At 36.6% G+C, this 57,671-nt stretch carries 51 protein-coding genes and 1 pseudogene (1 of these 52 running past the window's edge); 44 read left to right on the forward strand and 8 right to left on the reverse strand.

Features of this window, described 5'->3' with window-relative positions; all coding sequences use genetic code 11:
* The 14 genes from L323_RS27990 to rpoN all read left to right on the forward strand — a co-directional run.
* On the forward strand, positions 1-893 hold an 893-nt coding region (locus L323_RS27990; RefSeq protein WP_038275452.1), incomplete at its 5' end, for an OmpL47-type beta-barrel domain-containing protein.
* 474 nt (positions 894-1,367) lie between these two features.
* Entirely contained in the window at positions 1,368-2,966 is a 1,599-nt protein-coding gene (locus L323_RS27995; protein WP_020814951.1) for a dockerin type I domain-containing protein, read from the forward strand.
* A 132-nt stretch (positions 2,967-3,098) separates the two neighbouring features.
* A complete protein-coding gene (locus L323_RS28000) occupies positions 3,099-3,365 on the forward strand; it encodes a hypothetical protein (RefSeq protein WP_020814952.1) in 267 nt (88 codons plus the stop codon).
* Positions 3,366-3,528: 163 nt separating this feature from the next.
* Complete coding sequence (locus L323_RS28005) at positions 3,529-6,378, forward strand: glycosyl hydrolase 115 family protein (protein ID WP_020814953.1); 2,850 nt, start codon at positions 3,529-3,531, stop codon at positions 6,376-6,378.
* Positions 6,379-6,538: 160 nt separating this feature from the next.
* Positions 6,539-7,795: a dGTP triphosphohydrolase gene (gene dgt, locus L323_RS28010; protein WP_020814954.1), complete on the forward strand. Its 1,257-nt coding sequence runs from the start codon at positions 6,539-6,541 to the stop codon at positions 7,793-7,795.
* A 68-nt stretch (positions 7,796-7,863) separates the two neighbouring features.
* Positions 7,864-11,877: a hypothetical protein gene (locus L323_RS28015; protein ID WP_020814955.1), complete on the forward strand. Its 4,014-nt coding sequence runs from the start codon at positions 7,864-7,866 to the stop codon at positions 11,875-11,877.
* Between the two features lie 13 nt (positions 11,878-11,890).
* Positions 11,891-12,334, forward strand: coding sequence for a hypothetical protein (locus L323_RS28020; protein ID WP_020814956.1), 444 nt, complete (start codon positions 11,891-11,893; stop codon positions 12,332-12,334).
* Positions 12,335-12,399: 65 nt separating this feature from the next.
* A complete protein-coding gene (locus L323_RS28025) occupies positions 12,400-12,618 on the forward strand; it encodes a glycohydrolase toxin TNT-related protein (RefSeq protein ID WP_020814957.1) in 219 nt (72 codons plus the stop codon).
* Between the two features lie 228 nt (positions 12,619-12,846).
* Positions 12,847-13,329, forward strand: a complete 483-nt coding sequence (locus L323_RS28030; protein WP_020814959.1) for a hypothetical protein — start codon at positions 12,847-12,849, stop codon at positions 13,327-13,329.
* 510 nt (positions 13,330-13,839) lie between these two features.
* Entirely contained in the window at positions 13,840-15,207 is a 1,368-nt protein-coding gene (locus L323_RS28035) for a sigma-54 interaction domain-containing protein (protein WP_020814961.1), read from the forward strand.
* Positions 15,208-15,547: 340 nt separating this feature from the next.
* Positions 15,548-17,176, forward strand: a complete 1,629-nt coding sequence (locus tag L323_RS28040) for a tryptophanase (protein WP_020814962.1) — start codon at positions 15,548-15,550, stop codon at positions 17,174-17,176.
* Positions 17,177-17,257: 81 nt separating this feature from the next.
* Positions 17,258-18,634: an amino acid permease gene (locus tag L323_RS28045; RefSeq protein ID WP_020814963.1), complete on the forward strand. Its 1,377-nt coding sequence runs from the start codon at positions 17,258-17,260 to the stop codon at positions 18,632-18,634.
* A gap of 59 nt (positions 18,635-18,693) precedes the next feature.
* Positions 18,694-19,074, forward strand: a complete 381-nt coding sequence (locus tag L323_RS28050; protein ID WP_020814964.1) for a RidA family protein — start codon at positions 18,694-18,696, stop codon at positions 19,072-19,074.
* An 83-nt stretch (positions 19,075-19,157) separates the two neighbouring features.
* Positions 19,158-20,516: an RNA polymerase factor sigma-54 gene (gene rpoN / locus L323_RS28055; RefSeq protein ID WP_020814965.1), complete on the forward strand. Its 1,359-nt coding sequence runs from the start codon at positions 19,158-19,160 to the stop codon at positions 20,514-20,516.
* A 96-nt stretch (positions 20,517-20,612) separates the two neighbouring features.
* Here rpoN and L323_RS28060 read toward each other — a convergent pair whose 3' ends face one another.
* Positions 20,613-20,909 carry a hypothetical protein gene (locus L323_RS28060; RefSeq protein ID WP_020814966.1) on the reverse strand — a complete coding sequence of 99 codons (297 nt, stop codon included), beginning with the start codon at positions 20,907-20,909 and terminating at the stop codon, positions 20,613-20,615.
* Positions 20,910-20,998: 89 nt separating this feature from the next.
* Between L323_RS28060 and L323_RS28065 the strand changes: the two genes are divergently transcribed.
* From L323_RS28065 to L323_RS28090, 6 genes are all read left to right on the forward strand, one after another.
* Positions 20,999-21,508 (forward strand): GNAT family N-acetyltransferase, encoded by a 510-nt coding sequence (locus tag L323_RS28065; RefSeq protein ID WP_020814967.1) that lies wholly within the window; start codon positions 20,999-21,001, stop codon positions 21,506-21,508.
* Positions 21,509-21,656: 148 nt separating this feature from the next.
* Positions 21,657-24,017 carry an ATP-dependent DNA helicase gene (locus tag L323_RS28070; protein WP_020814968.1) on the forward strand — a complete coding sequence of 787 codons (2,361 nt, stop codon included), beginning with the start codon at positions 21,657-21,659 and terminating at the stop codon, positions 24,015-24,017.
* An 8-nt stretch (positions 24,018-24,025) separates the two neighbouring features.
* Positions 24,026-26,149, forward strand: coding sequence for an ATP-dependent helicase (locus L323_RS28075; protein ID WP_020814969.1), 2,124 nt, complete (start codon positions 24,026-24,028; stop codon positions 26,147-26,149).
* 83 nt (positions 26,150-26,232) lie between these two features.
* The gene (locus L323_RS28080; protein WP_020814970.1) at positions 26,233-26,799 is read left to right on the forward strand and encodes a YqeG family HAD IIIA-type phosphatase; all 567 of its coding nucleotides are present in this window, start codon (positions 26,233-26,235) and stop codon (positions 26,797-26,799) included.
* 17 nt (positions 26,800-26,816) lie between these two features.
* Positions 26,817-27,701, forward strand: a complete 885-nt coding sequence (gene aroE / locus L323_RS28085; protein WP_031341919.1) for a shikimate dehydrogenase — start codon at positions 26,817-26,819, stop codon at positions 27,699-27,701.
* Positions 27,702-27,761: 60 nt separating this feature from the next.
* Positions 27,762-28,028: a late competence development ComFB family protein gene (locus L323_RS28090; RefSeq protein ID WP_014313328.1), complete on the forward strand. Its 267-nt coding sequence runs from the start codon at positions 27,762-27,764 to the stop codon at positions 28,026-28,028.
* 8 nt (positions 28,029-28,036) lie between these two features.
* Here the strand turns inward: L323_RS28090 and L323_RS28095 are convergent, their stop codons facing one another.
* Complete coding sequence (locus tag L323_RS28095; RefSeq protein ID WP_020814972.1) at positions 28,037-28,681, reverse strand: DedA family protein; 645 nt, start codon at positions 28,679-28,681, stop codon at positions 28,037-28,039.
* 18 nt (positions 28,682-28,699) lie between these two features.
* A complete protein-coding gene (locus tag L323_RS28100) occupies positions 28,700-29,830 on the reverse strand; it encodes an LCP family protein (protein WP_020814973.1) in 1,131 nt (376 codons plus the stop codon).
* Positions 29,831-30,101: 271 nt separating this feature from the next.
* Here L323_RS28100 and iorA point away from each other — a divergent pair, with 271 nt between their 5' ends.
* The 4 genes from iorA to L323_RS28120 all read left to right on the forward strand — a co-directional run bounded on the left by iorA (position 30,102) and on the right by L323_RS28120 (position 34,318).
* Positions 30,102-31,838, forward strand: coding sequence for an indolepyruvate ferredoxin oxidoreductase subunit alpha (gene iorA / locus L323_RS28105; RefSeq protein WP_020814974.1), 1,737 nt, complete (start codon positions 30,102-30,104; stop codon positions 31,836-31,838).
* A 1-nt stretch (position 31,839) separates the two neighbouring features.
* Positions 31,840-32,415, forward strand: a complete 576-nt coding sequence (locus tag L323_RS28110) for an indolepyruvate oxidoreductase subunit beta (RefSeq protein WP_020814975.1) — start codon at positions 31,840-31,842, stop codon at positions 32,413-32,415.
* A gap of 123 nt (positions 32,416-32,538) precedes the next feature.
* A complete protein-coding gene (locus tag L323_RS28115; protein WP_020814976.1) occupies positions 32,539-33,840 on the forward strand; it encodes a phenylacetate--CoA ligase family protein in 1,302 nt (433 codons plus the stop codon).
* A gap of 46 nt (positions 33,841-33,886) precedes the next feature.
* Complete coding sequence (locus tag L323_RS28120) at positions 33,887-34,318, forward strand: ACT domain-containing protein (protein WP_020814977.1); 432 nt, start codon at positions 33,887-33,889, stop codon at positions 34,316-34,318.
* A 51-nt stretch (positions 34,319-34,369) separates the two neighbouring features.
* Here L323_RS28120 and L323_RS28125 read toward each other — a convergent pair whose 3' ends face one another.
* Positions 34,370-35,059: a 4'-phosphopantetheinyl transferase family protein gene (locus tag L323_RS28125; RefSeq protein ID WP_020814978.1), complete on the reverse strand. Its 690-nt coding sequence runs from the start codon at positions 35,057-35,059 to the stop codon at positions 34,370-34,372.
* Positions 35,060-35,258: 199 nt separating this feature from the next.
* Between L323_RS28125 and L323_RS28130 the strand changes: the two genes are divergently transcribed.
* The gene (locus tag L323_RS28130; RefSeq protein WP_020814979.1) at positions 35,259-35,966 is read left to right on the forward strand and encodes a thioesterase II family protein; all 708 of its coding nucleotides are present in this window, start codon (positions 35,259-35,261) and stop codon (positions 35,964-35,966) included.
* Between the two features lie 74 nt (positions 35,967-36,040).
* Here the strand turns inward: L323_RS28130 and L323_RS28135 are convergent, their stop codons facing one another.
* Positions 36,041-37,048 carry an SDR family oxidoreductase gene (locus L323_RS28135; RefSeq protein WP_020814980.1) on the reverse strand — a complete coding sequence of 336 codons (1,008 nt, stop codon included), beginning with the start codon at positions 37,046-37,048 and terminating at the stop codon, positions 36,041-36,043.
* Positions 37,049-37,335: 287 nt separating this feature from the next.
* On the opposite strand from L323_RS28135, the gene L323_RS28140 reads away from it, so the two are divergent.
* From L323_RS28140 to L323_RS28215, 16 genes are all read left to right on the forward strand, one after another.
* The gene (locus L323_RS28140) at positions 37,336-38,583 is read left to right on the forward strand and encodes a competence/damage-inducible protein A (RefSeq protein WP_020814981.1); all 1,248 of its coding nucleotides are present in this window, start codon (positions 37,336-37,338) and stop codon (positions 38,581-38,583) included.
* Between the two features lie 53 nt (positions 38,584-38,636).
* The gene (murJ, locus tag L323_RS28145; protein WP_031341922.1) at positions 38,637-40,229 is read left to right on the forward strand and encodes a murein biosynthesis integral membrane protein MurJ; all 1,593 of its coding nucleotides are present in this window, start codon (positions 38,637-38,639) and stop codon (positions 40,227-40,229) included.
* Positions 40,230-40,326: 97 nt separating this feature from the next.
* Positions 40,327-41,373: a recombinase RecA gene (gene recA / locus L323_RS28150; protein ID WP_020814983.1), complete on the forward strand. Its 1,047-nt coding sequence runs from the start codon at positions 40,327-40,329 to the stop codon at positions 41,371-41,373.
* 122 nt (positions 41,374-41,495) lie between these two features.
* Positions 41,496-42,116: a regulatory protein RecX gene (locus L323_RS28155; RefSeq protein ID WP_020814984.1), complete on the forward strand. Its 621-nt coding sequence runs from the start codon at positions 41,496-41,498 to the stop codon at positions 42,114-42,116.
* Between the two features lie 160 nt (positions 42,117-42,276).
* On the forward strand, positions 42,277-43,617 hold the full coding sequence (rimO, locus tag L323_RS28160) for a 30S ribosomal protein S12 methylthiotransferase RimO (protein ID WP_020814985.1): 1,341 nt from the start codon (positions 42,277-42,279) through the stop codon (positions 43,615-43,617).
* Positions 43,601-44,221, forward strand: coding sequence for a CDP-diacylglycerol--glycerol-3-phosphate 3-phosphatidyltransferase (pgsA, locus tag L323_RS28165; protein ID WP_020814986.1), 621 nt, complete (start codon positions 43,601-43,603; stop codon positions 44,219-44,221). The genes rimO and pgsA overlap by 17 nt, the downstream gene beginning before the upstream one ends.
* A gap of 261 nt (positions 44,222-44,482) precedes the next feature.
* Complete coding sequence (gene fapR, locus L323_RS28170; protein ID WP_020814987.1) at positions 44,483-45,067, forward strand: transcription factor FapR; 585 nt, start codon at positions 44,483-44,485, stop codon at positions 45,065-45,067.
* Between the two features lie 60 nt (positions 45,068-45,127).
* The gene (plsX, locus tag L323_RS28175) at positions 45,128-46,153 is read left to right on the forward strand and encodes a phosphate acyltransferase PlsX (RefSeq protein ID WP_200859508.1); all 1,026 of its coding nucleotides are present in this window, start codon (positions 45,128-45,130) and stop codon (positions 46,151-46,153) included.
* A complete protein-coding gene (locus L323_RS28180) occupies positions 46,137-47,135 on the forward strand; it encodes a beta-ketoacyl-ACP synthase III (RefSeq protein WP_020814989.1) in 999 nt (332 codons plus the stop codon). The genes plsX and L323_RS28180 overlap by 17 nt, the downstream gene beginning before the upstream one ends.
* A gap of 44 nt (positions 47,136-47,179) precedes the next feature.
* Complete coding sequence (gene fabD / locus L323_RS28185) at positions 47,180-48,112, forward strand: ACP S-malonyltransferase (RefSeq protein WP_020814990.1); 933 nt, start codon at positions 47,180-47,182, stop codon at positions 48,110-48,112.
* Positions 48,113-48,157: 45 nt separating this feature from the next.
* Complete coding sequence (gene fabG, locus L323_RS28190; RefSeq protein WP_020814991.1) at positions 48,158-48,895, forward strand: 3-oxoacyl-[acyl-carrier-protein] reductase; 738 nt, start codon at positions 48,158-48,160, stop codon at positions 48,893-48,895.
* A 117-nt stretch (positions 48,896-49,012) separates the two neighbouring features.
* Positions 49,013-49,240, forward strand: coding sequence for an acyl carrier protein (acpP, locus tag L323_RS28195; protein ID WP_020814992.1), 228 nt, complete (start codon positions 49,013-49,015; stop codon positions 49,238-49,240).
* A gap of 140 nt (positions 49,241-49,380) precedes the next feature.
* Entirely contained in the window at positions 49,381-50,616 is a 1,236-nt protein-coding gene (fabF, locus tag L323_RS28200) for a beta-ketoacyl-ACP synthase II (protein ID WP_020814993.1), read from the forward strand.
* A 132-nt stretch (positions 50,617-50,748) separates the two neighbouring features.
* Positions 50,749-51,459 carry a ribonuclease III gene (rnc, locus tag L323_RS28205; RefSeq protein ID WP_020814994.1) on the forward strand — a complete coding sequence of 237 codons (711 nt, stop codon included), beginning with the start codon at positions 50,749-50,751 and terminating at the stop codon, positions 51,457-51,459.
* A 14-nt stretch (positions 51,460-51,473) separates the two neighbouring features.
* Positions 51,474-52,490, forward strand: coding sequence for an elongator complex protein 3 (locus tag L323_RS28210; RefSeq protein WP_020814995.1), 1,017 nt, complete (start codon positions 51,474-51,476; stop codon positions 52,488-52,490).
* 137 nt (positions 52,491-52,627) lie between these two features.
* Complete coding sequence (locus L323_RS28215; protein ID WP_004620400.1) at positions 52,628-52,888, forward strand: stage V sporulation protein S; 261 nt, start codon at positions 52,628-52,630, stop codon at positions 52,886-52,888.
* Between the two features lie 46 nt (positions 52,889-52,934).
* Here L323_RS28215 and L323_RS28220 read toward each other — a convergent pair whose 3' ends face one another.
* The 3 genes and pseudogenes from L323_RS28220 to L323_RS28230 all read right to left on the reverse strand — a co-directional run bounded on the left by L323_RS28220 (position 52,935) and on the right by L323_RS28230 (position 54,934).
* A complete protein-coding gene (locus L323_RS28220; RefSeq protein WP_020814996.1) occupies positions 52,935-53,606 on the reverse strand; it encodes a superoxide dismutase in 672 nt (223 codons plus the stop codon).
* A gap of 142 nt (positions 53,607-53,748) precedes the next feature.
* Positions 53,749-54,318, reverse strand: a pseudogene (locus L323_RS28225) (spore coat protein).
* A 199-nt stretch (positions 54,319-54,517) separates the two neighbouring features.
* The gene (locus tag L323_RS28230) at positions 54,518-54,934 is read right to left on the reverse strand and encodes a hypothetical protein (RefSeq protein WP_020814997.1); all 417 of its coding nucleotides are present in this window, start codon (positions 54,932-54,934) and stop codon (positions 54,518-54,520) included.
* 231 nt (positions 54,935-55,165) lie between these two features.
* Between L323_RS28230 and L323_RS28235 the strand changes: the two genes are divergently transcribed.
* The 3 genes from L323_RS28235 to smc all read left to right on the forward strand — a co-directional run.
* Positions 55,166-55,930 carry a nitroreductase family protein gene (locus L323_RS28235; RefSeq protein WP_020814998.1) on the forward strand — a complete coding sequence of 255 codons (765 nt, stop codon included), beginning with the start codon at positions 55,166-55,168 and terminating at the stop codon, positions 55,928-55,930.
* Complete coding sequence (locus tag L323_RS28240) at positions 55,924-57,114, forward strand: aldo/keto reductase (protein WP_020814999.1); 1,191 nt, start codon at positions 55,924-55,926, stop codon at positions 57,112-57,114. Before L323_RS28235 ends, L323_RS28240 begins: the two co-directional genes overlap by 7 nt.
* A gap of 142 nt (positions 57,115-57,256) precedes the next feature.
* Positions 57,257-57,671: the 5' end (the start) of a chromosome segregation protein SMC gene (gene smc, locus L323_RS28245; protein ID WP_020815000.1), read on the forward strand. Its footprint extends 3,158 nt past the window's final position; only the first 415 of its 3,573 coding nucleotides appear in the window; its start codon is at positions 57,257-57,259; its stop codon lies off the right edge, out of view.

Consider the following 57,671-nt stretch of genomic DNA (forward strand, 5'->3'; position numbering starts at 1 on the left):
ATGGGCTTCATAAAATCAGGTATTATTCGGTAGATATAGCCGGAAACAAAGAAGAAGTGAAAACGGCAGAGGTAAATATAGATAATACCGTACCTGTTACCTCCGCAAAAGTACCTGCCGATTGGTCAAAGGAAGACGTGACAGTTACACTGACTGCAACAGACGACCAAAGTGGGGTTGCCCAAACATATTATTCAATAGATGAATCGGAATATCTGGAAGGAACCTCATTCACGGTAAAAGGGGACGGGATTCACAAAATCAGGTATTATTCGGTAGATATAGCCGGAAACAAAGAAGAGGTAAAAACGGCAGAGGTCAAAATTAAGAAATCGGAGCCTGTTATAACTTTGGATTTATCTGATGAATATAGTATTTGCACAAATTTGAAACTATCTTATAATATAGAGAAAAATGGATATGACATAGTTAGTGAAAAAATGGTAGTACTTGGTCCTAATGAAACTACTGGAAAAGTTGTAAAGAACAACTCCTGCATCAAATTGGATAAACCCGGAAAATACACTGTTACAGTTACAATTAAAGATGCAGACGGTAATATCACTACAGTTGAGAAGCAATTTGAGGTTTATCTGCCTGCAGTTGTCATCGTAACCCCTTGCATTGTCGTTTTTAACAAAGGTGTACTTACCGTTAACGTTTTTGTACCGGGATTGGGATGCAAAAAGGAGTTTGACCTTGATACTGCTACACTTAACGGAGTAAAAGCTCTTTCAGATAACAAGGGTTATTATATGCAAGCAAAACTCGGGCAGTTTAAATTTGATAGATCCGATTTTAAGTGGACTTTCTCATTAAATACTACCATGGAGTTCCGTTGTTACGTAGATGGTTATTTAGTTATCGGACATACCAATGTGATAGTACTATAAAAAATTCTATTGATATTTAAATTAGCTTCCTTATCGGTGTACAGTGTATGTAACTGATAAGGAAGCATTTTTTATAATTTAACTATTGAAATTTTGATTAAAATGGTTATTATATGATACAATGTATTTAAATGGATAATTTGAACATTGACATTTGGATAATTTAGCTTAGTTATACATTAGCAACATATACGAATTACATTTGTTGTATTTTCCTTTTGCTCTCCTTTTTAGAATAAAAAGAGATTCTCTCTTCTTACATTCCCTATGAAATTCGGCAGTACATTCAAAATTATCCAATATAATGAGTAGGTTTAAGGGCTTTAGGTATCCTTTTTGCCTAAATTTTATTATTAGGGGGTGAGTACTGCAATTTTTACAAGTGATAAGTTTGCTCAAATATTTAGGGCAATTTATAAAAGCAAAAGAGAAAGAATGTAATTTAATGTTAGACAAAGAATAGGAGGATTTTATATGATAAAAATGATTCGTTTATTAAGTTTAACGATGGTTTTGATGCTTTTATTAACAATGGCAATGCCATTAAATCTTTATGCAGCGTCAACAGTTACCGTGGATTGGGATACTAATTATCAAGCAATTGATGGTTTTGGCGTTTCAGAAGCTTTTCATCAGTCAAATAATATTGCTCTTTTAGGAGATACCAAGAAAAAGGAAATTTATGACTTGCTCTTTTCAACTTCCAAAGGTGCAGGATTTTCAATTTTCCGTTCTATACTTGGTGACGGAGGAACATGGGGAAATGCCACGGACGGACCAAATAAGACAATGCAGCCTTCAGAAACAACTTGGGACTGGAAAGAAACAAACGATGACCAGATATCCATAATAAGAGAAATACAGTCTGCCTACGGAATTAACAAAATTCTTTATACTGTATGGAGTCCGCCGGCTTGGATGAAATCAAACGGTTCTACTTCAAGAGGATATCTAAAGACTGATAAATATCAAGCATATGCAACATATTTAGCCGAGCATATAAAAAACTACAAATCAAAATTCGGGATTGATATTACTCATATTGGGATATCAAATGAGCCTAACCTTGAGACAGACTATTCTTCATGTACATGGACATCAGCTCAATTCAAGACATTTATGAAGGATTATCTGGTACCAACTTTTGATAAAGAAGGTATTACTGCAAAAGTTATTATGGGTGAACCAATGTCTTGTACTGAATCATTTGCAATAGACAGTTTGAATGATGCTACAGCACTGACAAGAACAGATATTGTAGGTTGTCATAATTATGGATCATCATACACAACTTTTCCAACCACAAAGGCAAAGGGAAAAGGAATATGGCAAACAGAGATATCTGATATGAATGGAAATGATATTACAATTACTGATGGCTTGAAGTGGTCAAAACAAATTTTTGATTTTATGACAATAACTCAGGGAAATGCATGGAATTACTGGTGGGGTGCCTGCTATAAAACTTATAACGGAGAAGGCCTCATACAAATGGATATGAACTCAAAAACTTATAAAATAGCAAAAAGACTTTATACAATCGGTCAATATTCAAGATTTATAAGGCCGGGGTGGCAAAGATTCTCCGCTACTTCTAATCCTGTATCCAATGTATATGTTACCGCATATAAAGATCCTGCTACTGGAAAATTTGCAATAGTTGCTATGAATGACGGTTCTACAAATCAATCAATTACTTATACATTGAAGGGATTTACTCCTGACTCGGTTACACCTTACACAACTTCTTCAACTCAGGATTTGGCTGAAGGTACAAAGATTACGGTAAGCGGAGGAAGCTTTACAGCTACTCTGGCAGCGAATTCCATAACTACCTTTGTTGGAGGAGGCGATGTGAACCCCGGTATCTATGGTGATGTTAACGGTGACAAAGTTGTTGATGCAATAGATTTTGCACTTTACAAACAGTATCTCATAAAGCAGATTAGCACATTCCCGTCACCTGATGGAATGAAGCTTGCTGATGTAAACGGTGATAACAGTGTTGATGCAATTGACTTTGCTTTAGTTAAGAAGTACTTGTTGGGTTCAATACCTAAATTGCCTGTTTAAGGTTATTTCATTTTAAATTAATATATAAGAAAAAAGGACAAGGAGAAATCCCTTGTTCTTTTTTTAATACTTTAGGAGTTTAATATTTTTCAATAGGACATACTACAAATAAACAATTATAGGAGGTTTTTTATGAATAATATTGATGCTGCAATAGACAGAATTAAAATACTGGAGTGTCCTACAGGAGAAATAGAAAACCGGGTTGCGGGTATACTTGAAAACTATGGTGTTGCTGAACGCAGCAAAGTTAATATATCCAGAGTAAAAAATCTTGATCAGGATCAAGCACAGGCATATAATGTGAAATTTCAGGGAGAGGACAGTTCAATTGTTGTTCTGGCAAAGTCTGGACTTGATGACTACGTTGCAAAAGTTGTTGATGCATATAAAAAGTGATTGCAAATACTTGGAATATTTACGAAATTCATTTATAATCATCATTATGTATCGCTTTTATAAAAGTATAAATTAAACACTGAACTAATATCTAACGGGAATTGAATCTCCCACTGAATGGTGACTTGTTTAATATTACTTAGGAATGGGAGATAAATTTTGAATGATAAAAATGGATGATTTCACTATTGTCAAAGATAAAAAAGCAGCCAAGATATATGTTGATGCAAAAGGGCGTGATTATGACGGATTGAGCCTTGTAGCACAGTCCTTTGCAAATGATATTAATTTGGTTGTTGATACAGTACCAATGGTTACAACCGATATTTCTCTATTAGATGGTACAATAATTGTTGTTGGTTCTATTGGAAATAATGATTTAATTGATAGATTAATTTGTGAAGGTAAAATAGATGTATCACCAATAAAAGACAAGTGGGAATGTTATAGGATTTGTGTTGTTGAGAGGCCTGTTCCGGGAGTTGACAGAGCTATGGTCATCGTAGGAAGTGACAAGAGGGGAACCATTTACGGTATTTATCACATATCAGAATTGATTGGCGTAAGTCCTTGGGTTTATTGGGCTGATGTACTACCTGCGAAGAAGTTCGTGCTTGATATTCCCGAAGATAAATTAAATTTTACTTCAAAGGAGCCATCCGTAAAATACAGGGGTATTTTTCTTAACGATGAGTGGCCTTCTTTAGGTACATGGACAACAAATAAGTTTGGTGATTTCAACGAAGATTTATATGTCAAAGTTTTTGAATTACTTTTAAGGCTTAAAGGAAATTTTCTATGGCCGGCAATGTGGAGTGCAATATTCAGCGAAAACGGGAAAAGCAGCAGTATTGCCAACGCAAAACTAGCTGATGCATATGGAATTGTAATGAGTACTTCACACCATGAGCCGATGTTCCGCGCCGGTGAGGAGTGGCAGAAGCATTATAAAAGGTACGGAACAAGTAATGAATGGAATTTTGCAAACAATAAAGACGCTATTACCAAATTCTGGGAAGATGGGGTTAAACGAAATAAAGACTACCAGAATGTAATTACACTTGGTATGAGGGGAGAACGTGATTCTTCTCTGGATGGCGGTCTACAGGAAAACATTGACCTGCTGAAAAGTATAATAACTACCCAAAAAGAATTATTAAAAAAGTATAGTCTTGATAATGCTCCACAGGTACTTACCATTTACAAAGAGGTTGAGGAGTTCTGGTACGGAACCGAAACCGTAGAAGGTTTGAAAAACTGGAATGTCCTCGATGACGTAATTATTATGCTGGCAGAGGATAATTTCGGGAATATGCGTACTCTTCCGACTCCTGCTGATAGAGACAGAAAAGCAGGATGGGGCATGTATTATCATTTTGATTATCATGGAGGGCCGATATCCTATGAGTGGGTTAATACCGTACCTTTGGAAAAAGTTTGGGAACAGATGACCATGGCCTACGAATATGGTATTCAAGACATTTGGATAGTTAATGTTGGGGATTTAAAGCCAATGGAGTTTCCAATATCTTACTTCTTGAATCTTGCTTATGACTTTGAAATGTGGGGAAGAAACGGACTAAATAAAACCGGGGAATTTACAAAAAAATGGGTTAAGCAGCAATTCTGTGGTGTTACAAACAATGAGACATTACAAGGGATAGCAACTGTATTGTCGCGTTATACCAGAATAAACGGAATCCGTAAACCGGAGACATTGACTTGTGAAACCTTCAGTACTACATATTACAATGAAGCCCAAAGAGTACTGGCTCAAGCAATCAGTCTTGAAAATGATGCAAAGAAATATTATAGCAAAATGCCGGAACACTTCAAGGATACATATTATCAACTTATTTACTACCCTGCAGTTGCATCGGCAAATGTTGTAAAAATGCAAATCTATGCAGGACTGAATAAAAAATACTATCATATTAAAAGTGTTCTGGCCAATAAATACGCTGCATTAGTTGAGGAAACGATTACAGCTGATAAGCAAATGCAAAGCTATTACAATGATACTATGTCAGGCGGAAAATGGCAGGGTATAATGGGCTCTGCACATATCGGATATATAAACTGGGATTCAACAGGCTGGCATTATCCTGAAGTGAACTGCATAATTCCATCAGCTGTTGCTCATATGATAGTAGACATAGAAGGGAATGAAAAAGGATACAGCTCAGGAACGGCTATATTTCCGGCATTTACAAATCTAATGAAAGAGACCTATCGTGTTACCATTAGTAACGGTGGAACAGATAAATTTAATTTTAATATAGAGACAAGTGGGGATTGGGTTAAAGCTAACCTTGTAAAGGGTAGTATAACTGATGGAGAGACAATTCAGGTTTCAGTTGATTGGGATAAGGTTGCAAAAACCACAAGAGGTTTTATTAAAATTTCAGGTGCGGGACAGACGGTGAGTGTAAATATAAATGCTAAAGTGATTGACGTAGGAAGTCTTCCACAAATGACTTTTGTAGAAACCAATAACGTTGTATCAATAGAAGCTGAGCATACATCAAACCGTGTTGCAAAATCCGATGTTGAATGGAAAGTTATTGAAAATTACGGGCGAACATTGTCATCTGCTAAAATGTTTCCTATAACTGTTTCCTTTGAAAAAACTGAGGACGCACCGTACCTCGAATATATGATTTACCTAGAGCAGGAAGGGGAGTTTGTATTGACAGCTTTTTTTGCTCCAACTAATAACCTGTCTAAAGAAAGCAGATTAAAATATGGTGTATCCTTTGACGATTCGGCTCCGGTTGTCGTTGATACACTACCCGATGACTTTGCAGCCGGCAACCATGACAATGAAGCATGGTGTAAAGGAGTTATGGAAAATATTCATACTACAACAACTACTCACAGGTTGGGAAAAGGAATTCATATTCTACGTATTTACGGATTAGATGCAGGTTTGGTGTTGCAAAAACTTGTTTTATCAAATGGAATTCTTCCATATTCATATTTAGGCCCTGAAGAGAGTTATTACAAAAAGTAGTATCAAATAAGTGCTGCTGCCCAATGGATAAAAAATATTCGTAGGGTAGCAGCTTTTTCTTTTAGCTAACATTATTTGTACTATGTAGGAATTTCTGGTGTTTGATGTTATAATTACTATATTATTAATAATTATAAAATTACTCGAATGGAGTGGTGATATGGTGAAAATCAATGGGTTGGAACTTCCACGGAACAGAGGGTTAATAGAAGATTCATATGCTATAATTTTAGCTCCATTTGCGGTTGTAAAACCTAAAGACGGTAGCAGAGAACATGACGATAAATTGGCAGAAAATGAAAATAGAGGCTCATTTCAGAGAGACCGTGACAGAATTATTCATTCAAAGGCTTTCAGGAGACTCATGTACAAGACACAGGTATTTGTAAATCATGAAGGCGATCATTTCAGGACACGATTGACACATACCTTGGAAGTCGCCCAATTTGCCCGTGGGATTTCTAAATCACTGGCATTAAATGAAGATCTTGCAGAGGCAATAGCTTTGGGGCATGATTTAGGACACACCCCATTTGGACATGCAGTTGAGAGATTTTTAAACGAAGAACTTAAAAGCAGAGAAATGGGTCATTTTTATCACAACGAACAAAGCGTAAGAGTTGTTGATTTTATTGAACGGCGAAGTGATGACTATTTCGGGTTAAATTTAACCGGTGAAGTAAGAGAAGGAATTTTAAAACATAATACTGATAGAAGCGGTATTTATGAAAATTTGAATCCACGTAAGCCTTGTTTTTCTCTGGAAGGTCAGGTAGTAGAATTAGTTGATACCATAGCATACTTATGCCATGACTTACAAGATGGTATCGAGTCAGGTTTAATAGAGAACGCAATGTCAAAGAATATAGATTTTAAAAGAGACATTAATGAAATTATTTCTATAATTAATGATTTATTAAAGTCTGAAAAGAAGGAAATAGGAGTCACAAAATATTCTGATACCTATTTTATCGATAGTCTCATTCACAAACTTATTATGAGTGTCACAGAACAAAGTGTTGTAAATTTAGTAGAGAAAAAAATTGAAACCTTAGAAAATGTTAAGTCATTAGCGCTAAAAGGAGAGAAACTTATCACTCTTAAAAAGGAGGATGAAGATACATTTAAAAAACTTAAAGCTTTAATATATAAGTCAGTTTACGGTATACACACTATTCAAACTATGGACAGCAAGGCTGTAACTGTTGTCAAGGACCTGTTCGAGACATTTACAAACAATCCAAGGTTATTACCACCTGAAGAGTTATATAAATATATGCATATCGAGAATCCCCCTGATTACGGTGGGTTTACCAATAATGAAATACATGTAATTTGCGATTATATTGCCGGAATGACAGACAGGTTCGCATTAGAGGAACATGAAAGAATAAGAAATCCCCACATTAAAATTTAATTATCTGGTAGTAAATCTCCTGTGAATTTTTACCTAAACATTAGAGTATAATTACAGGAGATATAATAATGTACACCAAAGCTGCCCGTGAAAGAAAACCCGACCAATCCTTAAGTTCACAATATAGCAATAGTCAGAAAAAATCCTCCGTGTCAAAGTCTGAGGGCAAAAAGCCAAAAGTCAGAGCAACGGAGTTTTCACAAATAATTGCACTGCTCCTTAATGACCCCGACTCAGTCACACGTGATGAATTTATGTTTTTTCAGTCAAAGCTGGGCTACAGTCAGACGGTCAGACTCATGTCAGAGGGCAGAAAACGTAAGCAGATGGAAAAACAGGGCAAGAAAGTTGAACAGAAGAGAAGCCCTCTTGCTCTTATGAATAATGATAATAAGGTTGTTAATAAGGACACCAAAAAGTCTCAAGAGGAAAAGACATCGCCTACTGAGGTTAAATCTGCTGTCAGTGAAAAAACAACTAAGCCTAAAGAAGACAAAAAGCAGGAAACTACTGATTCACATTATGTAAACACGACAAAGGATAATATTAAAGAAAAGTCTCCTACCGAAAAGCCTCATACTGAAAAATCTCCCCAAGTGAAGCAAACAACACAACAACAGACACAAGAAAGCGTCAAGCAACAAAAAGCAGCAACCAAAAGCCTTGCTCAATCACAGAATGCAAAGGAAGTAAAAGCAGCAACTCCGAAAACTCAGGAGAATACACAAATAAAACATAATGTTCAGACCAAAGCTGCGACTCCCGAGAAAAAACAACCTGCTCCATCCTTTGGAAAGGAAATAGCCTCTATTGCTTCGGCAACAGCAGCGGCAGGGCAAAAAGCCAAAAAAACTCCTGTAGTAAAAATAAAGGCAGGAGACCCGGGAAGCCTACTGTCACAACTCGAGAATGTACCTCCTACACAGGCATTGAATGCATATTCCCAGGTAACAGCCCTGTCGGGAGAAGCATTGAAAGGCCAAACCCAGAAAACTCAGAAAACAGTACCACAAATAAAGGCACCCACGGGAATAACTGCAATATCCAAAAATAAAAAAGCTAAAAAGACTCCAAAGACCTTTAACCATGCAGTACCAACAAGTTTCAAGGCTGAAAAGACAGGGAAAGCACAAGACGGTGCAAAAGACCTTAATATAAACATAAACAGCGAGGCAGAGCCAGACGAAATACTGGCACAAGCAAAGCACCAGACTGCAAACACACCTGTCATGGAATTTACTGGAGAAGCAGACCCGTCACAAATGGAAGGCTATAATGCCGAAATGTCCCAGAATGTACAGACAGCAAAACAGCAGGAGCTTGGACAAATACACAATGACTTTGGAGAAAACAGTATATTCCCTGATGCGGACAACACAATCCTAAAAGCAAACAAAGCTCTAAAAGGTACAACTGCAAAAGCATACAAAGCCCCAAAAGCACTTGAAATCCCGGTAGAAATGGAAGCACAGCTGAACAAGACCCTTGGTCCTAAAATGAAAACCAAGCTAACGGAGCAAAAAGAAAAATACCAAACCGGACGAGAAAAATTTGATTCGGATGTAAAAGCGGCAAGGGCAGAATCAGATAGCCGGATAACGGCAATGAAAACAGAAACAAGTAAAAAGCAGCAGGCTGAGCAAAAAGGTGCTCAGGCTGAAGTAGAACGTCAGAGAAAACAATGGAGACAAGAAATAGATGGGGCAGTGGCAGACTACGACAAGCAGGCAGAAGCCGAAACAAAAAACAAAACCAAAGAAATAAGCAAAATAAAAGAAGACAAGAACAAAGAAATAAAAGAAAAAATGGCAAAAGCAGAAAGTGATGCCAATCAGGAATGTAAAACAGCAAAGAAAAAGGCAGAGGACAAAAAGAAAGAGAATGAAAAGGAAAAAGAAAAAGAAGACAAGCCATGGTATGCAAAAGCCATAGACTGGGTAAAGGACAAAGCACAGAAATTTATAGAAGGCCTCAAACAGGCACTGAATTTCATATTTGACGCACTGAGAAAAGCAGTAAAATTCATATTCGATTTGGCTAAAAAAGCAATAAACGGACTAATAGAGTTAGGCCGCAGAATGGTAGTAGGACTCATAAGGGGACTGGGAACCTTCCTGAAAGGACTCGTAAAGATAGTATTTTCAAAATTCCCGGGAATATCAAATAAAATATGCGGCTTCATAGACAAAACAGTAGACAAGGCAGTAAACATAGTAAATACCTTGGCAGATACCTTGAAAAAAGGGGTAAATTCAGTACTGGATTTCCTGTCGGGAACACTGGACAAACTACTGGGATTTGTACAAAGCGCCTACAATGGAATATTGACCTTTACGGGAATGTTAATCTCAGGTCAGTTTGCTGAAATAATGGAGGGAATAAAAGCATTAGGAGAAGCTGCAAAAGCGTCACTTCCCCATATAGAGGGGAAGGTGTGGGAACAGCTGATAGGAGTAGACCTGACACAGCCTTTAGAAGAACAGGCAGCCGAAGGAGGACAGCCACAAGGCCAGACGACAGAAAAACTAACAGAAAACGATATAGTCATAGAACAGGTGGAGAAGGGGGAAATAACCCCAGAACTACTTGAGGACATAAACCTGAAAGACGGAGAAACAAAGGAGTTGAATGGAAGCTCCAACCCACATACCACAGAAAGCATAATGGAAGAGTTCGATACACAAAAGACACAAAAAACAGGCAACAGCTTCGCAGACGGAGTAAAAACACGGGCCCAGAACGCAGGAAAGATTCTTGACCAGATAAAACAATTTGTAATAAAATGGTTAAAAGATAACTGGTGGAAGCTGCTGCTGGGAGTACTGGGAGCACTTGCCGGAATAGTAGCGGCTGAAATAGTAACAGGAGGAGCAATAACCGCAGCACTGCCTGCAATAATAAACGTAATAACCACGGCAATGAATGCGGCTATGGTAGTGTCCATAATAGATACCATAGCAAAAGCTGCAGGCTACATAGAAACCTATCTGACACAGGGCTGGGCAAGACACATACAGCCGGCGGCAATAGCCCTTGCAACAGCCTTGGCAATGGGGCTGGTAGAACTGGCAATGGCACTGGGCTTCAAATTCGCCGAAAAAGGCATAAAAGCAGCCAAGGGTGGTATCAAAAAAGGGATAAAAGCAACTGCCGGGGGAGCAAAGAAGCTGGTTACCACAGCCGGAAAAGGCATCAAGAGCCTGCTGAAATCAGGAGCAAAGCTGGTATCCAAAACAGGCAGCATGATAATCGAAAACGGAAAGATAATCATAAAGAGCCTGAAAAACGGATTCTCAAAGGGAGCAAAGAAACTCAAAGGCCTGATTGACAAAATATTAAGCAAATTCAGGTTCAGAAAATTCAAAATAGAGCGTAAAGGTCTGCATATACGAATATACGGGGAGGTCAATCCGTGGGTACTGCTTTATGATGGAACAATAGAAAAAATAGACCGTAAGAACACCCATGCAGGAGACATAATAGAACACGAAGGAAAAAGTGGAATAGTAATAACCCGCAACACCAAACCAACCGCCAAAGTCAATGACCTCAATGCATTAAGTCAGGGAGAACGGAAAGCCATTTATGAAAATGGTTTGAAGAATGGTGGGAAGGTTGAGATTAAGGGTGGCGGGAATATAAATACGGGTGGTCTAAAAAATGAATTAAATTATACACCTACTTCGGGAGTAAAACTTAAAGCAACTCCAGGAAAAACAACTACCATTTTAGGTACATTCAACGATGATACAGGAAAAATACTTGATGAATTAGGAAATGTTAAATCTATGAATTTTGGACCCAAAGATGGTGGTTTCAACTTATTAAATACACCAGATGATATTTATCAAAAGCTTGGAGCAAATGGATTTTGGGAGCAATGTAATAAGCCATGGCTTGATAACGCTATAGCAAGAAAGGATATTATTGTTTTGGCTACCGAGCCAACTCCGGCAGCATTATATAGAGCCAATATAATTACTGGTAAAATGGAACTTAGTGGTTTTGGTAGAGAATACCAGTATTTATTGGATCATGGTTATACTTTTAATTCTGTATTAAAGCAAATGATACCAAAGTGATAGGAGTGATGAAATGAAATATGAAAGTATCATAAAAGAGTATTTTTCAAGTATATTTGAAAAATACGATTTAGATTACAGAGATGTTACGGAAAATAGTGTAGCGTTTATTGGGAAAGGTTATGCATTTGTTTTGACTATTCGGCTAGGAGAGGTGTATCTGGACTTTACAACACTATTAGAAAATGAATACAAAAAGATAGATATATGGAATTTTTGTGCAAGTTATTTCACTTCTGAGGATAGGAAAAATTTACCACTAGGAAAAACCGTGGAAGATAATATTAGGTGTACCATTTTAGTGTTAGCACGAGGATTGGAAAATAATTTTCGGAGTATGCTTAAGGGGCATATTGAGTGGATAGATAATTATAAAAGATATCCAATGGCAGGAATAATAAAAAAAGCAGATAAAACAATTGTACAGCTTATTGAAGACAGATGTAGAGAAACTTAACACAAAAACTGAATAGTTTTAATCAAGAGACCGGATATCCGTATCATCCAGGTACAGAGAATCCTGTGCTAGGGAATGTAGATAAAAATATAGATGGTTTCTTGAACGGAGAGTTTACTCCAAATCATACTTTATCAGAAGGCACATTTATAGATAGATATGGAGATAATTCCGGCGGACAATATTTTTCGCCAATGGGTGAAAGCTATGAAAGTAGAGCGTTAGCACCATATATGGATAATGCAACTTATACAAGATATAAAGTTATTAAACGTTTAGTGTAAAATCGGGTATTATTGCACCTTGGTGGGGTAGAAAAGGAATGGGAACCCAATTTTTACGGATTACAAAATTTTGGCGAAAGATGGAACGTATATAAAGGCTACAGTTGATAATCTACTACAAAATGATTATATCGCTAAATTAGCAGATTAGGAGAGTTGGTAAAATGGAATTAAAGAAAATGCTTGAAATACTAAAATGCGAAGGATATAGCAAAGAAATTGTCTACAATGAATTTGGAAAGAGGAAGAAATGAAGAAGAGACAGTTGGGATATATGAATGTTTAGAGACTGGATCGAATAGTTTTTTTCTTGATAGACTTAAAAAGTATTACCTAAATAGGAATATTGCTAAAGCAAAAAATGATTCTAAAATTATAGAATTGTTGATAAAAAATGAATTAACAGTAGATAAGTTACTTAATGCTTTAAACAATTGTAATATTCCAACGTCATACATATCGACACAAAATATAGAAAGACATTCGATTAATTTACATAAAGATGGTACTGGTTGGACATCAGAGTATGTAGATATTAATAGAATTAGCCATAGAAAGGCAATTTCAGAACCATTATCACAATGTATTTCGTATGCATTCGCAAGAATTATGTATTTATATCTGCTGGATAAAATTATGGAAAAATATTTTAATGGTATAAAATCTTTCGATTATTTTACTGCTGAAGAAATTGCTTCTTTTACTAGTTGAGTATTAACCCTTAACAGCTAGCTAACAGGTAAAGGTTACATGATAAAGTAATGAATAAAGAGCCTGAAAAACGGATTCTCAAAGGGAGCAAAGAAACTCAAAGGCCTGATAGACAAATTATTAAGCAAATTCAGGTTCAAAAAGTTCAAAATAGAGCGAAAAGGTCTGCATTTAAGGATATACGGGGAAGTCAACCCGTGGGTACTGCTCTATGATGGAACCATAGAAAAAATAGACCTTAAGAACACCCGTGCAGGAGACATAATAGAACACGAAGGAAAACAGGGAATAGTAATAGAATTGCACTTTGTCAGATATCCTGAAAATATGATAATCCAGTATTTATCATCATCATCCCGAAACAATCAATCTTACCGGTGACTTTCACAGTGCCAGCTTGGCATACAAATTTTACAGCTTGCAGTATTTGAACAGGTGTACTAAAATGGGACATACGATTCTTATTCATAACCAGAAGTCCGTTATTTATAAATCGCCATGGAGGTAAAAATGTTCATTCATAATATTATAAAATCAAGTGAGAGTATTTTGGAATCTATACATGACGGAATTGCTATAGCAGACAGCGAAGAAAACGTTATATATGTTAATGAAGCCAATTACCGTATTACAGGTATTCAAGCAAGCGAATTTCTGGGTAAAAAGGTAAGTGAAGTTGTTCCTGGCTCACATATTCCTCAGGTTCTGACAACAGGAAGCAAGCTGATAGGAATAAAAACAAGAGTAAATGATAGAGATGTAATATCTAATATTGTTCCGTTTGTTTATAATGGCAAGGTTGAAGGTGCTGTATCAATATTCAGAGATATTTCTGAAATAAGAGAACTAAATCAAAAGCTTAAAGATGCAAAATCAACAATTAAGCATCTCTACGAAGAATTGGACTTTCTTACTGCTGCAGACAGCAATATTGTAGTAGGAAATAATAATGCAATGATACAGACTCTGAAAACGTCACAAAAAGCCTCAAGGGTAAGTTCTACGGTACTATTGCAGGGTGAGAGCGGAACAGGAAAAGAAGTAATAGCCAGATTTATTCACAAACATGGTACAAGAGCTGAAAAACCATTTATTACAGTAAATTGTGCTGCTATTCCGGAAAGTCTTCTCGAAAGTGAACTATTCGGTTATGAAGATGGAGCTTTTACGGGAGCTAAAAAAGGAGGAAGACCCGGTATGTTTGAGTTGGCTGACACAGGGACTATCTTTCTTGACGAAATAGGGGATATGGATTTCCACCTTCAGGCCAAATTGCTTAGGGTATTGCAAAGCCGTGAGATTATGAGGGTTGGTGGAACACGGCAAAAAAAAATAGATGTAAGAGTTATAGCCGCTACAAATAAAAATTTGATACAAATGGTGCAGGAAAATACGTTTCGTGAAGACCTTTACTATAGATTAGCTGTCATAAAGATTTTAATACCATCCCTGCGTGAAAGAAAAGAGGATGTCCACCTTTATATACAAAATGCAGTAAATAAAATTGGTAAACGTCTCGGAAAGAACGTTTCTGTAACACCAAGAGCAATAAAGCTGCTTACGGAATACTCATATCCGGGTAATATCAGAGAACTGGAGAATATTATGGAGGTTTGTCTAGTAAGCGATGAAGACGGGATTATAGATATAAATGATTTACCGGAGAACGTTTTTCAAATAAAAAAAGAACTTAAACACAATATAAATCTGTCTTTTAATGAATTTCCTTCTTTAAGTGAAGTAGAAGCCTTGATTTTAAGAAAGGCAATAGAGTCATACAAATCAAAAGCTGATATTGCAAAAAATTTAAAAATTTCTAGATCTACGTTATATAGAAAATTAAAAGAATATGGGCTGGAAAAAGAATTGAAAGAATAATGTATTAAAATGATACATTTTCATAAAAATAAAGCTGCTTAAGTGTTTTAAAATGAGACACAAAGGCAGCTTTTTTATTGTATACAACATTAAAATATTGTTTAGCCAAGGGCAGAATAAAAGATTTTTGATAAAAACCGAAAGTGTATCAAAATGAATCATGTGTTTTTGAGTTTTAATAAATTTGTGCAGAAACAACAAGTAATTATACAAAAAATATATAAAAAATTATTAAAAACTAACAATTTGCAGAGGAATTAGAGTCGAAACTTTTGGCATGAATCTTGCTGTTATATATGTATGTAAGTCAATACAAATATGATGAAAGAAGGAGATACAAATGAAACAATACAAGCTGAATGTTGAAACCCCACGTTCTTTTGCCTATGTGAAAAGAAATATTCCAAAAGTAACTGTTGAGCAGCGTGAACGCGCTCTGCAATCCACTCATTATAATGAATTTGCGTTCCCAGCTGGAATGCTCACCGTTGACTGTCTTTCTGATTCCGGTACAACTGCTATGACCGATTTACAGTGGAGTGCAATGTTCCTCGGTGACGAGTCCTATGGCCGTAACAAAGGTTACTATGTACTGCTTGATACAATGCGCGATGTATTTGAGCGCGGTGACAATCAAAAACGTGTTATAGACCTTGTTCGTACAGGTTGCGAAGATATTGAAAAAATGATGAACGAAATGTACCTCTGTGAATATGAAGGTACACTTTTCAACGGTGGTGCCGCTCAAATGGAACGTCCAAACACTTTTGTTGTTCCACAGGGCCGTTGTGCAGAATCTCTTCTATTCAATGTTGTAAGTCAAATTTTGAACACTCGTTATCCGGGTAAAAACTTTACAATACCTTCCAATGGACACTTTGATACCACAGAAGGAAATATTAAGCAAATGGGTTCCACACCACGTAACCTATACAATAAGGATTTGCTATGGGAAGTTCCGGAAGGCGGAAAATATGAAAAAAACCCATTCAAGGGAAACATGGACATCGAAAAGCTGGAAAACTTGCTAAAAGAAGTTGGCCCCGAAAATGTTCCATTGGTGTACACAACTATCACAAACAACACAGTTTGCGGACAGCCTGTTTCCATGGCTAATATCCGTGCTTGTAGCGATATAGCTCACAAATACAACATTCCATATATGCTGGATGCTGCTCGTTGGGCTGAAAACTGCTACTTTATTAAGGTAAATGAAGACGGTTATGCCGATAAATCTATATTTGAGATTGCAAAAGAAATGTTCTCCTATTGTGACGGATTCACAGCCAGTTTGAAGAAAGACGGACATTCTAACATGGGCGGTGTATTGGCATTCAGAGACAAAGGCTACTTCTGGAGAAACTTCTCCGATTTTGATGCCGATGGAAATGTAACAAAGGATGTTGGTATAACACTGAAAGTAAAACAAATCTCCACATTAGGTAATGATTCTTACGGTGGAATGAGTGGCCGTGACATCATGGCTTTGGCATGTGGTCTGTATGAGAGTGGGCGCTTTGAATATCTGCAGGAACGTGTAGGACAGTGTGAATATTTAGCACAGGGCTTCTACAAAGCTGGTATTCCAGTAGTTCTCCCGGCCGGCGGACACGGTGTATATATTAACATGGATAAATTCTTTGATTTCGAACGCGGTCATGATACATTTGCTGGTCAGGGCTTTAGTATTGAATTAATTCGTCGTTATGGTATCAGAGTTTCAGAACTTGGTGATTATAGTATGGAATATGACCTTAAGACTCCGGAACAACAGAAGGAAGTTTGTAACGTTGTTCGTTTTGCTATCAATCGTAGCCAGCTGTCACAAGAACATTTGGACTATGTTATAGCTGCAGTTACTGAACTGTACAAGGACCGCGATAGTATCCCTAATGTGAAGATAGTTATGGGGCATAATCTCCCTATGCGTCACTTCCACGCGTTCCTTGAGCCAGTTTATAACAAGTAATATTTAATAAAGGTAGTTGTTATCGGGAGCGTGAAAAAACTTTTCACGCTTCCTAAATCAAAGACAAAGGGGGACTCCTGAATGAGTGAAAACTCAAATGAAAAGCACGAGCTCAAACGTGGCCTTAAAAACCGTCATATACAGATGATAGCTCTAGGCGGAGCTATCGGTACAGGCTTATTTTATGGCTCATCCACTACAATAAAACAAACTGGTCCATCAATATCATTAGCTTACCTTATTGGCGGATGTATCATATTCTTTATCATGAGAGCCTTGGGTGAAATGTCTGTAGATAACCCTGTATCAGGTGCATTTAGTCACTATGCATATGAAAATATGGGTGAATTTCCAGGTTTCCTTTCAGGGTGGAATTATTGGTTTAATTACATTGTAGTAAGTATGGCGGAACTCTCGGTTGTAGGTATATATGTAAACTTCTGGCTGCCAAGTATTCCAACATGGCTATCCTCACTGGCTTTCCTTATTATTATTACTTTAGTAAATCTTATAAGTGTAAAACTTTATGGTGAATTTGAGTTTTGGTTTGCAATTGTCAAAGTTGTTGCAATTATCGCGTTGATTGTATTAGGTATTTTAATGATTTTCACTGGTATTGGAAATAACGGACAAGCTACAGGATTCAGCAATCTTTGGTCACATGGAGGCTTCTTCCCTCATGGAGTTAAAGGCCTTTTATTCTCTTTAGTTATGGTAATGTTCTCATTTGGTGGTGTTGAACTTATCGGAATAACAGCAGGTGAAGCTGATGATCCAGCTAAAAGTATACCTAAAGCAATAAATCAGGTTGTATATAGAATATTGATATTCTATATTGGTGCACTTGGAGTTATGATGACTATCTTCCCATGGGATAAACTCGGAGAATCAGGAAGTCCTTTCGTTGAAATATTCTCAAAGATCGGTATCCCTGCAGCAGCTGGAATTCTAAATGCAGTTGTGTTAACAGCAGCTGTTTCTGCTTATAACAGTGGCCTTTATAGTAATGGCCGTATGCTTCATGGACTTGCTCTTCAAGGAAATGCACCAAAGGCTCTTGCTAAGGTAAGTAAGAATGGAACACCGGTAGTTGGTGTACTGGCTTCATCAGCATTGACACTAGTTGCAGTAGTATTAAATTACTTTATGCCTGGAAAAGTATTTTCATACTTAATATCCATAGCAACTATTGCAGGTATTATAAACTGGACAATGATTATTATTACACAGCTTAAGTTTAGAAAATCAAAGAGTGCCAAAGAAGTAGATAAATTAAAATTCAAGATGCCTTTATATCCTATATCCTCATATATCTCTCTGGCATTTATGGCACTGGTTATTTTGCTTATGGCAATCATGCCTGATTACAGAATAGCTGTTATTATTGGACCAATATGGATCTTAGTTTTATATATTGCATTTAAATTAAAAAAAGGTTCAAGTAAAAAAGTAAAATAAATAATAAATAATAAATAACAAATAGCAAATAATAATAATAAATTTTAAAGGAGAAGTAAATGCAAAAAGAAGTAATTTTTACACAAAAAGCTCCTGCAGCGATTGGACCTTATTCACAAGCAATTAAGCTTGGAAACATGGTTTATACTTCCGGAATGATACCAGTGGTACCGGAAACCGGAGAAGTGGCTCAAGGAGATGCCGCTGCACAAACTGAACAGGTTCTAAAGAATCTTAATGAGGTGTTGGCTACAGCTGGTACTAATTTTGATAATGTAATAAAGACAACAGTATTTATTAAAAATATGGGAGATTTTGTAGCAATTAATGAAGTATACAAAAAATACTTCACAGCAAATTTCCCTTCAAGATCTTGTGTGGAAGTAGCAAGACTTCCAAAGGATGTATTAGTTGAAATTGAATGTATAGCCGTTATATAAAGTTTTAAAAAACAACTAACTAACCAATAGTCTGGGGCTCTATAGCTCCGGACTATTGGTTGTTGTAGTTGCCGGAGGTAAATATGAATATTGAAATAAATTTAACTCAGAAAATGTCTTTATCTCCGCAGATGCAGCAATCTATGGAGGTTCTCCAGATGAGTACACAGGAACTTATGGATTATGTTAAACAATTAGCTGTGGACAACCCTGTGGTAGAGCTTGAAGACCAACCTTATGAAAACGACAGAAATGAGGTGCTTAGAAAAAAACTGGAATGGCTTGACTCTGTAAACCAAGAATATAGAGTTTACAACCATGACTATGAAGATGATGAAGACAATAAAGATGTGGCGCATTATGTGGCGGGGGATGATGAGGATTTATACCAGCATTTGAAATCACAATTAAATTTAATGAAAGAACCTCCGGAAATATATAAGGCAGTGCAATATATGATAGGCTGCATTGATCAAAACGGGTATCTTCAAGAGAAAATAGATGATATAGTAAAGGCTGTCAAAATAGATAAAAATAAGACAGAAACAGCCTTACACCAGCTCCAATCAATGGAGCCGGCCGGTGTAGGGGCAAGAAATTTAAAAGAATGTCTACTGCTTCAATTAGAGAGACTTAATCAAAATGATCCGATTGTTATTACACTTGTAAATAGCTATCTTGAATTACTTGGAAAAAATCAGCTTGATCTCATTGCTAAGAGATTGGATGTTTCAATAGATAAAGTTAAGGATGCGTACAAAGTTATTAAAAAACTGAATCCCAGACCCGGAATGGGATTTGGTGCCAGAAAAGATATTCATTATCAAACACCGGATTTAATAGTTGTAAAATTTAGCGATTATTATGAGGTGCTTTTAAATAATTTTTCAACTCCACATATTTCAATTAGCAGCTATTATCGGAATGTCCTTGCACAAAATCCTTCCGATGAGGTTAAGAATTATATTTCAGGAAAAATAAAAGAAGCTGATTGGGCTATTAAATGTATATCACAGAGAAATAATACATTGTTAAATGTCATAAGAACGATTGTGGGCCAACAAAGAGGCTTTTTTGATAAGGGTGCAAGTCATCTTATACCTATGAACCAAAAAAGTATAGCAGATAAGCTGGAAATACACGAGTCCACTGTGAGCCGTGCCATAAGAGGAAAATATCTTCAATGTTCATGGGGGGTATTCAGTCTTGATTACTTCTTTACAAACGGACTTTCTCTTGGTTGTGATTCTCAAATTGTTCCGGATGCTATTAAATCAGATATTAAACAGATAATTACAGGCGAGGACAGGAAGAAACCTTATAGTGATCAGAAAATTGCAGAAATACTAAACCAAAAAGGAATAAGTATAGCAAGAAGAACGGTAACAAAGTATAGAGAGGATATGGATATACCAAAGGCAACAATGAGAAAGGAATACTAGGAAAGTATTCAATGACAGAAAGATAAAATGTTGACTTCATAAAACAATTTGTAATAAAATAGATGAAATAATTAAAAACAATCCATTATATAATCATTATAATGGACTATCGGGTTGATGTTGGCTGATTGCTTCTTTTAAAGCTTTCAGTCCGATTTTATTATCCCATTGATTAAAATAGCACCTGAACTTTGAACCGCAGGTAATACATTCAATAAATTGTTTTGTGTCCTTCTGTTCTCGGTTATCAAACATAAAGGGAAGAAATTCATTTTTGTTTCTAAGCCCGGGAGCATCGGAATCGATTATATATGAGTAGACATAAGTTGCTTGGTATTTTATTAAAAAATTGCTGTTGTTGCAAACCGGGCATATTAAACTGTTTTCAGACATATGTGCCTCCAAAGTATATTTATTATTAAAATTGCCAGTAAATTAATATGTTATTCATAGTTAATTTTAAAATAAAAGGAGGCTTAAAAATGGATTATACTATAAGGCCCATACGGGTTGAGGATGCACAGGATATAAATGAGATGTACACAATGGATGGGGTAAGAGAAAATCTTCTAGGGTTATTCAGTGAGAGGATAGACCAGACAGAAGAGTTTATAAAGTCCCTTGGCCAAAATCAATATCATATGGTAGCTGAGACAGATGAAAATGGAGTAAAAAAAGTAGTAGGGACGGTTGCTCTTATTGTAAGCCAGGCTCCAAGAACCAGGCATACTGCATCTGTAGGAATAATGGTACATAAAGATTATCAGGGAAATGGAATAGGAACAGCATTATTAGAGAAAATTCTGGATTTGGCAGATAACTGGCTTATGCTTGTACGCGTAGAATTAACTGTATTTGTAGAAAATGAAACCGCAGTAGGCCTGTATAAGACACACGGCTTTCAGATAGAAGGTACAAAAAAGTATATGGCTGCAAGAAACGGTAAGTATGCTGACGAATATTTAATGGCAAGGTACAGAAACCTAAATTAAAAGTATAATAGCTTCGACATTGAAAAAGAAATGATTTATTGATATAATAAGAACTGACGTTCTTTGATGAAGCTGATTGGTTTACCGGTCAGCTATTTTACTGAGTATCAATTAACATTTTTGCAGATGGAGGCTAATATACAAAAATATGGGCAAACCCGAGATAAAAATTTCAATCAGAAACCTTGTTGAACTGGTGTTGAGGTCCGGTGATATTGATAACAGGCTTGTTTCCTCGGGCAGAATGTTGGAAGGTACAAAAATTCATCAGAAAATACAAAAACAGGGTGGAGAATCGTATAACAAAGAGGTTTCCCTTGTCCATAATTTTGACACAGAGGACTTTATGTTCAGACTTGAAGGACGGGCGGATGGTATTATAGTCGAGCCGGATGAGATTGTGATAGATGAGATAAAATCCACAACACGTCCCCTTGAATTCATAGACGAAGATTTCAGTCTTCTGCATTGGGCACAGGCAAAGTGCTATGCTTTTATTTATGCCGTCCAGAATGAACTTGACAGTATATATGTACAATTAACGTATTTTCATATAGAAACGGAAGAAATAAAAAGAATCAGGAAACAGTTTCTATTTGAAGAACTAAAAACTTTTATTGAAGAATTACTTGATAAATATGTGGTTTGGGCCAGTTTATCAGATTCATGGAATAAAAGAAGAGATACTTCTATAAAAATCCTCGAATTTCCCTTTAAAGACTACAGAAAGGGACAGCGCGAGCTTGCAGTTGCAGTATATAAAACCATAATGCAAGGCAAAAAACTATTTGCTCAGGCCCCTACAGGTATTGGAAAAACTATATCAACACTGTTTCCTGCGGTTAAAGCTTTAGGCGAACAACACATTTCAAAAATATTTTATCTCACTGCAAAAACCATTACAAGGCAGGTAGCTGAAGAGGCATTTTCAAAAATGAGAGAGTGCGGTTTGGTATTCAGAACAATAACACTTACAGCAAAGGATAAAATATGTTTTAACAAAGAAGGAAGCTGCAATCCCGATTTCTGTGAATATGCAAAAGGCCATTACAACAGGGTTAACAATGCACTGGAAGATGTGCTTAAAAATTCTGAAAACCTGTCCAGAGATGTAATAGAAGAATATTCACGTAAACATATGGTTTGTCCCTTTGAGTTCAGCCTTGACCTTTCATTGTGGGCGGATTGCATTATTTGTGACTATAATTATGCATTTGATCCAAGGGTATATCTAAAAAGATTTTTTCTCAATAATACCGGAGATTATGCTTTTTTGGTTGATGAGGCACACAATTTGGTTGACAGGGCGAGAGAAATGTTTTCCGCTCAAATACTTAAATCGGGATATCTTGAAGCAAAAAAGCTTATGAAGTCAAAAGTTCCTAGGGTTGCAAGAATATTAAACAAGATAAATTCCTATATGGTGGCTCTCCGTAAACAATGCCAGGATGAAGGTTTTATTGTTAGCAAAACAGAACTAACTGACCTGTACCGATTGTTAAACAGTTTTATATCAGAATCAGAGGAATGGATACTAAAGAATCAAAATAGCAACATAGATGGTTTTGACCAGCTTCTGGAGACTTATTTCAATTCAATAGCTTTTACCAGAATGGCTGATTTTTACGATGAAAGATACATTACATTTATAGAAACTAAATCAAATGATGTCAGAGTGAAGCTTTTCTGCCTGGATCCCTCTTTTTTGCTTGCAGATGCTGTAAAAAGAGGTAAAACAGCTGTATTTTTCTCTGCAACCCTTACCCCTCTTAACTATTTCATGGATGTATTGGGCGGGGACAAGGAGGATTATAACATAAATCTTGCTTCACCTTTTGCTAAGGACAATCTCTGTCTTATTGTTAATGATAATATTTCTACAAGATATAAAAACCGTGATAAAAGCTATGATAAAATAGTAGACATAATATGGTCTGCTGTAAACAAAAAAATAGGGAATTATGTAGTGTTTTTTCCTTCATATAAATACATGAACGAGGTTTACACAAGGTTTACAGAGCAATATCCTGAAACAGATACAATAATACAGGAAACTTCCATGACGGAAGAAGAAAGGGAGAGCTTTCTAAACAGCTTTCAATCCGGTACGGGAAAGAGCCTTGTTTCTTTTGGAGTTCTGGGAGGAATTTTTTCCGAGGGTATAGATTTGAAGGGAGACAGGCTTATAGGAGCTATAATAGTAGGAGTAGGACTTCCTCAGGTTAGTCCCGAACAGGATATTATCATGAATTATTATCAAAACAAAAACCGAATGGGTTTTGAAAATGCATATATGTATCCGGGAATGAACAAAGTACTACAGGCTGCAGGAAGGGTAATCCGTTCGGAACACGATGTTGGAACAGTGGTACTTCTGGACGAAAGATTTTCAAACGGAAGCTACAGACGGCTTTTTCCGAGACACTGGGAACATGCCATGCGGGTACAAGATACAGGACAGCTTGGAAAAAGGCTGGAGCAGTTCTGGATTGATAAAAATATTGAATAGGTGAATAAATGACACAATCTGAAATAGACAGGGAATATAATAAATCAACAGATATAACGATTGAAGATGATTTTAAAGATTTAAGTCTCGAACAAAGGGAAGCGGTACTCACTGTTAAAGGGCCTGTACTACTTATTGCAGGCCCCGGGAGTGGAAAAACAACTGTAATTGTAAACCGTGTTTATAATTTAATTAAATCAGGTGTCAATCCCAAAAGTATTCTGACACTTACCTTTAATAAGGCTGCCCAGCTTGAAATGGAAAGGCGTTTTAAAAAATACTACGGAAGTAGTATAAAAGAAAAAGTACAATTTGCGACACTGCACAGCTTCTGCAACAGAGTAGTTAGAGACTATGAGAGAATGAAAGGGCAGAGCTTAAGGCGTATTGAGGGTATGGAAGAAGATATAAATAAAAAAATGCTGTTAAAAGACATGTATCACAGCATATATAATTCAAAATTAAATGAGGATGAGCTGGATAACCTTATAAACGAAATAAGCTATATAAAGAATAAAATGATAAAAAATGCCGACGACAGCTTTTTCAGCTCAAAGAAATTCTCAAAGGTCTATAAAACCTATGAAGAATACAAGAAAAAAAATCTGATGATTGACTTTGACGATATGCTTACATATGCGTATAGTATTCTTTCAAGATATCCGCAAGTTTTAAAAGAATATAAAAAACAATATAATTATATACAAGTGGATGAAGGCCAGGATTTATCCAATATACAGTTTGCCATTCTCAAGCTGTTGGCTGGGCCGGACGGGAATATATTTATAGTGGCTGACGATGACCAGTCAATTTACCGTTTCAGGGGAGCTGAACCCCAGTATATTCTGGATATAAGCCATGAATTTGACAATCTGAGACTTTTCAGACTTGAAAACAACTTCAGGTCTTCCAGTAATATTGTAGACCTTACCAGTAAATTTATAATGAAAAATGATAAAAGGTATCTGAAATCACACAAAACCAATAATAAAAAGGCAGAGGACCCAATGATTCTCAGAGCTGAAAATGAGAGCAGGCAGCAGGATATCCTTTTAAAAAAGATAGAAGAGGTACTAAAGGAAAAAAAGACAAAAAGCATCGGGGTATTGTATAGAAATAACCTCTCATCAATTCTTGTTTCGGATAAACTGCAAAGGAACGGAATTTCATTCAAAATAAGGCAGAACACACTTTTTTATTTCAAACACTGGCTTGTACAGGAGGTATGTGCTTTTTTATTATTTGCACTTGATGGTTGTGATACAGAATCATTTACGAAAATATGCTTCAGAATGAATAGATTTATATCAAAAACCATGCTGGAATGTTCCTTACAAGGTGAAGGAAGTGAAAATGTAATTGACAGAATAATAAAAAGCCATGACCTGAAACCTTTTCAGCTTACTGCAATGAGGGAATTAAAAGGAGAATTTGCTTCGTTGGCAAAGAAGAATCCTTGGTCGGCATTGGAGTATATAAAAAATAACTTCAGATATCTGGAAAGTATTAAAGATTACAGTGCTATATCAGGTCAGTCCTTTGATTACCTGAACAGGTTGTATGGGATTTTACATGGAATATCAATTGATTGTCCAACTATTTCTTCATTTCTTGTGCGGTTGCAGGAGTTGGAGCAAATATTCATGGATGGAGGATATAAGCACGACAGTGAAAAGAACCAAATAACTCTGAGCACGCTGCACTCTTCAAAGGGACTTGAATATGACAATGTATTTATGATAGACCTTATAAACAGTGAGATTCCGGGAGACAAGGTTCTTGAAAACTCTGAGAAAATTGTACTTGAAGAAGAACGGAGACTTTTTTATGTTGGAATGACGAGAGCAAGAAAAAAACTTTATCTTCTCTATCCAGATACGGTAAATAATGAAAAAGTTATACCATCTATTTTTGTAAATGAGGTTGTACAACTTTTGCAAAAGGACATAATAGTTAATATAGGTGAAGGAAAATTTGTCAGCCATGCTAAATTCGGCAGAGGAGTAGTAGTTTCAATAGAACAGGACCCTCTAGCCGATAAGAATATAATCGAAATAAAGTTTTTCAAGGTGGGATGCAGAAAATTTGATTTGCAGCTTTGTCTAAATAATAAACTTTTAAAATTTGAATAATGTACACAATACAATCAGAAGCACAAAATGGTTTGCAAAACATAATACGTTTTGCTATCATAGGTTGATATGGAGGAATTTACATGATCGAAAAATATTATCCTGACTTATATTTTGATAGTATAAGACATATTGATATAAATATACTTAAAGAAAGAGGCATCAAGGGAGTTATACTTGATATAGATAATACCCTTGTACCCATGCATACAAAGGATGCTGACGAAAATGCAATAAGTTGGGTCGCTGAACTGCAAAAAATAGGATTCAAGGTTTGTATACTGTCAAACGCTTCGCTTAATAGAGTAACAAGGTTCAATAAAGAAATGTCGGTAATGGCAATACACAGAGCATATAAACCGGCAGGAAAGGCTTTTCTTAAAGCAGCTGAAAAAATGGGGCTTGAGCCGGAAAAGGTAGCGGTTATAGGTGACCAGATATTTACCGATATATATGGGGGAAATAAAGTAAATATGCTTACCGTACTTGTAAAGCCCATAGATAAAAAAGAAATTTTGTATGTCAGGTTAAAAAGGCATATTGAAAAAAGAGTCTTAAGTCGTTTTAGTAGTGTACAAACGTCAAGACTGGAAGTAAGAAATGAATGGAAAAAGAACAGGCTTCAAATAGAAAGAAGTCGTTTAAAATGACATTGGGGGGCAAGCCAATGAACTTGGTTGAAGTTGTTAACGGAAAAACACAGTTGTATGGTGTGCTTGGTAATCCAATTGAGCATACAAAGTCACCTTTTATTCATAATACACTATTTAAAGAATTTGGAGTAAATGCTGTATATTTACCTGTACTTGTTGAAAACGGAAAATTGGAACAGGTCATGAATGGATTAAAAGGTATAAACTTTTTAGGTTTTAACATAACTGTTCCATATAAAAAAGATGTTATACAATATCTGGATGAGGTTTCCGCAGAAGGTATGCTTATGGGTGCAATTAATACTGTAAAAAAGCAAAACGGAAGGTTCATAGGTTGTAATACAGATGCTGAAGGTTTTGTCAGGGACTTTTGCGATGGTTTTGAAACAACATTTAAAGGTAAAAGAGTAATGCTATTAGGCGCAGGAGGAACGTCAAGGGCTATTGCTGTCAGGCTTGCAACCGAAGGTATAGAGCATCTGACAATAGTAAACAGGACAGAGGCCAACGCAAAAAGTATTTCTGATCTGGTAAACAGCAATTTCGGAAACATTGTTAGTACAATGCTCCCGGAGAAAGACAAACTTGATAAAGAACTTGAAAACAACCAGATCATTATAAATACAACACCTGCCGGCATGAGTACATACCTTGATTCAACTCCATTTGATATTGATTTCAACTTTAACGGAACTCAGCTTGTATATGATGTTCTATATGTTCCTAAGAAAACAAGATTTCTAATACAGGCAGAAAAAGCGGGATGCAAAATAAGAAACGGATTTGGTATGCTTATAAATCAAGGTGTTTCATCTTTTGAAATTTGGACGGGTATAAAGGTTGAAAGAAAACAAACCAATGAACTTTTAAAAAATATAGAAAATATAGAGGGATTTTGAAAATATTACCGAAATGATTAATGTATGTAATTTTATAAGTTGTTATAAGGGGATGAAAGTATGGTAACGTTAAAAAATTATATGGAAGAAGTTGTATTCAATCTGATAGACGGCGTCCTTGACGATATTAACATGTGCAAATGTGAATTGTGCGTTAAGGATATAGCTGCTCTTGCTCTTAACAGCCTCCCTCCGAAGTACATTGCCTCTGAAAAAGGCGAGCTGTATTCAAAAGTAAACAGTTTAAGAAACCAATTTGAGGTAGATGTCATTTCAGCTATTACAAAAGCAGCAGTTCTTGTTAAAGAAGCACCCAGACACAAATAACTCAAAAACTATTTATTTCCCATAGATTTATTGCTTTCTCTACGGGAAGAAATAATCTTGTAAATTACAAATAGGACAATGCAGATTAAAATCAGTGCTATTACAATATTTTCAAAACCCTTAAAATACGGCCTGATTTTAGTCTCATAATCCTTTCCGAATACATAACCCAGATAAATCAGAGTAAAATTCCATGGAAGCATCCCGATAGTTGAGAAAATAATAAACTTAAATTTATTTATTTTAGCAATTCCTGCAGGTAAAGAAATAAATGTTCTGATTACAGGAAGAAGTCTTCCGAGACACACAGCCAGCATACCTCTTTTTTTAAATACCTCTTCTGCTTTATAAAAATTCTTTTCTGATACAAAAAAGTACTTTCCGTATTTAAGTATAAAGGGTCTGCCACCGTAAGAACCAACAAAGTAGGCAAACATGGAACCAATAAGACTGCCCACAGCGGCAGCAATATTTGCTTCCAGAAGAGTAATGCTGCCCTGAGAAGCCATCATTCCGCCGAAAGGCAATATAATTTCACTGGGGAGGGGAATACAGCTGCTTTCAAAGAGCATCCAAAGCCCAATACCCCAGATTCCCATACCTTCAATAATATCTATTAAAGGCATTAAAATATTATGAATAATAGTAGTCATGTTTTACACTCCTTAATTTTATCCCTTTGATGTCCCTTTAGTGTCAGTATCAGTATTTGAGGGATTTTGTTTCTTAATAACAGGCTTTTTTTTCACAACCGGAGGAGCCTTTGCTTCATCCTCATCATCGTTACTTACAGGAACATATAGTTCACCTGATGGCGTTGCAATACCATTGGCAGAATAAAAGTAATTTTCAACTATCTCAGCCGCCGGAAGAGATTCTTTTGTTTCAATATTTATTAAATTGCCGTTGTATACGTAGTACCATCCTTTATTTATAACCTTGTCTTCACCGTCAAGACGGAAAGAATTAAAGTTGTCAGGCGAAATACTTATGAGCCCGGAGGACATCTTTAACGCATCTGATAAAGTCATATTGGTTATAATATTTTCAAAGGCATAATTAAGCACGGGATTTAGCTTTGGAATATTTTGTACCTTTAACTTTTGCTTTATAAATTCCTTTATAAACTTCATCTGCATTTCGGTTCTCTTTATATCACTGCCGTCATAAAACTCTTTTAACTCTTGTGTGTAACGTTCACCGTTTGGTTTCCTGAAACGTAGTAATTGTTCAACCTTGTCGCCGTCAAGCAACTGATAACCTTTTTTTAAATTAATATGAAGATTCTGAGAAGGGTCATCGTACTTCATATTTACGGGAACGTCAAAATAAACTCCTCCAAGCATATCTGTAATCTTTTTGATTGCGGAAATATTGATATGAACATAATAGTTGATATTGATTCCGGTTAAGTTACTTACAATCTCGGCAGAATATCTTGCACCTTCGTGGTTTCGTCCTCCTGCTGCATAAGCAGCATTTATTTTTGGAAGTATATTGTTTTTTAATTTAACCTTAGTATCTCTCGGTATTGTAACGATACTTATCTGGTTTTTTGCTGGATTATAATTTGCTACCAGCATTGAATCCGTATTACCGCTTGACTTGTCACCAACCAGCAGGAAGAAATTCATAGGTTCTTTATTGGTAGTGGCGTTAAGTCCTTCAAGTATTGCAGGAACAGCATTGTTTCCGGCTGCTCCTGTTACACTGTTTGCATAGTAAAGAAAAACTGTTCCCATTCCAAAAAGAAACAAGCCTACTACTATAGTAATTATATAAGCGAATTTTCTAGTGTTCATTGTCAGACCTCTTAATAGTTTATTGTTTACAGTCAGCAATTATTATATCATATATTTATAGAAAATTTCTAAAAATAATCTGTACTGGTGTATAATAAAAGTTTGTTCAAAATTAAACATGTTTAATACATCAAAAAAACCCTGTATAGTGCTAAACGTGTCGAATTTCTTCATTTACTTTACACTGATAATACTTTATAATAATAAACAATGTATGCTGATTGTAATCAAGTATTACAATAATTAATCAAATAGAGATGGGGGAATATCAATGAAAAAGCTCATGCTCGGCAACGAAGCCGTGGCAAGAGGAGCATATGAGGCAGGCTGTTCAGTAGCGGCTGCTTATCCTGGAACTCCTAGTACGGAAATTACTGAGTACATATCGAAATATGACGAAATATATTCAGAGTGGGCACCAAATGAAAAGGTAGCACTCGAGGTAGCTATAGGTTCATCCATCGGAGGAGCAAGATCCATATGTTCCATGAAACACGTAGGACTTAATGTTGCAGCAGACCCTCTTTTTACAGTATCTTATACCGGCGTAAACGGAGGTCTTGTTATAATGGTTGCTGATGACCCTGGAATGCACAGTTCTCAGAATGAGCAGGACAGTAGGTTCTATGCAAGATCATCAAAGGTTCCTATGCTTGAACCTTCGGACTCTCAGGAATGTAAGGACTTCGTAAAACAGGCATTCTCCATAAGTGAGACATTTGACTGTCCTGTAATCGTCAGACTTTCCACCAGGGTATCCCATTCCCAAAGTGCTGTTGAACTGAGTGATAAAGAAGATTACAAGTTAAAACAGTATTCCAAGGATGCAAACAAATATGTCATGATGCCTGCTATGGCAAGAAAAAGACATGTTGAAGTTGAAAAAAGAATGGCTGCTTTGAGAGAATTCTCCAATGAAAGCAGACTAAACAAAGTTGAAATGACAAGCAAGGACATCGGGGTTATAACCAGCGGAATTTCATATCAGTACGTAAAAGAAGCGATGCCTGATGCATCCGTATTAAAAATAGGAATGGTACACCCAATTCCTGAAAAACTTATTGCTGATTTTGCAGCAAATGTAAAAACCCTTTATGTTGTAGAAGAATTGGAGCCATTCTTTGAAAATCAAATTAAGAAAATGGGCATAAAGGTAATAGGTAAGGAAAAGCTTCCTATAATCGGTGAGTTTAGCGCTCAACTTGTTGCAGAAAAACTCCTTGATAAAAAGTTTGATTCACAGGAAGCTTCCAATAATGCCGTTCCAGTAAGACCACCGGTAATGTGTCCGGGATGTCCTCATAGAGGCATGTTCTATGTTCTCAAAAAATTGGGACTGACCGTCAGCGGCGACATCGGCTGTTATACCCTTGGTGCATTGCCTCCTAACGAAGCAATGGACATATGCGTGTGCATGGGCGCAAGCATTGGTGTTGCCCACGGGTTGGAAAAAGCACGCGGAGCCGATTTCAGGAAAAAGACTGTAGCAGTAATCGGCGACTCAACTTTTATACATTCAGGTATTACGGGTTTAATAGATATCGTATATAATAAAGGTAACTCTACTGTAATTATTCTAGATAATTCAATTACAGGAATGACGGGTCACCAGCACAATCCAACAACCGGATTTACAATAAAGGGTGAGCCTACAAAACAGGTAGACCTTGAACTTCTTTGCAAATCTGTGGGTGTTGACAGAGTTACGGTTGTAGATCCTTTTGATATAAAGGAATTCGAGAAGGTTGTAAAAGCCGAAACAGATGCAGATGAACCTTCGGTAATAATTTCTCAGCGTCCATGTGCACTTTTAAAACATGTTAAATATGAAGGAAGCCATAGAATAATACAGGATAAATGCAAAAAGTGCAGAATGTGCATGAAAATAGGATGCCCGGCCATAGTTGAAAAGGGCGATCACCTTGAAATAAACCCTGCACTTTGTGTGGGATGCAAGCTCTGCACCAAGATATGCGGATTCGGTGCTATCGAAAGGGCAGGTGAATAAGGTGAAAAAATTAAATCTTCTTATAGTTGGTGTTGGCGGACAGGGAACTCTCCTAGCCAGCAGAATACTGGGAACAGTTGCATTAAAACTGAATTTTGACGTTAAGGTCTCAGAGGTACACGGTATGTCCCAAAGAGGCGGAAGCGTTGTTACATATGTTAGGTATGGGGAAAAGGTATATTCACCTCTCATTGAAAAGGGCGAGGCTGATCTCATTATTGCCTTTGAACAACTGGAGGCACTCAGGTGGGTGGATTACCTCCATAAGGACGGCAAGATGATAGTAAATGAGCAGGAGATAGATCCAATGCCTGTAATTATAGGAAAGGCTAAGTATCCTGAAAAAATACTCGATACATTAAAAACCTCATATAGCATTTACTCACTTGACGCACTTAAAATAGCCAGAGAATGTGGAACAATAAAAGCGGTAAATATTGTTCTGCTGGGTGTAATGGCAAAATTAGCAGGTATTGATAAAAACATATTTATGGAAGCCATAAACGAGGTTGTTCCTGCAAAGGTACTTGATGTAAATATCAAAGCCTTTGAGGAAGGTTACAATTATCATAATTAAGAATTTAAGCCTATTGCTTTTGTGTGGGGCTACATTTTGTAAGTAAACCCTGAAAGCCATTCCGAGTGGGATGATGGCAAAGAATATATAAATTTATATTTATTCTTGGGAGGGTGAAATGTTATGTCATATTGGAATCAGGCATACGAATGTATGTCCAGAGAAGAAATGCGTAAGGTTCAATCGGAAAGATTAATTAAAACTGTAAAGCTGGTATATGAAAATGTACCTACTTACAGAAAGAAGATGCAGGAAAAGGGTATGTTACCTGGAGATATCAAGTCTGTTGATGATTTAAAAAATCTACCCTTTACCTATAAGCAGGATCTGAGAGATACATATCCATACGGCCTTTTTGCAGTGCCTATGAGTGAAATTGTCAGAGTCCATGCATCTTCGGGAACAACTGGAAAGAAGACGGTTGTAGGTTATACAAAAAATGACCTTGATGTTTGGTCTGAGGTTATCGCCCGAACATTTACAGCTGCCGGAGCAGTGAAGGACTCTTTTCTGCAGATATCTTACGGTTATGGATTATTTACGGGAGGACTCGGTGCTCATTACGGCGGCGAGAAACTGGGAGCAACGGTTATACCTACTTCATCAGGAAACACAAAACTTCAGCTTTCAATTATGCAGGATTTCGGTACAACTCATCTTGCATGTACACCTTCTTATGCTTTGTATTTGGCTGAGGAAATGGAAGAACTCGGTATCAAGAGAAGCGATTTAAAGCTGCAGGCCGGTATTTTCGGGGCGGAGCCTTGGTCGGAAAGTATGAGGCAGGAAATACAGGACAGACTAAAAATTAAAGCTTTTGATATATACGGGTTAAGCGAGGTAATAGGGCCGGGAGTTGCATGTGAATGTGAATATCAGGGCGGTATGCATATTCCGGAAGACCATTTTATCCCGGAAATTATTGATCCTGACACAGGTGAAGTCCTTCCAGAAGGTTCAGAAGGGGAAATTGTATTTACGACTATTACAAAAGAAGGGCTTCCGTTAATAAGGTACAGAACCAGGGATCTTTCTTCATTGAATTATGATAAATGTGAATGTGGACGTACAGAAGTAAGAATGAACAAGGTTGCCGGTAGAACAGACGACATGCTCATAATCAGGGGTGTTAATGTTTTCCCTTCACAGGTGGAAAGTGTTCTTCTATCAATTGGCGAGACCGCACCTCATTACATGCTGGTAGTTGATAGAAAAGACAATTTGGACACACTGGAAATTCAGGTTGAAATCACTCCAAGCTTATTCTCAGATGAAGTAAAAAGGCTGGAAGATGTGGAAAAGAAGATTTCTAAGGAAATTAACAGTACTTTAGGAATAGGTGCAAAAATCAAGCTGGTTGAACCCAAAACCATTCAGCGCAGCGAAGGTAAGGCAAAAAGAGTTATTGACAAAAGGGTTATTTAATAAGGGTTAAGTTATCATTAACAATTATAAAGGAGGCCTGTTAACCATGCTTGTTAAACAGATTTCAGTTTTTCTAGAAAACAAATCAGGAAGGTTGGCTGATGTAACCAGAACACTTGCGGATAATAACATTAATATCTGTGCCATGTCTATAGCTGATACTACGGATTTTGGCATATTGAGACTTATTGTTAATAAGCCGGAAGATGCTGAGCGTTTTTTGAGTGAGCAGCAGTTTACGGTAAGCTGTACCAGCGTTATAGCAATAGGTGTTGAAGATAAGCCGGGAGGACTTGCAAAGGCATTAGACATTCTTCAGGATAATGGTATAAGCATTGAGTACATGTATGCTTTTGTAGGAAAAACAGGTAATGAAGCATTTGTTATTTTGAGAGTTGAAAACCCTGAAACGGCAATAGAAACTTTATTGAAATACGGAATAGAGATACTACCAAGCGACAAGATTTATTGTGCATAAATAATATTATAAAGGGCTGCCTCTTATATGTTTGAGGTAGCCCTTATATTATTACAAAGTATTTAAAATATCCTGAACGGTTACAAGACATATTTTATCCGGAAAACAATCTTCCTTAGAACAAACGGAAACGACATGGTCATCGTCAATTTCAAATTGACTGAAAAAGCAATTTGAAAGATTATTGGTATCTTTCGTTGAGAGAGATATCCTGCCTGAATCTATGTTAAAAGAAAAAGAATCAAGAGGCAGTGACAACCCCCTTCCGTCAGTTTTTATGTAACTTTCCTTCAATGTCCACAGCATAAAAAAGTATCTGGTACGGTAATGTGCCGGTTGGCTCATAAGACTTTCATACTCATTCTGTGAAAAAAATCTTTTTGCAATGTCAAAATCCGCTTCTTTTATAAATTCCACGTCTATTCCGCAGGGTTTATCCGAAAGAATACAGACAACCCAATCGCCGGAATGGGATATATTATAAAAAACAGACTGGTTCGCGATTACAAGGTATGGTTTATTATAAGAATCCGTTTTGAAACCAATATCTTCATTTTTATAGTTTAAGTCTTTACTTACGGCATATCTGGCTATGACTTCACCGAGAAGACATCTTATAGAATCCTCCTTAAATAAAAACCTTTCCATTCTTGCTTTTCTCTCATCAGAAATAAATCTTTTTAATAAATTAATATTATCATCAGTGCATGCAGAAACTTTTGTTCCATATAAATTAACCAAGAAACCCCAACCTTTCTTAAAACAGCATGCTTGGCTTATATGCCGATTTCTATTCTAACAGAGATTTACATATTTGTGAAGTTTATATAAGGAATATGTCGTAACTATGGAAATCCAAAACTGTATAATATATAATATATTGGGTTAAGAAGTTAAAAAAATTGGAAATTATTTAAACTATTTTATCAAGAGGAGTACTATGAAAAATAAAATTAATCTGTTTTGCTTTCCATATGCAGGGGGTTCTTCAAGCATATATTCCAAGTTAAAACATTTTGCTGACAAAAATATAAAAGTGATGCCGGTGGAACTTGCAGGGAGAGGGCAGAGGATAAGCGAGCCATTATACAATAATATGGCAGAAGTAATAAAAGATGTTTATGATAAAATATCATCGTCTGTTGAGGAACAGCCCTTCGCTTTATTTGGGCATAGTATGGGAAGCTCCATTGTGCTTGAGCTAGCACAAAAAATTATTAAAAACAAAAAAACAGAACCGCTGCACCTCTTTATTTCAGGTCGATGTCCTCCCGCACTTTACAAGAATTATAAGAAAATATATGCTTTACCTGATGAAAAATTTATACAAGAGGTTTATGAACTCGGAGGTACACCCAAAGAGGTTTTTGACAACAATGAATTGCGTCATTTATTTTTGCCTATACTTAGGTCGGATTATAAATTGGTAGAAGAATATGATTATATTGAAAAAGATAAAAAATTAAGCTGTGACATAACAGTTTTTAATGGGAAAGATGACAAAATGACCAGCTTAGAAGGATTGAAAAAGTGGGAAGATTATACATCCGGTAAAACTGACATAATTGAGTTTGATGGAGGACATTTTTTTCTGCATAATCAAATGGAGCAAATCATGAATATAATAAATAAAACTTTAAATCGTTAATATTCATAATAAATGTCGGAACCGTAAGCTATCCATCGGTCCCGACATTTTAAGTCATTGTCAGGTAAAAATGATTATTTCTTCATAGAATTCATATAATTATTGATAACTTTATCACACCAATCATCAAATTCTTTATCTTCAGTCTGGAGTTCCGGATGGGAGAGAATATTTTCCAAAACTAATCTGACTCCCTGATCAAAACGCACAGTTGCGTTAAAACCGGGTACCAACCTTTTTATTTTTGAATTGTCAAATACAACTGTGTTTGACTTATCACCCAAAAGGGACCCTGTGAAATCATAGTCGCTGCAAGCTGCGAGATAATCGGTTGCGATGTGTACAGCATTGAGATTTACTCCTAAAGTGGAAGCGATTATCTGATATATCTGGTTCCATGTAAGGCTTTCATCAGACGTAATGTGAATCGCCTCACCAATGGCATGAATATTACCCATTAAGCCAATAAAGCCCTTGGCAAAGTCAGTATTATATGTCAAAGTCCATAAAGAGCTTCCGTCACCGTGAATAATTACAGGCTTGTTTTCCAGCATCCTCTTTATTACCTGCCAGCTGCCGTTATTTCCATGAACGCCTAAAGGAACGCTGCTATCGTCGTAAGTGTGGCTGGGACGAACAATAGTCACAGGAAATCCGTTGTTACGGTATTCTGACATTAGAAGTTCCTCACAAGCAATCTTATTACGAGAATATTCCCAATAGGGGTTTGCAAGTGGTGTTGATTCGGTTATTCGAAAATCAGACAGAGGCTTTTGATATGCTGAGGCAGAACTAATAAATATGTATTGCTTTGTTCTACCTGAGAAAAGTCTGATATCACGTTCAACCTGTGAAGGTACAAATGCAATGAAATCTGCCACAACATCAAAATTTTCGTCTTTTATAAGGGAACTTACAAGCGCTTCGTCATTTATATCAGCCCTTAGGAGTTTTGCCCCTTCAGGTATCCTTTCGGATCTGTTACCCCTGTTAAGGAGAAAAAGTTCCCAGCCCTGTTCAACCAAAGAGGACGAAATTGCCGAACTTATAATGCCTGTTCCACCAATAAATAATGCTTTCATAATAATTCTCCTTTGATTTTATAAATTCAATCATTTGTACTGGTAAATAATTTATATAAGTATTATATAACGATAATTAAAATAAATACATAATCATATTGTGAAAAAAAGTACTTGAAAGCCTACATAATTATGTTATAATTAAATTGATTAATTGAACTCAAATTTCTTTTCTGTAATTCCATTTCTTAAATTAGTTCCTTTTTTTAAATGTTTGCTTACTATTTTGTTTTCATGTTGTATAATAAATAAATACGGTTTATTTACTTTATAACGGAGGCACAAATATGAGAGCAGAAATATTAGCCGTTGGTACAGAGTTGCTCATGGGGCAGATTGTTAATACCAATGCACAGTATATATCCTCAAAACTGCCTGAAGCAGGAGTTGGGGTATATTATCATAGTGTAGTAGGTGATAACCCAGATAGATTGGAAGACTCTTTGAAAATTGCTTTGGAACGGTGCGACATTGTTATTACAACAGGCGGCCTGGGACCTACCCAAGATGATCTAACAAAGGAAACTATTTCACGGGTCTGTGGTAAAAAGTTGGTTATTCATGAAGAGAGCCTGAATAAAATAAAAAACTATTTCAGCAGGCTTGGAAGGCAGATGACGCCAAATAATGAAAAGCAAGCCTATATGCCCGAAGGTTGTATAGTACTTAAAAATAATAATGGTACTGCACCGGGATGTATAATAGAAACGGGAGAAAAGGTAGTTGTAATGCTCCCGGGCCCGCCGGTAGAGATGAAGCCAATGTTTTTGGATTATGTTATGCCATATTTTAAAAATAAGGGTGCTTATTCTCTGGAATCAGTAATTTTAAGGGTTTTTGGTATCGGTGAATCAGCTATGGAAACTAAAATAATTGATTTGATTGATGGCCAAACAAACCCGACTATTGCTACGTATGCCAAGGAAGGCGAGGTTACGATAAGGGTAACTGCCAGTGTTCAAGAGGGAGAAAGTGCAGAAAAAATACTAATGCCTGTTGTAAATGAGATTAAGAGAAGAACCGGCGAAAATCTGTACTCTGACAAGGATGAAACTCTGGATACTGTGGCTGCAGGACTTCTTTTAGAGAACAATATTACAATTGCAACTGCTGAGTCCTGTACAGGAGGGCTTATTTCAGAGATGCTTACTGACGTACCGGGTATTTCCCGGGTGTTTATGGGGGGAGCAGTAACATATTCCAATGAAGCAAAAATGGAATACCTTGGAGTAAAGGAGCAAACAATCAAAGCATACGGAGCGGTCAGCCGTGAAACAGCAGCAGAAATGGCCGAGGGCATCAGAAAGCGGTTAAAGACTGACCTCGGTATATCCGTTACGGGAATAGCCGGGCCTGGCGGAGGTACTGCTGAAAAACCGGTTGGGTTGGTGTATATAGGTCTTTCCAGCGACAGCGGTACAATCACAAAAGAGCTGAGACTTTCAGGTAATAGAAAAAAAATCAGAACGATTACAGCATTAAATGTGTTTGATTTAATAAGAAGACATGTTTTAAAGCTGGAAATTGATCTTTGATAATTGATGTACACAGGAAAAGGACTGCAAATAAGCAGTCGGGAGGGTTGAATTTGAGTTCAAATAATAAAAAATTAACAGGTGCCGCAATAATAGTAATGGCATCGTTGGTTGTAAGCAGAATAACAGGTTATCTCAGAACAATACTTATTAATAATCTGCTTACGGCAGCACAGTCGGATTCATTGCTGGCAGCGTTCAGAACGACTGACTTGATGTACAATTTATTAATCGGCGGGGCAATTTCCGCCGCACTTGTTCCCGTACTATCGGGATACATTGCTAAAAATGAGGAAGAAGACGGCTGGAAAGCCATCGGAACTTTTGTAAACGTTGTATTTGTAACCATGATTGGTGTATGCATACTTGGAGTAATTTTTGCTCCCGCTGTTGTATCCATGACTGCATCAGGCTTAACGGGCGAAAAAAGGGAGCTGACAATTCAGCTTACCAGAATACTGTTCCCGTCAGTTGGTTTTATGATGCTTGCAGGAATAACAAACGGAGTGCTTTATTCCTATAAGAGGTTTGCTTCCGCTGCATTTGCACCGTCAGTTTACAATCTTGGAACTGCACTTAGCATACTCATACTTAGCAGATTTGGTGTAAGATACGTTGCATTCGGTGTATTAGCAAGTGCAATCATATATTTCATAATGCAGATATCCTTTGCATGGCCTAATTTAAAGTTTTACAGGCCGAAAATTCTTTGGAAGAATCAGGGATTCAGAAGGCTGTTCAAGCTTGCAATACCATCCCTTGCAGCATCTGCCATAGCACAGATAAATATACTTATATCACTGAATTTTATATCAATGTTCAGAAATGACGGAAGCATAACAGCATATTACAATGCAAATGATTTATGGCAGCTGCCTTACGGCATATTTGCGATGGGACTTGGAACAGCAATACTTCCTACACTTTCAGAAAAACTTGCACTTAAGAAGGTAGGAGAATTTAAGGAAATACTTGAAAATGGTTTCAGAACAATTCTGTACCTTATAATACCGTCATCAGTGGCATTTATAGTCCTTTCTCAACCTGTTGTCAGCGTTGTTTACAAATGGTCACAAGTTATCGGGAAAGAGAGAATCATAACGGCAGGCAGTATATTACTACTGTTTACGGCTGCAATGATTGCTCAGTCAATGCTTGCTCTTCTGAACAGAGCTTTTTATGCGGATAACGATACCAAGACACCGCTTTACGTTGGTACAATATCTATCGCACTAAACTTTGTTTTCTGTTACATATTCCTGAAAGCTACCGATCTCGGCCCCGCCGGAATGTCATTATCATATTCCATACAAAGCGTGGTAAATATGGCTATTATGATGGTGATAATATCAAAACGAATGAATGGAATGGGATGGAAAAAACTGCTTAACTATTCATTAAAGCTGTTGGGAGCTGCGGTTGTAATGGGGATAGTATTATTCATTTTAAACAAATTTATTCCTGTTGATTTTACAAAGCCTTTTGCAATGCACTCAAAACTGATTGAAATAGCAGCCTTGGGAATAGAAATTGTAGTAGGAGCATCGGTTTATTTTACATTTACCATGTTGTTCAAGATTGACGAAGCAGTTGCAGTTAAGAATAAATTTATTGGAAAAATTAAGGGGTTAGTAAAAAAAACATAAGTAACAAAATATTTTAAATTTAACAGTTGACTGTAGATAAAATAAAATATATAATTAAAAAAAGAACAAATGTTCGAACGATAAAGGAGGTCACCCCGTGTTAGAAAAGAAAAAAGCATTAGAGATGGCTTTGGGCCAGATAGAGAAACAGTTTGGCAAAGGTGCAGTAATGAAGTTGGGCGAAAATTCACATATGAATATAGAGAGTATTCCTACAGGGTCAATGAGCCTTGATCTGGCACTTGGAGTCGGAGGAGTTCCCAGAGGAAGAATAGTTGAAGTTTTCGGGCCTGAGTCATCAGGTAAAACAACAGTTGCACTGCATATTATTGCAGAGGCTCAAAAAGCCGGAGGCGAAGCTGCATTTATTGACGCAGAACATGCCCTTGATCCTGTGTATGCAAAGAAACTTGGGGTTGATATAGAAAATTTGATAGTATCACAGCCTGATACAGGTGAACAGGCTCTTGAGATTACAGAAGCACTTGTAAGAAGTGGCGCCATAGATGTTATTGTAGTTGACTCTGTTGCGGCTCTTGTGCCTAAAGCGGAAATTGATGGAGAAATGGGAGATTCCCATATAGGATTGCAAGCAAGGCTTATGTCACAGGCACTGAGAAAGTTGGCCGGTGTTATTAGTAAATCAAATACAACTGCAATATTTATTAATCAGCTTCGTGAGAAGGTTGGTATAATGTTCGGTAATCCGGAAACTACGCCTGGTGGTAGGGCATTAAAGTTCTATTCCTCAGTAAGGCTTGACGTCAGAAGAATTGAAGCCATTAAGCAAGCCAATGAAGTTGTTGGTAACAGAACAAGAGTAAAGGTTGTAAAAAACAAAGTTGCACCTCCATTCAAAGAAGCGGAGTTTGATATCGTTTATGGCGAGGGTATATCAAGAGAAGGTGGTATACTTGACATAGCTGTTAGCATGGATATTGTCAACAAGAGTGGAGCGTGGTTCTCATACAACGGTCAGCGTATAGGTCAGGGACGTGAAAATGCAAAACAATATCTAAAAGAAAATCCTGCTATGTGCAGTGAAATTGAGAAACTTATCAGAAACAATTTTGTTGTAACTGCTGTTCCTCAAAAAGAAGTACCCCAAGAGGACGAAGATGTTGCACTTGATGAAATTGAATAAGTGATATATATAATAAAGGAAAAATAATTAGTGTCATTATGAGGCATGCCGGAGGATTAATTCCATACAGGCATGCCTTATATATAGTATGGATGTACATGGGAATACTAACGGAGGCTGTTATGAGGATTACATCAATAGAAAAAAGTGATAAGAATAAATCCATGGCAAGTGTCTGCATTGATAACAAGACAGAATTCGTCTTGCCCCTGAAACGTATTGATGCTCTTAACCTTACCATTGATAAAACCATTGAGCAGGAAACACTGGATTACATACTTAAATATGAGGTTTACGCCGCTGCAAAGAATTCTGCGGTAAAATTTCTTTCACTAAAGCTCAGAACTTCTTATGAAGTAAAAGAAAAGCTTAGTGATCTTGGGTATGAGGAAAGTACAATAAACCAAGTGATAAAAGATTTAACTGAAATAGATTACATAAATGATTACAAATATGCCGCTAAGTACATATCCGAAAAAACAAAGCTGAAACCAAGGTCTATAAAGCTATTGAAAATGGAACTGGAAAATAAGGGAATTCCTGACGATATAATAAGCAGTGTGATTGAAGAATTAAACCCTGATGATGATCAGGTAGCTTTGGAATTACTCAGAAAAAGGTATTCCAAATATAACGAGTTTGATGAGATTTTGATTAGAAAAATGAAATCTTATCTTGCAGGCAAAGGGTTCAGTTATAACCAAATTTCAAAAGCAATAAGTAAATACCTACCAGAAGACTGATGTAATGCGGATTTTAACTGCAAAAAAAATTAAATATTTGCAAATTATTTACCTAAAACATTGACAATCTGTAATTATTATTAAATAATTTTTATTAGAACTTTTTATAGTATTGAAACAGAAATCTACGAACTTTAAATCGAAACATGGAGGGTTTTAGGTGAAAAAAAAGATAGGCATCGTCTCATTGGGATGCCCCAAAAATTTGGTAGACAGCGAGATAATGCTTGGTATGCTGTCACATGCAGATTATGAAATTGTAAACAATAAGGAAGATGCTAATGTACTTATAGTAAATACATGCGGATTTATTGAATCAGCTCAGCAAGAATCCATAAATACAATTTTAGAAATGGCAGATGAAAAGGGACGCAATTGTGAGGTACTTATAGTTACTGGTTGTATGGCAGAAAGATATAAAGAAAAAATACTTGAACAGATACCGGAAGTAGACGCAGTTCTGGGAACGGGTAATTATAAAGAAATAGCTGAAGTAATTAATCTTGCTTATATGGGTGAGAAGACAGTATCTTATGGAAAGCTAGACGAAACTGATTATCTTGACCAAGAGAGAGTGATTTCTTCAGCCAAACATTCTGTCTACTTGAAAATATCAGAAGGATGTGACAATCGCTGCACATACTGTATAATACCATTTCTCAGAGGTAAATACAGGAGCCGTAAAATGGAGTCATTAGTTAGAGAAGCTGAGCTTTTGGCTGAAAAAGGTGCTAAGGAAATCATTATCGTTGCACAGGACAGTACTCGCTATGGTACTGACTTATATGGCAAAAAAATGCTTCCCGAATTAATCAGAAAGCTATCAGACGTTAGTGGAATAGAATGGATAAGACTTTTGTATTGCTACCCTGAGGAAATAGACGATGAGCTTATTGAAGAAATAGCTAAAAATCCAAAGGTGTGCAAATACCTTGACATACCGATTCAGCATGCATCAGATAGAGTATTAAAGCAAATGGGAAGAAGAGGCACTATTTCTGAGATTAAGCAAGTACTGAATAAATTAAGAGAAAAAGTTAGCGGTATTACAATTAGAACATCACTGATTGTTGGATTTCCCGGTGAGACAGAGGAAGATTTTGAAGAGATGATTGCTTTTTTAAAGGAATTCAGGCTGGATAGAGTAGGCGTATTTACTTATTCCAAAGAAGATGGTACACCTGCAGCGAAAATGAAAAGCCAAATACCAAAGCATATTAAAATAAAAAGGCAAAAAAAGATTCTCGAGCTTCAAAATTCAATCAGCAGGGAAATAAATCAAAAAAGGAATGGAAAAGTCTACAAAACTATAGTTGACGGTATTGCTGATGATGGTATATTCTATTATGGACGTACTTATGCAGAAGCTCCTGAGATTGACGGGGTTATTTATTTTACCAGTCCTGAAGAGCTTTCAATAGGTAGTTTTACAGATGTAAGGATTCTTAATTCCGAAGATTATGATTTGATAGGAGAGGTCATAAATGAATTTACCAAATAAAATAACTATATCAAGGATATTTTTAGTTCCGTTATTTATGATTTTTGTTATACCAATTCCTGATGCTACAGTTAATTTTCAGCTTTTGTCTTTCTTGAAAGATGAAATGTTGTCAGTAAATGATTTTATAAATAATTATGGAAGTTACGTTGCTGCTGTGCTATTTATTTTGGCTGCAAGCACTGACGGAGTTGACGGATATATTGCCAGAAAGCATAAACTTGTTACTGCTTTTGGAAAATTTCTTGATCCAATAGCCGATAAATTACTAATTACTGCTGCATTAATTGCTTTGGTTCAGCAACAGGTTGTAACAGGTTGGGCAGCTATGATTATAATCTCTAGAGAACTTTTAGTTACAGGATTACGTTTAGTTGCCGCAGGAGAAGGACAGGTTATTGCAGCAAACAAGTCAGGAAAAGTTAAAATGGTATTCCAGACTGTTGCAGTTTCGGTTTGTCTTTTAAAGAATTGGCCATTCTCAATATTTACAGATGTGCCGGTTGACTCCTACCTGATGTTTATAGCTGTTATAATAACAATATATTCAGGAATAGACTTTTTTGCGAAGAACTTAAAAATACTTAAGTCGGGCGGGATGTAAAACCAATTTTTATATTGATATACAAAAGTAGCCGTAGGAAACTGCGGCTATTTATTATGTCGTACATCTTAGTGGTAGAGAGTTTTGGTAAAGAGAAAACCAAAATAAAATATGTTTATGTTAATTTAATATTAGTACCTACGGGAAATTTAATATTATCAGAAAATAGTTGCAATAATAGTAAAGTTAATATATAATCCTATTATCAGCAATTAGTATCTGGTAATAATTATAGATAATAATTATAAGGGGTGGTTGTAAGTGAGCAGATCGTCTTCTCACAAACAGCAAAGGCAAAAGACTCTGCTTGAGAAAATTAAGTACGACCCATTTTTAACAGATGAAGAATTAGCTGATTACTTTAAAGTGAGCGTACCAACAATCAGACTTGACCGACTGGAACTTTCAATTCCAGAGCTGCGTGAAAGAATTAAAAATGTTGCTGAGAGCAATCAGGAGAAATTAAAGTCACTCAAAAGCAGGGAATTTATCGGTGAATTGATAGATTTACAGCTTGGACAAAATGCAATTTCACTTATGGAAACCAATAGTACAATGGCATTTGAAAAAACTCATATTGTACGGGGACACTATATTTATTCATTGGCAGAGACTCTTGCCATTGCAGTAATAGATTCACAGGTAGCCTTAGTTGGAGTAGCAAATATAAAATACAAGATTCCTGTTTATGCAGGTGCAAGAATAGTAGCAAAAGCAGAGGTCAGAGAGTCTAAGGGAAACAGGTTTATTGTCTGGGTCAAAATATACGAAAAAAACGTTGAAGTATTCAGAGGAAAATTTATACTGGTATCTCTTAATGAAAATACAATTAAAGAAAAAATATGAAATTGTTTAAGTATATTCTGAATATTTATTTAAAGATACTTTTGGAGAGTGACAAAGATGATTAACATTATTGTTGATGCGATGGGTGGAGATAATGCACCTGATGCTATAATAGACGGTTGTGTTGAAGCTATAAATATGAAAGAAGGCTTCAATATTACTCTTGTTGGTAAAAGCGAAATAATAGAAAATAATTTAAGCAAAAAGGAATTTAATAAAGATAGAATAAGCATTGTCAATGCAACAGAGGTTATAACAGGAGAGGATACTCCTACAAAGGCTATAAGAAGTAAAAAGGATTCCTCCATGGTTGTAGGTATGAAGCTCTTAAAAGAGAATAAGGGTGATGCTTTTATATCAGCCGGTAATACCGGAGCTATTATGACAGGAGCGCTGTTGATAGTAGGTCGTATAAAGGGAATCGACAGGCCATCACTTCCGGCGTTGGTTCCATCAAAAAAAGATATGGTTCTGATAATAGATGCAGGTATGAATACCGTTTGCAGACCAATAAATTATTTGCAGTTCGGAATAATGGGTTCCATTTATATGAAACTGATTTATAAAAAAGAAAGTCCAAAAGTTGGCCTATTGAATGTAGGATCGGAAGATGCAAAAGGAAATGATACTCTCAAGCAGGCATTCAGTATTCTTTCTTCTTCTCAACTCAATTTTGTTGGAAATACCGAAGGAAACAATATCCCAGGCGGAGATGTTGACGTAGCTGTTTGTGACGGCTACGTAGGAAATGTTGCTTTAAAGCTTTATGAAGGTGCGGGATCTCTATTTCTTGGAGAACTCAAAAAAATATTTACATCAAATTTTTTTACAAAGCTTTGTTATCTGATACTCAAACCGTTTTTTAAGAATTTTAAAAGTAAATTCGATCCTGATGAACTTGCAGGAGCTCCTGTTTTAGGTGTTAATGGATTGGTAATAAAGAGTCATGGTTCATCGAAGGCAAAAACAATAAGATATGCAATTTTAAATAGAGCTATACCATTAATAGAAAATGGCGTGGTAAATGAAATTAAAGAACAATTCAAGAATATGGAGGTGGACTCTTCCGATGATAAAATCGACTAAGAGTGTAGGGATAATTGGTACAGGAAGCTTTGTACCTGAAAAAGTACTTACCAATAATGATTTGGAAAAATTGGTTGATACATCAGACGAATGGATATTAAAAAGAACAGGAATATCAGAGAGACGTGTCTTAGATGATGATACCCCAAACTACACGATGGGAATTGAGGCAGCAAATAGGGCTTTGGAAGATGCAGGCTTAAAAGCTGAAGACATTGACCTGATTATTCTTTCAACCGAAGCCCCTGACTATATGTCTCCATCCATGGCATGTATTATTCAAGGAGCTATTGGAGCTGTAAATGCCACTGCTTTTGACCTGAATGCAGCTTGTACAGGGTTTATTTACTCTTTATCAGTTGCGCAGCAGTTTATTGCAAACGGAGTTTATAAGCATGCTTTAGTAATCGGATGTGAAGGCTTGTCCAAGATTGTTGACTGGGAAGACAGAAATACCTGCATTCTTTTCGGAGACGCTGCCGGTGCAGTCGTACTTGGAGAAGTTGAAGAAGGATATGGAATACTTGATTCATTCCTTGGATCGAACGGAGCAGAAGGTATGAATATAACAATTCCAAACCTTTACGTTTCCGAAGAAGAAAAGGAAAAGAGAGTAAACGAAAAATACAACACGTTATGGATGGATGGCAAAGAGGTATTTAAATTTGCCGTAAAGGCCATGTCAACTGCAACAATGCATGTTTTAGATAACTTAAATATGGATATAAATGAGCTTGATTTTATTTTTCCACATCAGGCAAATACCAGAATCATTGATGGTGCCATAAAGAAACTTGGTATTACAGATGATAAAATACACTACATTATAAATAAATACGGTAATATTTCTTCGGCATCCATTCCTGTAGCAATGGATGAAGCCAAAAGAGAAGGGAAATTAAAAAAAGATGACAAAATGGTTCTTGTTGCTTTTGGCGGAGGACTGACTTGGGGTTCAATGGCTGTTAAGTGGTTTAAATAGCAAATAATTAATGTATTATTTATTATATGAGTAGGAGGATTTATATGGGTAAAGTAGCTTTTTTATTTCCTGGGCAAGGTGCTCAGTACGTAGGAATGGGTAAGGAAATCGCAGACAAATATAAGTGTGCCGGTGGAATATTTGACGAAGCAACAGAGGCATTGGGTTTTGATGTCAGGGAAATGATATTCAACAGTGATGATGAAACATTAAAGATAACTGAAAACACCCAGCCAACTATTGTTACTACCAGTATTGCCTGTATGCAGCCTCTTTTGGAAAAGGGTATCACACCTGATTTTGTGGCCGGTTTGAGTCTTGGTGAATATGCCGCCCACGTTGCAGCAGGTACAATCAGTTTCAAGGACGCTGTTTCTCTTGTTAAAAAAAGAGGAAAGTATATGCAGGAGGCTGTACCTGTAGGAGTTGGAGCTATGGCAGCAATTATAGGACTTGAAAATAATGATGTAATAGAGTGCTGTAAAGAGGCATCACAAATAGGTATTGTTGAACCGGCTAATTTCAACTGCCCGGGTCAGATAGTAGTAGCTGGAGAAACTGCAGCTGTTGAAAAGGCAGCGGAGCTTTGCAAGGCTAAAGGAGCTAAAAGAGCAATGTTGCTGCCTGTCAGTGCACCATTCCATTGCACTCTTTTAAAACCTGCTGGTGAGAAACTCGCAGTTGAACTCGACAAGGTAGCTTTGAATGATATAAAGATTCCTGTAGTAACCAATGTTACCGGTGATGCTGTTACAGATAAAGGTATGGTCAAGGATCTTTTAATAAGACAGGTTAGCACCTCCGTACTTTGGGAAAGATGTATAAGAACTATGCTTGCCGAGGGTGTGGATACATTTGTAGAAATAGGCCCTGGAAAGGCTTTAAGCGGCTTTGTAAAGAAGATTGACAAGAACGTGACAGTAATAAATGTTGAGAATTTGGAAACTTTGAATAAAGCGTTTGAAGTACTGGCTTAAAATACTTAATACTTAATAGTTGTTTGATTTGGAGGTGTACACAAAATGCAATTTGTAGGGAGAACTGCTGTTATAACCGGGTCATCAAGAGGAATCGGAAAAGCCATTGCTGAAAAACTCGGTAAACTCGGAGCAAATGTTGTTCTCAACGGAACAACAGATAAAGTTCTGGACACGGCTAAAGAACTGGAAGCCGTGGGAATAAAGGTTGCAGCAGTTGTAGGTGATATTAGGAATGCAGAAGATGTGAAGACCTTGATAAATACTGCGGTAAATACCTTTGGAGGTATTGATATTCTTATAAATAATGCAGGGATAACAAAGGATAAGCCAATGGCGATGATGTCAGAGGACGATTGGGACAGCGTACTTGACATTAATCTAAAGGGTGCTTTCCTCTGTACAAAAACTGCAGCAAAACTTATGCTGAAAAAAAAGTATGGCAGAATAGTTAATATCTCATCAGTTGCCGGTAATTACGGTAATCCAGGGCAGGCAAATTATTCGGCATCAAAAGCAGGACTTATCGGTTTGACGAAAACCACCGCAAAGGAGTTTGCACCACGGGGGATTATCTGTAATGTAGTGTGTCCGGGTGCGATTGTCAGTGATATGACGGAAATATTACCGGATGATTTAAAGAAGAAGTATATAGAAAAGATAGCACTCGGAAGGTTTGGGACGCCGGAAGAAGTAGCTAATGTAGTGGCTTTTCTAGCTTCTGAGGAAGCCGGTTATGTAACAGGGCAGGTTATAGATATTGACGGTGGATTAGTTATGTAATAATATTATGTTTGGATATGCTGGGTTAAAGGCTATTCAGCTTAATAATTATTAATTTGCATACCATAGTTAAAAATGTATGCATTATAGAACCATCCTTTGGAAGGAGGTGAATGTATGGTTTTTGATAAAGTTAAAAAATTGATTGTTGAGCAGTTGGGTGTTGAAGAAGAAGATATAACTATGGAAGCTTCCTTCATAGATGATCTTGGAGCTGATTCTCTTGATATAGTAGAGCTTATAATGGCTCTTGAAGAGGAATTTGGTCTTGAGATACCTGATAACGAAGCAGAGAAGATCACAACAGTTAGTGATGTTGTTGAATACATCAAAAGTAATACTTAAAAAAGTCCCCAATAGGGGCTTTTTTAATATTATATGACGTAACATAAATTTTTCTAATGTCTTAAAGACGTTTTGATATATAATCTAAAATTTCAGATCTTTGTATATTTTAAAAATTCACCTTTTGGAGGTTTATGAAAATGAAAAGACGTGTAGTTATAACAGGAGCTGGGGTAGTATCTTCACTTGGTTTTGGATTGGATCAATTTTGGGGTTCAATAAAAGAGGGAAGAAACGGTATCAGTGAAATAACCAGAATTGATGTTTCTGAGATGTCAACAAAGGTTGGCGCTGAAATAAAGGATTTTGATCCTAATCTATTCATGGATAAAAAAGAAGCAAGAAGAATGGATAGATACAATCAGTTTGCTATGGCTGCTTCAAAAATGGCGGTAGAAAATGCAAAGCTTGATTTGGATTCTTTGGATAAGGACAGATGCGGTGTTATTGTCGGATCCGGAATCGGTGGAATAGAAACTTTCGAAGAACAGCACAGCGTTCTTCTTAGCAAAGGACCTGGAAGAGTTAGTCCGTTTTTCATACCAATGATGATCTCAAATATGGCTTCCGGACGTATAGCTATTCAATACGGATTCATGGGTTTTAACGAATGTGTTGTAACAGCTTGTGCAACATCTAATAATGCTATAGGTGATTCATTCAAGGTTATACAGCGAGGAGATGCTGATTTAATGCTGACCGGCGGTGCAGAAGCATCTTTAACATCTATCAGTTTTGCAGGTTTCTGTAATATGGGAGCAATGAGTAAGAACCCTGATCCTGCAACAGCCTCAAGACCTTTTGACAAGGACAGAGACGGGTTTGTTATGGGTGAAGGTGCCGGAGTTTTAGTACTGGAAGAACTTGAACATGCACTCAATAGAGGCGCAAACATACTGGCAGAAGTTGTTGGATACGGATGTACTTGTGACGCTTACCACATAACTGCTCCTCATCCGGAAGGTTTAGGGGGTATTAAGAGTATGCAGATGGCAATTAATGATGCAGGTATAAAGCCTGAAGAAGTTAGCTACATCAATGCTCATGGAACTTCTACTCCTTTAAATGATCCTGGAGAAGTAAATGTCGTAAAAACAGTATTTGGCAGTCATGCAGCTAATCTTGCAATGAGTTCAACCAAGTCAATGACCGGACACTTATTGGGTGCAGCAGGTGCGATTGAAGCAATAGCTACAGCAATGGCTATTCACGACAGCTTCCTGCCACCAACAATAAATGTTCAAAATCAGGATCCTGAATGTGACATTGATTGTGTACCAAATAAGGGAAGAGAAGGTAACATTAAATATGCACTTTCAAATGCACTTGGCTTCGGCGGTCACAATGCTACAATTTGTTTAAAGAAATATGAATAATTACAAAGTGTTGATGATATTAATATAAAAGTGTAAAATAACAGGTGGGGTTTTTCCCTCCTGTTATTTTTTTGAATATAACTAATTATTTGATAAATTGAATTAAGATTTGAGCGTTATTGGAGGACTATAATGGAACAAACAGATTATGATAATAGTATTTCTGAGCTTGAAAATATAATAGGACACAATTTTAAGAACAAAGACGTTATCTTTGCTGCTATTACTCACAGCTCATTTGCAAATGAAAAGAAGGCAAAAAAGTTAAAATATAACGAGAGACTTGAATTTCTGGGAGATTCAGTTTTAGGCCTTATTATAAGTGAATATCTGTTCCAGAAAAGGCCAAATCTGCCCGAAGGAGAGCTATCTGTAACAAGAGCTAAAATTGTATGTGAAAACTCGTTATCCCAATGTGCCACTGACATAAGCCTGGGAAAGTATCTTTTACTTGGAAAAGGGGAGGAACTGTCAGGAGGCAGAGAGAAAATTTCTTTGCTTTCAGATGCATTTGAGGCACTGATAGGAGCATTATATATTGACGGTGGTTTTGAAACCGCTAAAGTATTTGTATACAAATACATGGATAAAATTATAAAGTCATGTATTGAAGGAAAACTTTTTTACGATTATAAGACGCAGCTGCAGGAATTGGTTCAACAAAACGGAGAACAACAAATTTCTTATATTGTTACTGACCAATTTGGCCCTGACCATAACAAGACATTTATTACTGAAGTAAAGATAAATGGTGCTATTCAAGGGCAGGGAAAAGGACATTCTAAAAAAGAAGCTGAACAAAATGCAGCAAAAGATGCCTTAAATAATCTAAAAACCCAATAAGGCTGAAGGAGTGTTTGCAAATCAAGAAGCATATAGTAATTCCCATTTTTGTACCACACAAAGGTTGCCCATTTGATTGTATCTTCTGCAACCAGAAAATTATTAGCGGTCAAACAAATGAAGCCAGTGAAGAAGATATCCGCCGGACCATTGAAAGTCATTTGGAAACAAGCGGTAACGCTTTTGTAGAAATTGGTTTTTACGGTGGCAGTTTTACCGGGATATCACTAAAGGAGCAGGAATGGTATCTCAAGATTGGATATAGTTACATTGAGGAAGGAAAAGTAAATCAAATAAGGCTTTCAACCAGACCTGACTATATAAGTTCAACGATTTTGGATTTACTTGAAAGATACGGTGTAAGAACTATAGAATTGGGCGTTCAGAGTCTGGATTACGATGTTTTGAAATGCACAAACAGAGGACATGGCATTGAAGAAGTAAAAAATGCTGCAAAAATGATTAAGGACAGAGGCTTTTCACTTGGTATTCAAACAATGATAGGTCTTCCCGGTGATGCCAGATTAAAGGCGATAACAACGGCCCAAAAGGTTTTGGAACTGGCTCCCGATATTGTACGCATTTATCCTACACTTGTAATTGAGAATACTTATTTACAGAAGATGTATAACGATGGACAATATCGTCCTCTTACAATTGATGAAGCAGTGGATATTTCCGCCGAACTGCTGGATATATATGAACAAAACAATATCAATGTTATAAGAATAGGCCTGCAACCCACAGATAATATCAGCGAATCCGGTGAGGTTGTTGCAGGGCCTTTTCATCCTGCCTTCAGACAGCTTGTGGAATCAAGACTTACTCTAAAAAGAATAAAAGAATATATAATTAATAATAAACTTGATAAATTACCTGAAATAATTATAGAGTGTAATCCTAGGTATATTTCAAATGTAATAGGGCAGAAAAGGGTTAATATAAATACACTTAAAAATGAGTTTAATTTTAAAAATATTCGGATTATGGAGAAGCTTAATGTCGAAAAATTCGAAATTATAGGAACATAAATAAATAAACAAAATTTTTTAAAAAATTTTAAATGTAAAAAGCAGGAATTCGATGAAATATATAGAATAGATATAAATACAATTATATTTTATTTTTTTGTCTTTTTTTAAAGCATTTTTTTAGGAGGATGTATAATATGGAAGTACTAAAGGTTTCAGCTAATTCACAACCCAAATCAGTTGCTGGAGCATTGGCTGCAGTTTTGAGGGACAACAATTATGCAGAGATTCAGGCAGTAGGAGCAGGGGCAGTAAATCAGGCAGTCAAGGCAATAGCAATAACAAGAGGTTTTGTAGCACCAAATGGAATTGACCTTGTGGCAGTTCCTGCATTTGCTGAAGTAAATATCGATGGAGAAGAAAGAACAGCTATAAAATTCTACATACAACCTCGATAATTCAGTTTATTGAAATTAAAGGCTCGCTTATATAGCGGGCCTTTTTTTATGGATTTTTATAACCCATTGTATTTATTGTAATTAGAGGCAATTGACCGTTTGAGGCGAAAATCAGCCTGTTTTCAACCTCATTCCAGTTTACAATTCCCCACCATGAATCTATAAACTTTTTTCGTTCGTTCTGATAGTCCAGATAATATGCATGTTCCCAAACATCACAAACTAAAATCGGGATACCTCCCCATTGAGTAAGGTTCTGGTGCTTTTCAGCCTGAAGAATTTCAAGTCTTCTCCATGCAGGCTGCCAAATAAGTATAGCCCATCCTGAGCCTTCCACTTTTTCTGCTGCACTTGTAAATTGTTCCTTAAAGGCACCAAAATTTCCAAAATAATTATTTATATAATTAATAGTTTGCATACCGGGATTCCCTCCCATACCGGGTGGTGCCATAATAGTCCAGAAAATACTATGCAGAATATGCCCTGATCCATTAAATGCCAGCTCGTTTTCCCAGTACTTTATATATTCATAATCACTTTTTTTCCTGGCGTCTGAAAGATTGATTTCTGCTTTATTTAATCCGTCAACATAGGCCTTGTGATGTTTATCATGGTGTATTCTCAATGTTCTTTGACTTATAACTGGCTCAAGTGCGTTATAAGAGTATGGCAGAGGAGGCAATTGGTGCTGTCCTGTGGGAATATAATTATAGTTCATAAATATATGTACTCCAATAATATATGCTAATACTATTATATTATTTTCAATTAGAAAAATGTGATAAATAAAAGCAGAAATAGTAAAAATAGCTTACGCAGGATATTTAATTAACCTTTCGTAAGCTATTGTAAAACTGTAATTAGTGTATTGTTTCAAAAGTGCTCTGTTCAACTGGGTTATACAAACTCCCAAGCTTTTCAATGGTTTCAGAAGGAGCGGCTTCGAGGGGATAATAGCCTTTTTGAACCATCCATTGCCATATATCATAAGCATGGTGTGAACTCATTTTAAAAGCATCCTCTAAAAACATTCTAATTTCAGGATTGCTTGCTTCCATCGCTGCTCAGGCGTATTCCCTGCCTGCACGCTTCAGGGTTAGCAGATAAGATGTTGCAATTTCACGGTCATTAAGTTCTTGTACATCGGTTCGTGGAGTAACAGGAACAGGGGGAGTTTCTGAACTGGTGTAATTCTGAATAATATTTGTTATCGGGAGAATAGGCAGGCCGGTTTTTGCTCCGGAGGTTCTGCTCAGGTATTCCACCTTTGTATTGTAATCTTTAATATGATACGGTAAATGCTTTTGAATCAAAGATTTTAGTTCATTGTCCTGTACGGAATTTAGAAATAAGGCCATGTTTGTGATTGAATTTACACAGCTTGTAGTTAGTTATCTAAGATCATTTACTTCATGAGAAGCTAATTGCATATTTATTCCTTCTAAGTGATTATTTTTTACTCAGAATCGTGCCTCACTACAAATTTTATTTTTACCTCTGTTTTTACAATTATTCGAAATTTTGATACAGTGATATAAAAACAGGCGGCCTTCGTGAACTGAAGACTACCTGTCTTGCGCATGAATAAAATGTAGTATTAAGAGATTCAGATATTAACTTTATTACTGATTAAAAACCGAAACCCCCAAAACCCCCAAAATGAGGACGTCTTCTCCTTAACAGTTCCCTAAGCAGGAGAATTGAAATGAGATCGCGTCTGAAACGTCTTCTGCCTCCGCCAAATCCACCTAATACAAATTGTCTGTTTTCACACCCTTCAAAATCCTGATAGTCCATATCAACATCTGCACCAACCCTATTATCGATATCATCGACCATAGAGTCCAGCATTTGACGGCTGGGGTTAAACATGGGTCCGTATTGTGCACACATTCTATCGCACATACGTCCAACTTCAGGCATTATAATATGGTAGCATCTGGGAAACATGCCCATTAGCTGATCTTGGGGCATCTCCATCATGGGTGAATACTGGCTGGGAACATTCATCATTTGCATACAATTTCTATAATCATAATCTTCCATAGTGACCTCCTAAAAAATTATTCTATAAAATATTTTATGACAGTTTCCTTCATTTGGTTACCATTACTAATTATTATGTAAATTAAATCGGGAAATATCAGTTCTATTTTTATTGACACTCCAAAATCAGAAATATATACTGAAAACAATAAATATACTAATTTAGGCTGGATTATACGGATACTGATGGATAGAATTTTTATTTATTCAATAAATTGGAGGAAGAGTTACATGACTAACGAAGAACTATATAAAACAATTTTTACCAGAAGGTCTGTCAGAAAATACAATATGACACCTCTGACGGCTCAGCAACTGAAGGAGATCAAGGACTTTGCTGACAATGCAAAACCCTTGATACCCGATATAAAGTGTGAATTTTCTTTTCTTACCGATGATAAAGTAAAAAATATACTTCCTATAAAGGCGCCCCATTATATTTTAATTTACTCCGAAAAAAAAGAGGGGTATTTGTTGAATGCAGGTTTCATGCTTCAGCAGGTTGACTTATTTCTTTCATCCGTAAATTTGGGAAGCTGCTGGTTGGGTATGGCTAAGCCTTCTAAAGAAGTTCCGACTTTACAAAACGGTCTGGAATTTGTTATTATGCTTGCCTTCGGTAATACGCAGGAGAAGATTCACAGGGCTGATACTTCTGAATTTAAGCGGAAGGGCATTTCGGAAATAACATCAATTAACGGAGCTAATCAATTGCTGGAAGCCGCCAGGCTTGCACCGTCGGCATCCAACTCTCAGCCCTGGTATTTCAGCGGAGACCCAAATGAAATTATTATTAGCCGTGAAAAGCTGAGTTTATTGAAAGCTCCTATTTATAATAAAATGAATCAAATAGATACGGGAATAGCTTTATGCCATTTATGGCTTTCAATTGAGCATCAGGGTAAAACAGCTTGTTTTGATTATACAAATTCGAATACCCCGAAAGGATATGAATTCATGTTGAAAGTGAAAGTTGAGGGAGATACATCATGTTAACAAGAATAAATCAAAAAAACGGAGAAGAACTATCTATTCTGGGATTCGGGTGTATGAGGTTTCCAACCAGAGCAGGGGGAATTGATGAACCAAGAGCGATAGGGATGATACACAATGCTATAGAAAAAGGTGTAAACTATTTCGATACAGCTTATATTTATCACGGAGGCAAAAGTGAAAGTCTCTTGGGAAAGGCTTTGGTCGGAGGCTACCGTGAAAGGGTCAGAATAGCTACAAAATTACCTCCATTTATGGTAAAGAATCTTGATAATGCAAAAAAAATATTCAATACTCAATTGGAGCGCCTTCAAACAGACTATATTGACTATTATCTACTTCACATGCTGACAGACAAAGCGGGCTTTAACAGACTTGCAGATATGGGTGTATTGACGTGGATGGAAGAACTTAAAGCAAAAGGTACAATAAAAAATATTGGGTTTTCCTTTCACGGAGCTAAAAATGATTTCGAACAGATTCTGAGGGCATACCCTTGGGAATTCTGTCAGATACAATATAATTACATGGATGAAAATAATCAGGCCACAAAGGACGGATTAATTCTTGCAAATGAGATGGGAATTCCTGTAATTGTCATGGAGCCTTTAAGAGGAGGGAAACTGGTTACAAACCTCCCGGAAGACGTAAAAAAGGCATTCGCAGAATGCAACCGTGACAGGTCTCCGGCAGAATGGGCCTTGCGATGGATTTGGAATCATCCCCAGGTAAACGTGGTTTTATCGGGAATGAGTGATGAGGCACAGGTTGAGGACAATATAAGAATAGCCTCGGATTCACATGCCAATTCCCTTACAGATGAAGAACTTGGTGTCTTTGATAATGTTAAAAGGATATTACATGAAAGAACAAAAATACCTTGTACTGCTTGCGGTTACTGTATGCCATGTCCTGCAGGAGTTGACATACCCGGTTGTTTTTCCCACTATAACGATAAGTATCTTATTAGGGATAAGGGCATAAGATTTCAATATTACAGAAACTTAGGAGCGGTTGCCGCACAGCCTTCATATGCTTCCCAGTGCAAAGACTGCGGAAAATGTGAAAGCCACTGTCCTCAAAAAATCAGTATAAGGTCTGAATTAAAAACCGTAAGTAAGGAAATGGAAAGTATACTTTATAGAGCAGGAATAGCAATTGCAAGGAAAGTTATGAAAATTAAATAAGAATGTTAACCTTCCAATAAATCACAAAGTATGCTAGAATTATTGAATATTAAGTCATTTCTTTTATAGAAATGACTTAATATTTATATTTGGCATATACAAAAGAAAATTTACTACGCTTAATCAATTACAGGGGTGCGGCATGTATTTAAGAAAACTTGAAATACAAGGATTTAAATCATTTGCAGATAAAATATCACTTGATTTTAATAGCGGTATAACGGCAGTTGTAGGACCAAACGGCAGCGGAAAAAGCAATATTGGTGATGCTGTTAGGTGGGTACTCGGTGAACAGAGTGCAAAAACGTTAAGAGGAAGCAAGATGGAGGACGTAATTTTTGCGGGCACCGAACACAGAAAGCCGGTTGGTTTTGCGGAGGTATCGTTGACTATTGATAATGACGATAATTATCTTCCGGTGTCCTACAGTGAAGTAACCATTACAAGAAGAGTATACCGTTCGGGAGAAAGTGAATATTACATAAATAAGACATCATGTCGTCTTAAAGATATACATGAACTGTTTCTGGATACAGGAATAGGTAGGGACGGATATT

The sequence above is a fragment of the Ruminiclostridium papyrosolvens C7 genome, assembly GCF_000421965.1.
GTDB lineage: Bacteria > Bacillota > Clostridia > Acetivibrionales > DSM-1351 > Ruminiclostridium > Ruminiclostridium papyrosolvens_A.

Coding starts and splice junctions, on each gene's coding strand:
- L323_RS27995 (WP_020814951.1), top strand. CDS start 1,368: ATGATAAAAATGATTCGTTTATTAAGTTTAACGATGGTTTTGATGCTT.
- L323_RS28000 (WP_020814952.1), top strand. CDS start 3,099: ATGAATAATATTGATGCTGCAATAGACAGAATTAAAATACTGGAGTGT.
- L323_RS28005 (WP_020814953.1), top strand. CDS start 3,529: ATGATAAAAATGGATGATTTCACTATTGTCAAAGATAAAAAAGCAGCC.
- dgt (WP_020814954.1), top strand. CDS start 6,539: ATGGTGAAAATCAATGGGTTGGAACTTCCACGGAACAGAGGGTTAATA.
- L323_RS28015 (WP_020814955.1), top strand. CDS start 7,864: ATGTACACCAAAGCTGCCCGTGAAAGAAAACCCGACCAATCCTTAAGT.
- L323_RS28020 (WP_020814956.1), top strand. CDS start 11,891: ATGAAATATGAAAGTATCATAAAAGAGTATTTTTCAAGTATATTTGAA.
- L323_RS28030 (WP_020814959.1), top strand. CDS start 12,847: ATGAATTTGGAAAGAGGAAGAAATGAAGAAGAGACAGTTGGGATATAT.
- L323_RS28035 (WP_020814961.1), top strand. CDS start 13,840: ATGTTCATTCATAATATTATAAAATCAAGTGAGAGTATTTTGGAATCT.
- L323_RS28040 (WP_020814962.1), top strand. CDS start 15,548: ATGAAACAATACAAGCTGAATGTTGAAACCCCACGTTCTTTTGCCTAT.
- L323_RS28045 (WP_020814963.1), top strand. CDS start 17,258: ATGAGTGAAAACTCAAATGAAAAGCACGAGCTCAAACGTGGCCTTAAA.
- L323_RS28050 (WP_020814964.1), top strand. CDS start 18,694: ATGCAAAAAGAAGTAATTTTTACACAAAAAGCTCCTGCAGCGATTGGA.
- rpoN (WP_020814965.1), top strand. CDS start 19,158: ATGAATATTGAAATAAATTTAACTCAGAAAATGTCTTTATCTCCGCAG.
- L323_RS28060 (WP_020814966.1), bottom strand. CDS start 20,909: ATGTCTGAAAACAGTTTAATATGCCCGGTTTGCAACAACAGCAATTTT.
- L323_RS28065 (WP_020814967.1), top strand. CDS start 20,999: ATGGATTATACTATAAGGCCCATACGGGTTGAGGATGCACAGGATATA.
- L323_RS28070 (WP_020814968.1), top strand. CDS start 21,657: ATGGGCAAACCCGAGATAAAAATTTCAATCAGAAACCTTGTTGAACTG.
- L323_RS28075 (WP_020814969.1), top strand. CDS start 24,026: ATGACACAATCTGAAATAGACAGGGAATATAATAAATCAACAGATATA.
- L323_RS28080 (WP_020814970.1), top strand. CDS start 26,233: ATGATCGAAAAATATTATCCTGACTTATATTTTGATAGTATAAGACAT.
- aroE (WP_031341919.1), top strand. CDS start 26,817: ATGAACTTGGTTGAAGTTGTTAACGGAAAAACACAGTTGTATGGTGTG.
- L323_RS28090 (WP_014313328.1), top strand. CDS start 27,762: ATGGTAACGTTAAAAAATTATATGGAAGAAGTTGTATTCAATCTGATA.
- L323_RS28095 (WP_020814972.1), bottom strand. CDS start 28,681: ATGACTACTATTATTCATAATATTTTAATGCCTTTAATAGATATTATT.
- L323_RS28100 (WP_020814973.1), bottom strand. CDS start 29,830: ATGAACACTAGAAAATTCGCTTATATAATTACTATAGTAGTAGGCTTG.
- iorA (WP_020814974.1), top strand. CDS start 30,102: ATGAAAAAGCTCATGCTCGGCAACGAAGCCGTGGCAAGAGGAGCATAT.
- L323_RS28115 (WP_020814976.1), top strand. CDS start 32,539: ATGTCATATTGGAATCAGGCATACGAATGTATGTCCAGAGAAGAAATG.
- L323_RS28120 (WP_020814977.1), top strand. CDS start 33,887: ATGCTTGTTAAACAGATTTCAGTTTTTCTAGAAAACAAATCAGGAAGG.
- L323_RS28130 (WP_020814979.1), top strand. CDS start 35,259: ATGAAAAATAAAATTAATCTGTTTTGCTTTCCATATGCAGGGGGTTCT.
- L323_RS28135 (WP_020814980.1), bottom strand. CDS start 37,048: ATGAAAGCATTATTTATTGGTGGAACAGGCATTATAAGTTCGGCAATT.
- L323_RS28140 (WP_020814981.1), top strand. CDS start 37,336: ATGAGAGCAGAAATATTAGCCGTTGGTACAGAGTTGCTCATGGGGCAG.
- L323_RS28155 (WP_020814984.1), top strand. CDS start 41,496: ATGAGGATTACATCAATAGAAAAAAGTGATAAGAATAAATCCATGGCA.
- pgsA (WP_020814986.1), top strand. CDS start 43,601: ATGAATTTACCAAATAAAATAACTATATCAAGGATATTTTTAGTTCCG.
- L323_RS28180 (WP_020814989.1), top strand. CDS start 46,137: ATGATAAAATCGACTAAGAGTGTAGGGATAATTGGTACAGGAAGCTTT.
- fabD (WP_020814990.1), top strand. CDS start 47,180: ATGGGTAAAGTAGCTTTTTTATTTCCTGGGCAAGGTGCTCAGTACGTA.
- fabG (WP_020814991.1), top strand. CDS start 48,158: ATGCAATTTGTAGGGAGAACTGCTGTTATAACCGGGTCATCAAGAGGA.
- acpP (WP_020814992.1), top strand. CDS start 49,013: ATGGTTTTTGATAAAGTTAAAAAATTGATTGTTGAGCAGTTGGGTGTT.
- fabF (WP_020814993.1), top strand. CDS start 49,381: ATGAAAAGACGTGTAGTTATAACAGGAGCTGGGGTAGTATCTTCACTT.
- rnc (WP_020814994.1), top strand. CDS start 50,749: ATGGAACAAACAGATTATGATAATAGTATTTCTGAGCTTGAAAATATA.
- L323_RS28215 (WP_004620400.1), top strand. CDS start 52,628: ATGGAAGTACTAAAGGTTTCAGCTAATTCACAACCCAAATCAGTTGCT.
- L323_RS28220 (WP_020814996.1), bottom strand. CDS start 53,606: ATGAACTATAATTATATTCCCACAGGACAGCACCAATTGCCTCCTCTG.
- L323_RS28230 (WP_020814997.1), bottom strand. CDS start 54,934: ATGGAAGATTATGATTATAGAAATTGTATGCAAATGATGAATGTTCCC.
- L323_RS28235 (WP_020814998.1), top strand. CDS start 55,166: ATGACTAACGAAGAACTATATAAAACAATTTTTACCAGAAGGTCTGTC.
- L323_RS28240 (WP_020814999.1), top strand. CDS start 55,924: ATGTTAACAAGAATAAATCAAAAAAACGGAGAAGAACTATCTATTCTG.